Consider the following 52,950-nt stretch of genomic DNA (forward strand, 5'->3'; position numbering starts at 1 on the left):
CGTACTTCTGCATCATCTTTCCGATCTACGCGATCAGCTTCTGGCTGCCGACGCTCATCAAGGAGCAAGGTGTGAGCGACACGATCCGCCTCGGCTGGTACGCCGCGATTCCGTATGTCGCCGCCGCGATCGCGATGTATGCCGCCGCACGACGCTCCGACAAGATCGGCGAGCGCCGCTATCACAGCGCGCTGCCCGCGCTCGCCGCCGCCGCGCTGCTGGCGATGACGCCGTATGCGTCGGGCAACCTCGTCGCCACGCTCACGCTGCTCATGCTCGCCACGGCCTGCATGTGGATGGCCTACACGGTTTTCTGGGCGATTCCGTCCGAAACGCTTTCCGGCCCGGCCGCGGCGGGCGGCATCGCGCTCATCAACACGATCGGTTTGTCGGGCGGCTTCTGGGGCCCGGCGGTGATCGGCTGGGTGAAGTCCGCGACCGGCAGCACGAACGGCGGCCTGCTCGTGATGGCGTGCATGGCGGCGCTCTCGTGCGTGCTGATTCTCTCGAACAAGCGCACGGTCGCCGCCGCCGAGGCGCGCACCGCCTAACCTTTTTTCAAGGACCACGATCATGAAAATCCTTATCGCAGGATTCCAGCACGAAACGAACACTTTTGCGCCGACGAAGGCGAGCTATCAGAGCTTCATCCAAGGCGAAGGATTCCCGCCGATGGCCCACGGCGACGATGTCCTGAAGCTGCGCGACGTGAACGTGCCGATCGGCGGTTTCATTCAATGGGCCGAGGCAGAAGGGCATGAACTGATTCCGGTGATCTGGGCGGGCGCGAGCGCATCGGCGCATGTGACGGAAGATGCGTACGAGCGCATCGCGGGCGCGATCGTCGATCGTGTGCGGGCGGGCGGCTTCGATGCGATCTATCTCGACCTGCACGGCGCGATGGTCACCGAGCATCTCGACGACGGCGAAGGCGAACTGCTGGCGCGCGTGCGGGGCATCGTCGGCGACGACATGCCGCTCGTCGTGTCGCTCGATCTGCATGCGAACGTCACCGCGCGCATGATGAAACTCGCGGATGCGCTCGTCGCGTACCGCACGTATCCGCACGTCGACATGGCCGAGACCGGCCTGCGCGCGGCGCATTTCCTCGACGAAAGAATCAGACTTGGCAGGCCGTTCAGCCGCGCGATGCGCCGCGTGCCGTTCCTGATTCCGGTGAACGGCATGTGCACGCTCGTCGAGCCGGCGCGCGGCATGTACGGCGCGCTCGCATCGCTCGAAAAGGATGACGTCGTGTCGCTGTCGTTCGCGCCGGGCTTTCCCGCGTCGGACTTCGACGAATGCGGCCCTACGCTCTGGGGCTACGCGCTCGATCAAAACGCCGCCGACGAAGCCGTCGATACGCTCTACACGGCGCTCGTGAACGACGAAGCGCGCTGGGACGTGCCGTTCCTTTCGCCCGACGAAGCCGCGCGCGAAGCGATCGACGCAAGCCGCGACGCCGCCGGTCCCGTCATCATCGCGGATACGCAGGATAACCCCGGCGTCGGCGGCGATTCGAACACGATGGGCATGGTCCGCGCGCTCTTGCTCAACGGCGCGCGCGATGCCGCCGTGGGCGTCATCTGGGACGAGCACGCGGCGCGGGCGGCGCATCGCGCGGGCGTCGGCGCGCGTATCGCGCTTGCGCTCGGCGGCGGCTCGAACGTGCCCGGCGATTCGCCGCTTGAAGGCGAGTTCGAAGTCGAGTATTTGTCGGATGGGCGCTTTCGCTTCGACGGCCCGATGCTCAACGGCATGTCCGGCGAACTCGGGCCGACCGCGTGCCTGCGCATCGGCGGCGTGCGCATCGCGGTGAGCAGCATCAAGATGCAGGTGTTCGACCGCAATCTCTTTCGCGTCGCGGGCATCGAGCCGGAACGCATGAAGATTCTGGTGAACAAGAGCTCCGTGCATTTTCGCGCCGATTTCGAGCCGATCGCGGCGCGCATACTCGTCGCGAAAGCGCCCGGTCCGATGGCCGCCGATCCTGCCGATCTGCCGTGGCGCAATCTCGATGCACGCATGCGCGTGCGTCCGCTGGGACCGACGCTCGCCGCGTTGCGCGCATCGGCCGCATGATCGTTCACGCTGTTTTCCCCTCAATGAACAACGTCGAAGAAAGGAGAATCCCGACATGCCGGATGATCAGATCAACACGTGGCGCCGCCGTTTTCTGGGTACGACGATCGCGAGTGTCGGCGCCATGCAACTCGGCTTGAGCGGCCTCGTTCGCGCCCAGACCGCCGCGCCGGCTCGTCCGTCACCGGCTGGCGGGTTCGCGCAGATCCGTCAGATCGATGCCGGCGCGCTCAATATCGGCTATGCGGAAGCGGGGCCGGCGAACGGTCCCGTGGTGATCCTGCTGCACGGCTGGCCGTACGATATCCACGCCTTCGCCGACGTGACGCCGTTGCTCGCCGCGCAGGGTTATCGCGTGATCGTGCCGCATCTGCGCGGCTACGGTTCGACGCGCTTTCGTTCCGCCGACACGCCGCGCAACGGCCAGCAAGCGGTGGTCGCGGTGGATATCGTCGCGCTGATGGATGCGCTCAAGATCCGGCAGGCGACGTTCGGCGCGTTCGACTGGGGCGCCCGCACCGCGAACATCATCGCGGCGCTGTGGCCGGAGCGCGTCAAGTCGATGGTCTCCGTGAGCGGCTATCTGATCGGCAGCCAGCAGGCGAATCGCGCGCCGCTGCCGCCGAAGGCCGAATTCGCGTGGTGGTATCAGTTCTACTTCGCGACGGAGCGCGGCCAGGCGGGCTACGAGGCGAACTGTCACGATTTCAACAAGCTTATCTGGCAACTCGCATCGCCGAAATGGAATTTCGACGACGCGACGTACGACCGCTCGGCGAAGTCGTTCGAGAATCCGGATCACGTCGCGGTGGTGATTCACAACTATCGCTGGCGTTTGGGGCTCGTGCAGGGCGAGCCGCAATACGACGCACTGGAGCAGCGTCTTGCGATGGCGCCGGACATCGGCGTGCCGACGATCACGATGGAAGGCGACGCCAACGGCGCACCGCATCCCGATCCATCGGCGTATGCGAAGAAGTTCACCGGCAAGTACAAGCATCGGAACGTTGGGGGCGGCATCGGACACAATCTGCCGCAGGAAGCGCCCAAGGCTTTCGCGGATGCGGTGATCGAAGCCGACCGGATGTAAGCGCGGACAGGACGGCATCGGAATGGCCCGCATTCGCGGGCCGCGCGCGCTTCGCGGAGTTCACGCTTTCAGGCGTAACACGAAACAATTACATTCGCCTGTCAAACGCATTTCACATTCGTTTCCTACAGTAACGCGTCAACCGGCACGTCAGGCCGCAACGGTCTGAAGCAAGGACTTTCATCGCCGGTACACAACCCACAATCAAGGACTCGAAACCACACATGGCGCAGCGACTCGACCTCTCCCGCCGCAAAGCCCTCAAGATTCTCGCCGGCGCGCCGATGCTGCCGCTCGGCGGCGCGGCCACCGCTTCCCTGCTCGCCACCGCATGCGGCGGCAGCGACAGCAACGCCGCCACGAACGCGCCCGCCGCGACGGCCGCCTTCACCACGGCGACCTTCACCGGCATGGCCGCCCCGACGCTCGCCGATCCCAACGCGATGGCCAAGACCACCGTCGCATCGACGATGAACGTGAGCTTCAGCGACGGCAGCAGCCGCGCCTACAAGCTCGCGTATCAGCCGTTCTTCATGACGGGCGACGTCGTGCCGAATACGACGGGCGGGAGCATCGTCGCGGGCGGCTATTTCGATATCGATAATCAGCCGATCATCGACCGTTCCACGCCGGGCAAGGAGCGCCAGTTCTTCTCGGACTGCCCGGACGGCACGTCGCTCATCAAGATCGACAATCCGACGGTGAAGGGCGTGAAGGGCAACGCCGTGTTCGCGGTCGTGCAGTTCGAATACACCACGCGCGATCAGAGCGCCGCGAGCATGTACGGCCGCCTGCCGTCGCCGATCGCCGTGCTCACGCTCGATCAGGACCCGGCAACCGGCAAGCTCTCGCTCGTGAGCTACGCGAACGTCGATACGTCGAGCGCGCACGGCCTGTGGATCACGTGCGGCGCGAGCCTGTCGCCGTGGAACACGCATCTGTCGAGCGAAGAGTACGAGCCGGATGCGGCGCTTTCCTCGACGGACGCGCAGCTCAAGGCGTACAGCAAGAACCTCTACGGCGACGAAACGAAGGCGCGCCCGTATCACTACGGCCATGTGCCCGAAGTGACCGTGCATCCGGACGGCACCGGCACGATCGCGAAGCACTATTGCCTCGGCCGCATCTCGCACGAACTGATTCAGGTGATGCCCGACAAGCGCACCGTGATGATGGGCGACGACGCCACCAACGGCGGCGTCTTCATGTTCGTCGCCGACAAGCAAGCCGATCTTTCCGCGGGCACGCTCTACGTCGCGAAGTGCGCGCAGACGTCGTCGGCGGGCGCGGGCGCGGCCACGCTCACGTGGATGAACCTCGGCCACGCGACGAGCGACGAGATCGAGAACCTCGCCAACACGCTGACGATCGCCGACATCATGGACGTCGTCACCGACGAGAAGGTCGGCCCGACGCTGGACGCGAGCTACACGCGCATCCACTTCAACGGCAAGTTCAACTGGATTCGCATCAAGCCGGGCATGGAGAAGGCGGCCGCGTTCCTGGAGACGCACCGCTACGCCGCGCTGCGCGGCGCGAGCATGTGCTTCACGAAGCTCGAAGGCACGACGGTCAACGCGAAGGACCAGATCGTCTATTCGGCGATGTCGCAGATCGTCAAGTCGATGGTGAAGGGCGACGCGCATTCGACCGACATCGCGCTCGACAAAGCCATCACCGCCGGCGCCGTCTACGCGTTCAACCTGAAGGGCGGCCAGCGCGATCTCACCGGCGCGGCGATCGACAGCGAATGGGTGCCGGTGGACATGGCCGCGCCCGCCGCGCTCGTCGGCGAAGACATTGCGTCCGATGCGCTCGGCAATCTCGCGAATCCGGAGCGCGTCGCGAATCCGGACAACGTCAAGTTCTCGGAGAAGCTGCGCACGCTTTTCATCGGCGAGGACAGCGGCGCGCACGTCAACAACTTCCTGTGGGCGTACAACGTCGATACGAAAACGCTGTCGCGCATTCTGTCGGCGCCTTCGGGCGCGGAATCGACGGGCCTGCACGCGGTCGACGAGATCAACGGCTGGACCTACATCATGAGCAACTTCCAGCACGCGGGCGACTGGGAAGCCGCGCTGCACGGCAAGGTGCAGGCGACGCTCGATCCGCTCATCCGCGCGAACTACAAGGATCGCTTCGGCGCGGCGGTCGGATATCTGACCGCCGATCCGGCGTCGATCAAGCTGAGCTGATGGTGTAAAGGAAAACGCCGCGATTGGCTGTCGCGGCGTTGTCGTTCTGGCTGATCGAAAACGCGCGGCCTAGCAGCGCTGCTCGCAATCGATATATTCGAAACCGGCCGCGATCGCGAAGCGGATCGCTTCTTCCACATTGGGAAACTCGCCCGGCAGGCGCACGGAACGCTCCATTCCGTTCAAATCCTGAATTCGTGCCGTCGCGGCAAACACATTGCCTTGCCGAACCGCTGCCGGCGTGACCATCATGTCCCTGTAGCTGAAGACCATTTCTTTTTTCTGTCCGATGTTGTCGGCCCGCGCGACGCGGGCTATCGAAAGGGCGGGAGCGATTGATTGTCCGGCTCCTTATGTTTCAGTTATCGGCACGGGCAAACGGTTCTTTACCGGGAGCGCTTAAAAGTCTCTGAAAGAAGGCTTTCGGGCGTTTTCGCCAAATCGATACGCTGGTTCTACTGTCCGGGAAACGGCGGGAACGTGCCGCCTGCGCGGATCGTGAACCTCGAAGGCGCCGCATCCGCGATGGCGCGGCGAGCGAATCGTGGATGTCGTTTGACTTCGCTAGAAGCTTCGGCATCCGAACGAATAAGCCGATAACTTGCTGTTCGCCCTTACGCCACTCGAAAATCAATCCAACCCCGATTTTTGCCGACTTCATCAGATGGTGCTAAGGTGCAGCCAATCGTTTTCTCTCAACCGGGCAGGGCCAACACGGAGTTTGTCGGCCATGAAAGTTCGTCTCTGGAAAGCGGCAGGTATTGTTCTCGTCAGCTCGGGCGCGTGGGCGCAAACGAGCGTCACGATGTACGGCCGGATCGATGGCGGCGTCGAATATCTGAATCACATTGCGAACGGCACCGGCGGCAGTTCCACGCGATGGAGCGCCGAAGGCGGCGACTGGGGCACCAGCATGTGGGGCCTCAAAGGGAATGAAGACTTAGGCGCCGGCATGAGCGCGGTCTTCGATCTCGAAACGGCTATCCAGATCATGAACGGCACCACCGGCGGCGGCAGGCTGTGGTCGCGCCGCGCCTATGTCGGGCTGAACTCGAAGACCTGGGGCCAGTTGCAGGCGGGCCGCAACCTCTTCATCGACAGCGACGGCGTGTGGGAATTCGATCCCTTCGTGCAGCAGGCGGTGTCCTCGGCGTCGCTGGTGCGGGGGCGCAACTGGCAGCAGACGAGCAATAACGTCGAATATCACAGCCCCGTGTTTCATGGCTTCGACGTGCAAGGGCAGTATGCGTTCGGCAATCAGCCGGGCGCGTTCAATTCGGGCGCGCAGGGCGAGTTCGGCCGCTCCGAAGGCATCATGCTGACGTATCACTCCCCCGTGCTCGACGTGCGCGGCATCTACGACGAACTGCGCAGTCAGGACGGCAAGCTGGACAACATCTTTCAGGCGTCGCGCGAATACTTCGTCGGCGCGAATCTGAAGGTCGAGAAGTGGAAGGTGCAGGCCGCCTACACGCATTACGCCGCGCCGCAATCGCCTGCGGGCGTGGCCGACAGCGCCGATCACTACTGGCTCGGCGCGACGTATCAGGCCACGCCCGCGTGGGCCGTGACGGCGGCGGGCTTTTATATTCACATCGGCGAAGGCTCGGGCGACGCGGCCCACGATCCCGCGAGCCACGCCATGCTCTACGCGCTCGGCACGACCTACAACTTCAGCAAGCGCACCTTCCTGTACGGCACGGTGGCCTACGTGCGCAACAGCGCGAACGGCACGTTCTCGGTCTTCGCGACACCGCGCGACGCCGAACCCAGTACGAGCCCGATGGCGGGCGAATCGCAGACAGGCGCGTACATCGGGATGATGCACGTGTTCTGAAGCGCGCCGGTTACGGGCGCGCCTGCTTCAACCAGTCTTCCAGCGCGATGCTTCCACGGCGCGCAACGCCCGTCGGCACGAGCGAGTCTTCTTCGATGGTGCCGCCGAAGTAAGTCGCTTTCGGATCGGCGACGACCTCGCGCGCATCGCCCTGCGCCTTCAGATACTGCCCGACGATGCGATGCAAGGGCGCACGCTCCGGTCCCGCGATATCGACGATGCCGTTGATCGGCGCGGCAAGCGCGACATCGGCGACGATGGCGGCGACGTCATCCGCCGCGATCGGCTGGAACTGTCCCGTCGAGAGATGCACCTTGCCGTCCTGCATGCCCGCATCGGCGATGCCGCCGAGAAATTCCATGAACTGCGTCGCACGGACGATGGAATACGGCATGCCCGATTCCGCGATCAGCTCTTCCTGCGCGGCCTTCGCGAGGAAATAGCCGTTGTCCGGCATGCGGTCCGTGCCGACGACCGACAGCGCGACATGATGCTGCACGCCCGCCGCGGCTTCGGCCTTGACGAGATTCGTGGTCGACGTGCGAAAGAACGCCATCACGTCGTCCGGTGCCCATGAAGGCGCGTTCGATACGTCGATCACGACTTGCGCGTCGCGAAGCGCTTCATTCAGACCCGCGCCGGTCACCGAATTCACGCCGCTGCGCGGCGACGCGGCGATGGCCTCGTGACCCTTGCCGCGCAGAATCGCGACCGTTTTCGCGCCGATCAAACCCGAACCACCCATGACGACGATCTTCATGATGCACCTCTCGGTCAAGTGAAAGTGAACTCATTGTGTGACAATGATGGCTTAGCAGAAAGGGACAAGAATCGTCAGTTGGACTAGTCCATGCCGCAAGCCAAAAACACGCTGACTATAGAAATCGACCGGCACGAAGCGTCGCCGATTTATCTGCAGATTTGCGAGCGCTTCAAGGCCGCGATCGCGGCGGGCCATCTGAAGCCGGGCGATCGCGTGCCCGCGCTGCGCGGACTCGCGACGCAGTTGAATACTGCGCGCGGCACTGTGGAAATGGCCTATAACATTCTCGTCGATGAGGGTTATTTGCAGATGCGCGGCGCGGCAGGCACGTTCGTGTCGTCGTCGCTGCCGGGCGCGGTCACGCGGACCGCCACGCGCAAAAGCCGCGCGGACGCGCCACGCGTCAGGCGCATCGAACCTGCCGCCGATATCGGCCACGATGCGAAGCCCTTGCGCCCCGGCCTGCCCGCGCTCGATGCGTTTCCGCGCAAGGTGTGGAGCCGGCTCGTCGCGTATCGCGCGCGCAGCGGCGATCCCGCCGCGCTCACGTATCCCGAGCCTTCGGGTTATCGGCCACTGCGCGAGCGCATCGCGACGTATCTCGGCTTGTCGCGCGGCGTGGAGTGCGTGCCGGAGCAAGTGTTCGTGACGAGCGGCTATCGCGCGACGCTCGAACTGATCCTGCGCAGTCTCGCGAAACCCGACGATCGCGCGTGGTTCGAAGATCCCGGCTATCTGCTCGCGCGTAATTTTCTCGTCGAAACGGGCGTGCGGCTCGTGCCGGTGCCGGTCGATCACGAAGGACTCGACGTCGATGCCGGCATCGCACTCGCCGCCGATGCGCGCTTCGCGTTCGTCACGCCATCGCATCAAAGTCCGCTCGGCGTCACGCTGTCGCTTGCGCGGCGCATGAAACTGCTCGACTGGGCGAGCCGCGCGGACGGCTGGATCGTCGAGGACGATTACGACAGCGAGTTTCGCTACGTAGGCCGTCCGCTGCCCGCGCTGAAGAGTCTCGATCGCGACGATCGCGTGATCTATTGCGGCACGTTCAGCAAGGTGCTGTTTCCTGGCCTGCGGCTTTCGTACGTGGTAGCGCCCGAGCGGGCCGTCGAGCGATTCGGACAGCTTACGAAAAGCATGAATGCGGGATCGCCTTATCTCTTTCAGGCGGCGGTGGCGGATTTCATCGCGCAAGGGCATTTCGCGCGGCATCTGAAACGCATGCGCGCGCTGTACGCCGAGCGGCGCATGCTGCTCGCGAATGCGATCGTGAAGGCGTTCGGCAATAGCGTGACCATCGATCTGCCGACGGGCGGCATGCATCTCGTCGCGATCTTTCGCACGGGACGCGATGGCCCCATCGACGATATGGCGATGGCCGCCCGCGCGCGCGAGGCCGGGCTCGCGGTGCTCGCGCTGTCGGCGTGGTATCTGAACGGGCGCGCGCGGCATACGTTGCGCGGGATCGTCGTCGGCTTTGCGAACGTTGCCGACGCCGCCGAGGCCGCGCGGCTCGCGCGCATGCTTCGACGCGCCTACGATGGTTAGAACGTGACGGCGTCGTCCGAAGCGAAGAGCGCGTGTCGCGCGATGTCATCGCGTGCGGATTGCAGCGCTTCGGCGACGGCTTCATCGCCGCGAACGAGTCCTTGCAGCAAGAGAAAATGCAGGCTTTGCAGGCCGATGGAGCCGAGCGCGTGACGCATGTAGGGCGTCATGAAATCCGGCTGACGCGCGTGCTCGCCGTGATGAAAGCCGCCCGATCCGACGATCACGAACGTTGGCCGGTCGCGCATCAGACCGACCTTGCCTTCGGGCGTCACCGCGAACGTGCGATGAATGCGCAGCACGTAATCGATCCACAGTTTCAGCGCGGCCGGCACGGTGAAGTTGTGCATCGGCGTGTTGATGATGAGCGCATCGGTCGTTTCGATTTCGCGGATCAGTTGCTCGGACACGTCGAACGCGGTCGTATCCGGATGACGCGACGTGATCGCGCGCGCATAGTCCTGCGTGATCGGCGGCAACGGCTGCGCGACGAGATCGCGTTCGACGACGTCCACGCGCGCAGTCTTGCGCAACATCTCGATCATCTCCAGCGCAAGGCGATGGCCATGACTCGCGTCGCGGTGCGGGCTCGCGTTGATGAAAAGCACTTTCATCGCAGCGTCTCCTTGCTGTTGCCGGCGAGATTTTCGACGAAGTGCATGCCCTTCGCGAGCAGCCCGTTGCGATAGTAGAAGCGTTGCGCGAGCGCCATGTGCAGGCCGGTATCGAGCACGAAATGCGCGCAGCGCGAATGACGCGCGATTTCGCGAACCTTGTCGAGCAGTTGCGCGCCGATGCCGCCGCGCTGCAGCCGCGCGGTGACGACGAGATCGTCGAGATAGACGAAGCGCCCGTACAGCGTGTTCGTCTGCGTGCGATAGCCGGCGAGACCGAGGATCGCGCCATCGTCGTCGGATGCGGCGAGCAGGCGATAGCCTTCCTCGCGCTGACGGCGCATTTGCGCGCAAAACGCGTCGGCGTCGGTGAGATGCGGGCGCAGTTCCTTCATCACGTCGAAGGCGCGTGTCCAGTCGTCGGGCGTGTCGAGATGCCGAAAGGCGATCGAGGTGTCCATGCGTGTTCTCCACGTTGCATGAACATACGATATCGGCGCGATGACACAGCAAGAAGGGCCAAGAAATGATCGTTCGACCAGGCCATGCGCTAGGCCAGCAACCGCGCGATGAGGTCTTGCGTCGCTCGCGCGCCGTATTTGCGCAGCAGGCTCGCGCGATGAATGTCCACCGTGCGCGGGCTGATACTCAGCTCCTTGCCGATCTCCTTGCTCGTCATGCCGTGAACGAGCAGCGCGGCGACGTCGCGCTCGCGTTCGGTCAGCATGCTCGCGTTGTCGGATTGCTTCGTGCTCTGCGACATGTCCGTGAACGTCCAGATCGCAAGCTCGAAGGGCCGCTTCGGGTTGTATCCGAAGCCGCAAACCGTGACCCAGAAGTGCGTGCCGTCGATGCGCCGCATGATGCGGTCATCGCTGAAGAGCTCATGCTTGGCGAGCAGCGGCGCAAGACGGCGGCCCGTGGTGGAAAAGTCCTTGCGCTGCGGATAGAGCTTCGAAAAAGATTGATCGATGATGTCGCCGCGCGTCGCCCTGAAGAGTTCCAGCGCTCTCGCATTGCAATCCACCATGACCCGCTCTCTCGCGACGATGACGGCAACAGGCATGTGCCTGAACAAGTCTTCGTAGTCGAGCGCGGGCGTCGGATCGTTCATCTCGGAAGGCGTGCCGCGTTGCGCGACATCAGGCGGTGCGCTCCACGGCCGGGCGGTCAGCCGCATTTCCGCGTGCATGACCCGCATCCTCCAGCGCGGTTTTCGATGTTTCGCGCAACGAGAGCCCGCCGATCATCGCGAAGATCGATACCGCGATGAGGTAATACGCCGGCGACAGATTCGTTCCCGTCGCGGAGATCAGCCACGTCGCGACGAGTGGCGCGGTGCCGCCGAAGATGGTGTACGCGAGGTTGTACGTGATGGCGGATGCGGTGTATCGCGTCTTGGTGGCGAACACTTCCGACAGCAGCGGAGCAGTCACGACGCCCGAAAGTACCGCGCCCACGGCGAGAAGCGCGACGCCGATCAGTGACCGCGACAGCTCGCCCGATCCGCCGAGCGCGAAGGCGGGATAGACCGAGGCGATGATGAAGATGCACGTGCTTGCGATCGTCGTGCGTCGGCCCACGAGGTCGGAGAAAAGTCCGGCCAGCGGACACAAAGCCGCGGCGAAGAAGAGCGCCAGCACGGTCACGAGCAGCGAGGTTCCGCGCGACAGATGCCCGGCTACCTGCATATACGTCGCGAAATACGTCGTGAACGTGTAGAAGGACAGCGCCGTCACCGAGACGAACGCGCCGAGTCTGAGGATGTTCCCGGACTGCGAATGCAGGGTTTCCATCAAGGGCGCATGCGCGACCTGCCTGGTTCCTTCGAGCGCCTTGAATGCGGGCGTTTCATGCAGATTCACACGCAGATAGACGCCGATGAGACCGATCGGAGCCGCGATCAGAAACGGAATGCGCCAGCCCCAGTCGACCATCGCGGCCGGCGACAGCGACGACTCGAGCGCATAAGCGACCACTGCCGCGCACGCGAACGACGAGAACGTCGAGACCGGAACGAAACTGCCGAAGAACGCGCGGCGACGGCGCGGCGCATGTTCCATCACGTAGGCGCAGGCGCCCGCATACTCGCCGCCGGCGGAGAAGCCTTGCACGCAGCGGATGATCGTGAGAAGCAGCGGCGCCCAATAGCCGATGCTCGCGTACGTCGGCAGCAGGCCGATCAACGTTGTCGCGCCCGCCATCATCAAGATAGTGAAAGCGAGCGTCCGCTTGCGGCCGATCCGGTCCCCGACGACGCCGAAGAAGAGCCCGCCGAGAGGGCGAAACGCAAAAGCGACCGCGAAGACCGCGAACGTCTTCAGAAGCCCGACAGTCGGATCGCCGCTCGGAAAGAACTCGCGGGTCAGGATGGTCGCGAGGAATCCATACGCGGCGAAATCGAACCATTCGACGAAGTTGCCTATGGATGCAGCGGCGATGACACGTCTGAGCGTCTTGGTATCGACCTCTTGGGCTGCTTGATTCGGCATGGCGCTTGACCCCTTTCGCTTGTCGGTTTCCGTCCGAGTTGAAAAGGAGCGTAAGCGCTCAAATTACTTAGGTCCATACGTGCCAATTACCTAGGTAATTCGTCGAGGCGCGGCGGCAAGCATAACCGCCGCACGCGCCCGGACGCTTACTGCTGAAGCCATGCCTGCACTTTCTCCGGATGAGCGTCGACGAACTTCTTCGCCGCCACGTTCCAGTCGTTCGTGGCGTTGCCGTCGAGTTCGATCGCTTCGACATCCGCCAGCGTCAGCTTGAAGTGCCGGACGAAGACATTCGCGCGAGGAAACTTCTGCGCGAACTGCTTCGAGCCGAAGCCGTGAATCTGCTCGTCGCCGCCGAGCACGCCTTTGGGATCCTTCAGATAGCGCATCTTGTACTTCTGCCACAGCCAATGCGGGCTCCAGACCGTTGCGACGATCCAGTTCTTCGACGGATAGGCACGCGACACCGCCGTCAGCATGCCGGCCTCGCTCGCCCGGACGAGGTTATATCCGGCGAGGTCGTACTCCTTGAGCGCCTTCTCCGATGCGACCATCTCGCCCGCGCCCGGTTCGATGCCCTGAATCGTGCTGTTCAGCTTGCTCTTGACATCGGGCTTGTTGAGATCGGCGATCGAGGCCACTTCACTCTCGGGCACATAGTCGGGGACCGCCCATCCGATCTTCGCCCCGGAGTAGATGGTGCCGAGATCTTCGATGTCGTTCTTGTAGCGGGCGTAGTAAGCCGCGTGCGTGACCGGAAGCCAGGCTCCGAGCATCAGATCGACGTCTCCTCTGGCAAGCCCTTGGAACTGGATGCCGATATCCGCGTTGACCAGGGTAACGGGCTGTTGCAGCTTCGTTTCGAGGACATATTTTGCGGTGTAGACGACCGCCTGCGTATCGGCCCAGTTGGTGAGCGTGATCTTGATCGGCTCTGCGGCATTCGCGCACATCGCGAACGTGACTGCGGAGACTGCGGCGGCAGTCTTCAAGACGAAACGTACGGACAAGGCATTCTTCATTCTATGTTCCTTGTATCGGGTGGGTTTGATGAAGACCGGCTGCGATACAGTCTCCTGACGAATACGCATCGCCGCGAGCGACGCTCTTCAAGTCGGCAGTATTCGGGCGCATTAAAACGGAGTCAATGCTCTTTGGCTTTCGAGGCGCATCAAAAGCGCTCGGCGCGGGATTTTGCGCGAGAGGGTATACGTGTAGCTGAGCGGGACGGTGCTTTGCTAGTTGGCCTTTCACCAGGCGTTCTACATCGTCGCTACGCTCTCCGTCGTATTTCAATCCGCGTCGGAGCAAAACAAGGAATGTGAATCCGCGCCGGCGTCTACTACTGCCGACGCCTGATGTAGATACGTCGATAGATAAACGTCCACACCGTCAATCCACCATACACGCCATACCTGACCCACGTGGAAAGCCGGTCGGCGTCCGGCTCGCTCAGAGCGAGCATGATCCACAGACGGGCGACATTCTCCCCGACGAGACCGATTCCCCACACGACCGTCATCAGCCGAATGGACCTGACGAGCGCCGGGCTCGATTGCCAGCGCGCGTCGAATTCGGTCTCGCGTCCCTGTTTTTCGCGCGACATCGTCGAGCGTGCGAGATAGAACACCATCGGCCGGTCCAGAAAGAGCGACAGCAGAAACAGCACGCCGATGATGCCGCTCACCGCCGGCTCGCGCGCCTCGCCCATCCATCGCGACGCGCCGGACAGCAGGACCATCAGCGACATGGCGATGCCCGCCAGCACATTCGCGCTCAACGCATCGAAGTGGCGGTAGCGCACGACGTCGATGACCATCCACACGATCAGCGGCACGGCCGAGGCGATGAGCGCGTCCACGACGCCGTATCGGCCGTTCGTGAGCCTGTACACGAGCGCCGGCAACGCCACGTTCACGACGAGCGCGAGCCCATAACGCGCGGACGGAATCATCATCGACATCTCCCGTTCATGCCGTTTCTTCCGACGGATCGCGGATGCGCGCCCGAGCCGGGATCGTCTTGCGGTATCGGTCCTGGCGGCTATGCTTGGCGATGCATCCCGCCCGATGCTGACCACCGCGAGGACCTATGCATCTTCTTCACGTGATTGCTTCGCCGCGCACGACGCGTTCCGCATCTCGTCAGGTCGCCAATGCGTTCGTCGATGAATGGAACACGCGCCATTCCGATGCAACCGTGGACGAACTGAACGTCTGGGACATCGACTTGCCCGCGTTCGACGGCCCGATTCTCGAAGCCAAGTATGCGGGCATCGAAGGCCGGCCGCTCGATGAAACGCAAGCGTCGGCGTGGCGTACTGTTCGAACGCTGGCCGAACGCTTCCGAAACGCCGATCTGATTCTGTTCAGCTCGCCAATGTGGAATTTCGGCATTCCGTATCGGCTCAAGCAGCTCATCGATGTCATCTCGCAGAAAGACGTGCTCTTCACGTTCGATGAACGAGGGCTCAACGGCCTGCTGGGCGGACGGACCGTGGTCATCGTTGCCGCGCGAGGCGTGCAGCTCGGGCCGGATTTTCCGCCGGATCAGTTCGACTTCCAGACGACCTATCTGACGATGTGGTCGCGCATGGTGGGCATAACCGACGTTCACGTGGTCAGCGTCGAGAAAACGCTGTTCGGGCCGGAGCAGGATCACGCATCGCGCGCGCAGGCGAGCGAGAAGGCGCGCGGACTGGGGCGGCGCGTGTGAGGTGCAGAGGGTTTTCCCTTATGCTTGCGTATGTCGATTCACGCTGAGATGCATCGTCGTAGGGATGTATCCAGTTTCCCGACCACAAGGAGAACACAACATGTCCACCGGAACCATCCGTCTTCACCGTGTCTTGCGCACGACGCCCGAACGCCTCTATCGCGCGTTTCTGGAACCCGAAGCCATCGCAAAGTGGCTTCCGCCTTACGGCATCACGTGTCAGGTCCATCACTTGGATGCCCGCGAGGGCGGAACGCACAAGATGTCGTTCCGCAACTTCGGCACGGGCCACGGCCATTCGTTCGGCGGCGAATATCTCGAACTCGTGCCCTTCGAGAAGATCCGCTACACCGACCGCTTCGACGACCCCAACCTGCCCGGCGAAATGCAGGTCACCGTTTCGCTGCGGCAGGTGTCGTGCGGAACCGAGTTGAGCATCGTGCAGGAGGGCGTGCCCGAAGTCATTCCCGTGGAGATGTGCTATCTCGGCTGGCAGGAGTCGCTGGTTCAACTGGCAAGGCTCGTCGAGCCCGAGATTCCCGACTGACGACGACAGCGGTCGATCGGCTAAGATACTCCGCCTTGCATCATCAACTCATAACGTGGAGTGCTTTCCGTGATCCAGCCGAGCGACGTATTCAAAAACAACCTGGCGCTGATGCCGTCCATCGACGGCATCGAGCGTATCGATCTGGTCGGCGGCAAGGGCGAAGTGGTCGCGAGCATCGAGAACATGCCGGGCAAGCAGGGCTCGCTCGCGGTCTACCACTATCTGAAGCAGACGTTCGGCACGCTCGACGCGAAGGCCGCCGAACACGGTCTCGCCGTGTTCGCCGAACATACCGCCGATGCGCGCAATCGTCCGGGCGCGCATCCGAATGTCGATCGCCTGCTCGCGGTCGCCGATGGCGGCGAAACGCTGCGCATCGACGTCATTCAGGCAGGTTGAGTCGGTCGCATCAAACGCGCAGTTCCACGCGTTTGATGTCCTTCACGATCACGAGGTAGCTGAACACCGTGATCAGCGCATTGATTCCGACGAACGCCAGCGCGCCGTTGAACGAGCCCGACCGCGCGACGAGGTAGCCGATCACGATCGGCGTCACGATGCCCGCGACGTTGCCGAACATGTTGAAGATCGATCCCGACAGCCCGATGGCTTCCTTCGGCGACGTATCCGCGACCACCGCCCAGCCCAGTGCGCCAATGCCCTTGCCGAAGAACGCGAGCGACATCAACGCGACCACGACCCAGTCCGTATCGACATAATTGCAGCCGATGATGCACGACGACAGCAGCATGCCGCCGACGATCGGCGCCTTGCGCGCCAGCGTGAGCGAGCATCCGCGGCGGATGAGGCCATCGGAGATCACGCCGCCGAGCACGCCGCCCGTGAACCCGCAGATAGCCGGCAGCGAGGCGACGAAGCCCGCCTGCAGAATCGTCATGTGGCGCGCCTGCACGAGGTAGATCGGGAACCACGTCAGGAAGAAGTACGTGAGCACGTTGATGCAGTACTGCGCGAGATACACGCCGAGCAGCATGCGGTTCGTGAGCAACTGCTTGACGACCGGCCAGCCCACGCTGTTCGACGCCGCCCGCGATGCGCCGCCCGCGCGCTGATGTCCGCGCACGAGACCGCCGCCTTCCTCGATATGCTCCAGCTCCTGTTTGTTCACGCGCGGATGGTCCGCCGGGTTCTTCATCACGGAGAGCCACGTGAGCGCAAGCAACAGACCCGCGATGCCCATCACGATATACACGTGATGCCAGCCGAACGCGTGCGTGAGCCACGCCATCAGCGGCGTGAAGATGACCGCCGCGAAATACTGCGCGGAGTTGAAGATCGCCGATGCCGTGCCGCGCTCCTGCGTCGGGAACCAACTCGCGACGACCTTCGCATTCGCCGGAAAAGCGGGCGCTTCCGCCGCGCCCATCGCGAAACGCAGCACGAAAAGCGCCGTCACGGCGGTCGCCGCGCTGCCGAGCAGACCGATGGAACTCTGCAGCAACGTAAAGAGCGACCACAGGAAGATGCTCGCGGCATACACGCGCCGCGCGCCGAAGCGGTCGAGCAGCCAGCCGGCGGGCATCTGCGAGAGCACATACGCCCAACTGAAGGCCGAGAAGATGTAACCCATGCGGATCGCATCGAAACCGAATTCGGCGCGCATCGCCGAGCCGGTCACGGACAGCGTCGCGCGGTCCGCGTAATTGAACGTCGTGATCACGAAGACCAGCAACAGAATGAGATAGCGCACGCGGGTGCGCTTCATGACGTCCGCGGGATTCGCGGTGCGGCTCATCGACATGGACTTCCCCTTTGTCTCGATCGTGCTGATGCACGGAGGGCCGCCCGATTCGTTCTCGAGCAGCCCTCATCTGCGAAGCGACGCGCGGCGTCCTTGCGACGCCCCGCGTTCCCGCGCTTCGCTGTCTCCTCCTTACTGCGCGCCGAGCTTCTTGATCAGCGCGTCGAGCTGTTCGAGCTCTTCTTCCGTCAGATCGGTCAGCGGCGCGCGCACCGGACCCGCGTCGTGGCCGACGAGCTTCGCGCCCGCCTTGACGATCGACACCGCGTAACCAGCTTTGCGATTGCGGATCTTCAGGTACGGCAGGAAGAAATCGTCGATGAGCTTGCCGACCGTCGCATGGTCGTCGGCCGCGATTGCGCGGTAGAAGTCCATCGCCGTCTTCGGGATGAAGTTGAACACCGCCGACGAGTACACCGGCACGCCCAGCGCCTTGTAGGCGGCTGCGTAGACTTCGGCCGTCGGCAGGCCGCCGAGGTACGAGAAACGGTCGCCGAGACGGCGGCGGATCGTCACCATGTTCTCGATTTCGCCGACGCCGTCCTTGAAGCCGATCAGGTTCGGGCAGCTATCCGCCAGTTGCTCCAGCATGTCGGCGTTGAGCTTCGAGTTCGCGCGGTTGTAGATGATCACGCCCATGTTCGGCACGGCCTTGCATACTTCCTCGGCGTGCGCCCGGATGCCTTCCTGCGACGCTTCGGTCAGATAGTGCGGCATCAGCAGAACGCCTTGCGCGCCTTGCTTCTCGGCTTCCTTCGCGAACGCGATGGCCGTGCGGGTCGGGCCGCCCGCGCCCGCGAGGATCGGCACCTTGCCGCGGCACACTTCGGTGGCCGTCTTCACGATCTGCGAATATTCGGGTTGCGTCAGCGAGAAGAACTCGCCCGTGCCGCCCGCGACGAACAGCGCCGAAGCACCGTACGGAGCCAGCCATTCGAGGCGCTGCGCGTACGTGTCCGCGCGGAAGTTGCCTTGCTGGTCGAAGTCCGTGACGGGGAAGGAAAGCAGGCCTTCGGAAACGATTTGCTTCAGTTCTTGCGGTGTCGTCATGATGTGAGTGTCTCGTTGGTCAGCGACCGGCGGGTGCCGAGCTTATAAGTCATCGTACAACATGAGACGTCGTCGGACAACCGGTTCAAGGCAATATAGTCAATGGATTCGGGTAAATACTAACCAAATGTGACTGTCTATGTTGTAGGATGACATAACTCCAGCCGCAGCCGCGCGGTGTGTCCGTGCAAGGATTCGTCAGAATGAACCTGTCCCCTCTCTATATTCGTGTCCACCCGGACGACAACGTCGCGATCGTCGTGAACGACGGCGGTCTCGGCGAAGGCGCCGCCTTCTCCGATGGCCTCGTGCTGCGCGAGCGCGTGCCGCAAGGTCACAAGGTCGCGCTGAAGGATCTCGCGGAAGGCGACGCGGTGATCCGCTACAACGTGGTGATCGGCTATGCGACCAAAGCGCTGCCGAAGGGAAGCTGGGTGAACGAACACGTCACGCGCATGCCGGCATCGCCCGAGCTGCACGACCTGCCCATCGCGACGATCAAGGCGCCCGACGACTCGCCGCTCGAAGGCTTCACGTTCGAGGGTTATCGCAACGCGGACGGCTCGGTCGGCACGCGCAACATCCTTGCGATCACGACGACCGTGCAATGCGTCGCCGACGTCGTGCAGCACGCGGTCACGCGCATCAAGGCCGAACTGATGCCGCAATATCCGAATGTCGATGACGTCGTGAGCCTCGGCCACACCTACGGCTGCGGCGTGGCGATCGACGCCCCCGACGCGATGGTGCCGATCCGCACCGTGCGCAACATCGCGCTGAACCCGAACTTCGGCGGCGAAGTGATGATGGTGAGCCTCGGCTGCGAGAAGCTGCAACCCGAGCGCCTGATGCCGCCGGGCACCATTCCGATCGCGGCGGCGTCGGCGCAAACGGAAGACGTGGCCGATATCGGCGACAACACCCACGACGACAACGGCGGCGCGGTCGTGTTGCAGGACGAAGCGCACGTCGGCTTCGGTTCGATGATCGACTCGATCATGCGCATGGCCGACACGCATCTGAAGCGGCTGAACAATCGCCGTCGAGAGACGTGCCCGGCGGCGGATCTCGTCGTCGGCGTGCAATGCGGCGGCAGCGATGCGTTCTCCGGCCTGACGGCGAATCCGGCGGTCGGCTTCGCGACGGATCTGCTGGTGCGCGCGGGCGCGACGGTGATGTTCTCGGAAGTCACGGAAGTCCGCGACGGCGTCGCGCAACTCACGGCGCGCGCGGCGAACGGTGACGTGGCGCAGGCGATCATCCGCGAGATGCAGTGGTACGACGATTATCTGAAACGCGGCGGCGCGGACCGCAGCGCGAACACGACGCCGGGCAACAAGAAGGGCGGGCTGTCGAACATCGTCGAGAAGGCGATGGGTTCCATTGTCAAGTCGGGCAGCTCGGCCATTTCCGGCGTGCTGTCGCCGGGCGAGAAGGTGAAGCAGAAAGGTTTGATTTACGCATCGACGCCCGCGAGCGATTTCATCTGCGGCACGCTGCAACTCGCGGCGGGCATCAATCTGCATGTCTTCACGACGGGCCGCGGCACGCCGTACAGCCTCGCGGAAGTGCCGGTGCTGAAGGTCGCGACGCGCTCCGATCTCGCGCGCCGCTGGCACGATCTGATGGATGTGAACGCGGGCACCATCGCGACGGGCGAAGCGACCATCGCCGACGTGGGCTGGGAACTGTTCCGTCTGATGCTCGACGTCGCGAGCGGCAGGAAGCAGACGAAGGCCGAGGCGCTCAAGCTGCATAACGCGCTCGTGCTGTTCAATCCGGCGCCGGTGACCTGATTCGAAGCAGGCTCGTTGCCGCATGCCGCACCCCAAAGGCTGGATGTCCGTCCGGCCTTTGGGGTGTTTTCTTTTGGTTCGTCAATTTCGAACGGATTCTAAGGACAAGAGCCTTCGTGTCTGCTATTCCATTCGGTCGAATCCGCGCTGCCTTAATGTCTGCACACCTGACAGATCGCTTTAAGACATTTCAACATCTTTCTATATGACCGGAATTGCCGCGCCCTTATCGTTCAATGCAAGTCACGACAAGATTGATGAAAGGAAGCGCGTCGAAAGCCGGTCGAATTCCATCTATCTCCGTGATGACCTCGTAGCGCACGCTCCCGGCGTTCCTGCGACGCTCGCTGAACAACCGGATAACCGTTGAGACCTGCGAGAGCCACTTGACCAGGAGGCCTCATTCGGCCCGTCAGGAGATTTCAGAGATGGGAAAGACAAGAATTGCCATCGTCGACGATCATCCGCTCATACTTAGCGGTCTTCGGAAGACCTTTGAGAGTTCAGCTTTCGACGTAGTAGGCGCGTTCACAGAGCCCGCGCAATTGCTGCAAATGCTGAGCGACGAACCGTGCGATGTCGTCGTTGCAGACTATTCGATGCCTGGCGATCAGGCGCTCGACGGATGGCGTTTTCTCGCCTCCGTATCCAGCGAGTTTCCAAACCTCCGTGTGCTCGTCTATACCGAGTTCGACGATCCGTTTCTCGTGGGCAGCCTCGTGAAGCGCGGCGTTGCGGGCATCGTCAGCAAGCGCGACGAGATGCAGGAAGTGCTCGCCGCGACGCACAGCCTCGCGCAAGGCGACTCCTATTTGTCGCCCGTCGCGAACGCGTCGCTCGAACGCTTCAACGTAATGCCGGAATACCAGCGGTTCATGGCGCTCACGCGCCGTCAGATGGAAGTGACGGGGCTGATGCTGTGCGGCCTGAGCGTCTGCGAGACGGCGCGTCTCTTGCGCCGGCGCATCAATACCATCAGCACGCAGCGTACGGAAGCATGCAGGCGGCTCGGCTTCTCGGGCGAATCGGAAGTGTACCGTTTCGCAATCGACCACCGGTTGTGGCTCGATCGATCGACGCCCGGCATCGAGCTTCGGCCCGCTTGAGGATCGTGCATCAAAATGTCGGAAAAGCGTATCAGTGTTGCGATCGTCGACGATCATCCAATCGTCGTGCGCGGATTGCGCGCCGCGCTTGAAGGCGCGGGCTTTCATGTGGCCGGCGCCTTCGGTAATCCTTCGGAGCTGATGGCATTCATCGAGCGTGCTCATTGCGACGTGGTCGTCACCGACTATTCCATGCCGGCAGGCGGTGAGCTCGACGGCTGGCGCTTTCTCTCGGCGCTCTCCGCGCAACATCCCGAGTTGCCGCTTCTCGTATACAGCGAGTTCGACGATCCGTTCTTCGTCGGTAGCCTGGTTCAGCGGGGCGTCGCGGGCATCGCGAGCAAGCGCGAAGAAATGCAGGTGGTGCTCGACGCCGTGCGCGAACTGGGCGCGGGCAAGCGTTATCGCTCGCCGGCGGCCATGACCGCGCTCACGGAGTTCAACGCCGAAGCCGACTTGCGGCGTTTCGCCTCGCTCACGAAGTGGCAAATGGAAGTGACCGGCCTGATGTTGTGCGGCATGAGCGTCGTCGAGACGGCGCGGTTCTTCCGTCTCGGCAAGAGCACGATCAGCGCGCGACGCATCAACGCGTACAAACAACTCGGGTTCTCGCGCGAGGCCGATCTCTACCGCTTCGTGGTGGATCGCGGCTTGTCGCTGGACCGTTCCGCCGCAGCGCGCGAAATGCACTGTTTCTGATTCTCTTCCCGGCCGCCCACGCAATGTGAGCCGGCCGCGGCCAAACGCCAGTCCTGTCGTTAGGACGTTTCCTGTTTTTCACTCCCCTCTGTTGTTCAACCGGGCGCGCAGCGGCTTCCACGCTGCATCCTCCGCCGCCGGCTCCCATTTGTTCTTGGAATTCGAAGTTCTTCGATATGGACCGAAGGCACCGCTTTCTATTATCTGCCTCGTGGATTCAATTGATTGACGAATGTCATCAATACGTGAGCCGAGGCAATGAACGTCGAGGCTCGCCGGCCACCTGCAAGGGTGGCGGTGAATCCAGGTTGCCATAGCGCTCAGTCCCATTCGTGATTCATCAATCTGAAGCGCATAGGACCGCCGTTGAGTCATCAACGCGGGACGTCTCCTCTCTCATTTATATCTGTCTCTCTTATGAACAAGAATCGGTTCCGTCGTGTCTTTAGCAAACGACTCGGTATGTTGGTGGCTGTCGCGGAAGACGTCGCCAGCCAGGGCAAGGCGCCTGGCGAAGGCGTGGCTCCTCAAGCGGCCTCAGGTGAAGGCGCGTTCGGCGTCGTATCGGCGATGACCGCATTCGCCGCCGCCATTCTGGCGACGCAACCCGGCGTGAGCTTCGCGCAAGCACTGCCGACGGGCGGCCAGATCACCGCAGGTCAAGCGAGCATCTCGCAGAATTCCAACACGATGACCATCAATCAGGGCACCCAGCGTGCCGTGCTCGACTGGAATTCGTTCAATGTCGGCAGCGGCAACACGGTGCAGTTCAACCAGCCGAACGCGCAGTCGCAAGCGCTGAATCGCGTGACGGGCGGCGGTGCATCGAACATTCAGGGCTCGCTGCTGGCCAACGGTCAAGTGCTGATCCAGAACGCCAACGGCGTGCTGTTCGGCAAGGGCGCGATCGTCAACGTCGGCTCGCTCTTGGCGACGACGAAGTCGATCGACGCGACCCAGTTCATGGCGGGCGGCCCGCTGCAACTGAGCTCGACGGGCAAGAACGCGAGCGTGGTCAACGACGGCGCGATTCAGGCGCAAGGCTACGTCACGCTGGTGGGCGATCAGGTGCGCAACAGCGGCTCGATCAACACGGCGCAAGGCGGACAAGTGGTGCTCGCAGCAGGCGACAGCGCCACGCTCGCCCTGCCGAACGGCCAGGGCATTCAACTGACGCTGACCAACGCAACAGCTAACGCGCTGGTTGAGAACAGTGGCACGATCAAGGCGGAAGACGGCTCGGTGCTGCTGACCGCACGCGGCAGCAACACGCTGCTGAACACGGTGGTGAACCTCAACGGCGTGACGCGCGCGGGCACGGTGGTGGCCGATGCGGGCAACACGGGCGATGTGATGCGCGGCTGCAACGGCTCATCGCACATGCGCTGTGCGGCAGCGAAGGCGTGAACGGCGTGTGCCTGCTGCGCACGTCGCGGCTCGAGCGCGCGACGCAATTGCTGCAGGACGTTCCCGGCGTCACGATCGACGGCGCGCCGCGTTTCTCGCGCGGCGCAGGCACCGGTGACGTCGATGTCACCTTCAGCATCGCGGAGAAAGGCAAGCCCGCCTCGATCGATTTGATCCTCGACAACAAGGGTGTCGAGTCGACGGGTACGTATCGCGCGGGCGTGACGGCGTCGGCGAACAATCTGTTCGGCGCCGGCGACGCCTATGCATTCACCATCACCAGCACCGACAAGAAGATGTGGACGGGCTCCCTCACCGGTAGCGCCCCGATCTTCGACGACGGCCTGCGCATGACCGGCGGGGTCTCGCGTCAGCAGTATTTCATCAACGCGGGAACGCCGGTCAAGGGCGTAGCAACGACCGGGCAGGCCGGTGTGCAATATCCGTTCGCACGCGGGCTCGACGCCAACGTGTGGGGCGGCGCATCGCTGCTGCACAGTCAGACGTCGACGGACCTCACGGATTTCCACACGACGGCGCACAGCAAGCTCGACTCGATTCAACTCTCGCTGACCGCCGATAACGGCGAGCGCGCCCGCGCGCTGCGCACGAATCTGGCCGCCGGTCAGATCGCGCTGACGCTCGGACATCAGCGCAACGACGACCCCTCGGACCCGATCACGCAGCGCTCGGGCAACTACGCGAAGCTCACCAGCACGGCGTTCGGCACGTTTGCGCTCTCGAAGAGCGGCAACACGTTCGTCTCGGGCCGCGTCACGGGCCAACTCGCGAGCCGCAATCTCGACGCGAGCGAAAAACTCGGCCTCTCCGGTCCCGACGCCGTGCGCGCCTATCGCGCAGATGAAGGCTCGGCCGATGAAGGTGTCGTGGCCAGCGTCGGCCTCTATCAACGCATTCCCGTCGCGACCGGCCATCAGATTCAACTGGGCGTCTTCAGCGACTTCGCCTACGGACGCGTGAACCACTCGCCGTGGGACGGCTGGGAGACCACGTATCCCGGCGTCGACGGCGTGACCAACAACCGCGTGCTCGCCGGTTACGGCGTGAGCGTCGACTGGCTGACGCCGATCGGCGCAACGGTGTCCGCGTCCGTATCGAAACCGTATCGCTTCTCCGAGACCTCGTGGGTCGAGCCCGGCAAGAAGCCGACGCAGTACTGGCTCTCCGTCACCTGGAGCCACTAAGCGCAGCGCGCTTTGCCGGAAGCCCGATGGGCGAACCTCATTTACAGCAATAAACGGAACGAGATCATGCAATTCAGCATCAACAAGTTCGAATACCTCTGCTATCGACGTGAAAAAGAAGCCGCCGGCCGTGAGCTCCTGAAGCTGCTCGTGCGAATCGACCAGAACTATGGCCTTCTCATGAATGTCGACGGCTGGGCGCAGTCCGGTGAAGCGTCGAACATCATGGACGACCATCTGCTCACGCGCATCACGTCGGCCATCACGGCGCTGATGAGCGATCCGGAGTTCCGTTTTTCCGATGTCGGAATCCGTCAAACGCAGGTGTTTCAGCGCTGGCTCGCCGGACTCTTCGCGGCCAGTCCGTTCCGCAACGCCGACCACATTCTCCGTTCGCTCGGTCTCGACGAAGAAGCGCGGCACTCCGTGCAACTGCGCGCGGACGACATGCACAAGTTCCAGTTGTTCTACACGCCCGAGTCCGAAGTGCGGCTCGACTGGGACATTCTCTGGAACCACGACAAGGTCGCAACCGCGAGCCTCGCGACGACCATCATGTCGTCGCGCTTTCTCGGCACGCCGGCCGCGCACCAGAAGCGCGAAATGCTGCTGCGCTGGCTGCCCGGCAAGCTCGACCAGATCGAAAGCATCGACTCGCTGCCGTCCGGCGTGCTGCACGACATGTACATGCATTGCAGCTACGCGGACCTGCCGGGCAAGCACGATATCAAGAAGCCCATCAATACGCTGATTCGGCGCAAACTCGCGAGCCTGGGCATTCAGGATGTCGAACGCCGTGCGCAACCGGCCGTCAAGGGCGAAAAGCCCGTGCTGCTCGTGGTGCTCGAATGGTTCTCGAAGAATCACTCGATCTATCGCACGCATTCGCAGACCATGGTCGCGATGCGCGACAAATTCCATCTCGTCGGAATGGGTTACGAAGCCCAAGTCGATGACGCGGGCCGTGAAGTGTTCGACGAATTCATCACGCTCGACGGCGCAAGCCTGTGGGATCACGTGCGTCAGGTGCGCGATGTGAGCGAAGCGCGTCAGGCGCAGGCCATGTACATGCCGAGCGTCGGCATGTTCCCGATCACGATGGTGCTCGCGTGCCTGCGCGTCGCGCCGCTGCAGATGATGGCGCTCGGTCATCCGGCCACGACGCACGGTCATGCAATGGACTACGTGGTCGTCGAAGATGATTATGTCGGCGACGAAACCTGTTTCAGCGAGAAACTCCTGAAGCTGCCGTCCGACGGCATGCCGTATCGTCCGCCCGCAGCCATGCTCGAACTGGACTTGCCCAAGCGCAAGCGCCTGAAGGCCGATCCCGTAAAGATTGCCGTCGCGGGCACGACCATCAAGCTCAATCCGGGCTTTCTGCAAACCTGCGCGGAGATCGCCAGCGAAGCGCCGGTGCCGGTCGAGTTCCACTTTCTCGTCGGACAGGCGACGGGTCTCACGTTCCCGCAGGTGCGCAATCTCGTGCGCCGCCTGATGGGCGACAAGGCCGTGGTCCACAAGCATCAGGACTATGCTAACTACATGAAGGTGATCGCGGGTTGCGACATGTTCCTGAATCCGTTCCCGTTCGGCAACACGAACGGCATCGTGGATACGGTGTGGGCGGGGCTCGTCGGCGTGTGCAAGACCGGACGCGAAGTGCACGAACATATCGACGAGGGCATGTTCCGCCGTCTCGGCTTCCCCGAGTGGATGATCGCGAAGACGACGCAGGACTACAAGGCGGCGGCGCTGCGACTCATCGAAAACGAAAGCGAGCGGCGTGATCTCGCGCGCGCACTGGCCGGCAAGAAGGCCATCGAGAAGCTCATTTTCAAGGGGCGGCCGGAAATTCTCGGCGAGCGTGTGCAGGCGATACTGAAGAAACTGCAGGGTGCGAAGGCGCAGGTTGCGGCAGTCGAATCGAAGTGAGGCAATCATGAAAGAAACCAGCAAGGCAAGTGTGCGCCGTTCGCACGAACCGGCATTCATTCAGCATTATTTCGTCGGCGACGGCCTCGATATCTGCTCGGCGGACGATCTGCTCGCATCGCATGCACATATCTTTCCGCGCATGCGCAACGTGACCGCGTGGCCCGCCACGAAGGGCGACCTTTCGACGATGAGCGGAGCCGAAAACTCGGGATTCGATTTTCTGCATGCCGGCCACGTCCTGGCCGGGCAGCCGAATCCGCACAAGGCGCTCGCACGATGGCTCGAACTCGTGAAACCGGACGGCCATGTCATCGTGACCGTGCCGGACGAAGATCTCTATGGCAAGGGTGTCTGGCCGAACCACTTCAACGGCGCGCACAGGGCGAGCTTCACGATCCACAAGAGCGAGAATCGGCTGCCGCGATCGGTGAACGTGCTGGAAATGGTGCAGGCGATGTCGCCGGTGGCGAATTGCGAGCGCATCGCGCTCGTGCGCGACCACTTCGATGCCGCCCGCGCCGATGCCGATCAGACCGCCGACAGTCATGCCGAATGCGTCATCGAGTTCGTGCTGCGCAAGCGCGCGGTGCCGACGCTGACGGAACTGAAGCATGCGATGGACCATGCGCGTAACGCCGCGGACGCCATCGTCGCCGCGCAGACCGCGGTGCGTCTGTATCCGTATCGCTTCGACGCCTATCATCGCGCGATGATGACGCTGCTGCGCTGGGATGTCCCCGAACTCCTCGACGCAATGTGGCAGCAGTGCGTGGAGTGCCTGCCGGATGAACATCTGCCGCGTCTCTATCAGGCATTGCATCTCATCGCGCGCGGCAAGCTGCAGGAAGGCTTCACGCTGCGCGAAGCGCTGATGGGGCGTCTTGGATGGAAGCGCCGCACCTCCACCGAGCCTCCGCAGGACGTGCCGGAGTGGAAGGGTGAATCGTTGGCCGGCAAGTCCATCGCCATCTGGAGCGAGTTCGGCCTCGGCGACGAGATTTTCTTCCTGCGTTTCGCGGACATTCTGCGCGATCGTTGCGGCGCGAAGCGCGTGGTCGTCGTGTGTCAGTCCCCGCTCGTCGAGCTCTACGAGGCGTCGGACTGTGCCGACGATGTGGTCGATGTGCAGAACGCGGCGAACATGTCGGGCATCGATTACTGGGTGTATCCGCACGCGATCCTCATTCATCTGCCGCTCGAACTCGACGCATTGCCGCAAAACGTGCCTTATCTGCGGGCATCGGAAGCCGTTGCGTCGAAACTGCCCGAGGTTGCGCCTGGGAAACTGAAGGTCGGCGTCGTGTTCAAGGGTAATCCGACGCACGAGAACGATGCCAATCGCTCGCTGTCGTCGCTTGCGGTGCTGAACGATCTCTTCCGCGTCGATGGCGTCGAATTCTTCAGCTTGCAGAAGGGCGCGGGCGCCGACGAAGCCGCTCAATATGCGACGAACCTCGACAACTTCCACGACGTCGGCGCGCATCTGAACACGATGGCGGAAACGGCGAGCGCCATCGCCGCACTCGATCTCGTGGTGACCGTGGATACCTCGGTGGCGCACGTCGCGGGCGCGATGGGCAAACCCGTGTGGCTGATGCTGCCGGACTTCGGCGATTGGCGCTGGCACTACACGCGCGAAGACAGTCCGTGGTATCCGACGATGCGCCTGTTCCGCCGCCCCTTCGGTTGCGACTGGTCGGAAGTTGTCGCCCGTATGAGCGGACACTTGCGAGGTCTCCAGGCGGAGCACGCATCGCGCGCGATCGCATGAGGAAGCGCGCTTCCGTCGGCGGGGCTTTCGGAAGCCTCGTCTGCAATTTTCTGCTTGCGTTGGGCGTGCTGTTTTGGCTCGCCTACCTCATTGAGGATTCGTGCAGCGCGTGCGCGGCCCCGCAGCGCGAGTTGATAGGAATAGCAGCGGCGACATGCGTCGTGTTCGCGCGGCCCGCGTTGAGCCGTTCGTTGCAAGGTCTGGAACCTGCTCTCGACGTCATGTTCATCGGCCGTCTGATGGGACTCGCGCTAGGCGTGATGGCGCACCTGCGGCTCGGGTCGCTGTTTGGCTAAACGAGAGGGTGCCAAAAAGAATCGAATTCCATCTATATCTGTCATGTTCTCGACGTGCGAAAATTCAGCACAACCTCCGATGTCCGGTAGGGCGGCGTTCGCATTGAGCCTCTCGCGCTTCAATTCTTCTGGATCGCCGACCTTTCCTAAATGGAGCTTGCCGCCTTACTCGGGCGGTTTTTTTTTGCCGGCGAGCGGTTCGAGGAAGAATCACGGCGCCGGCGGCGGTATCGAAATTGTTCGATATATCGTCCGGTCGCATTTAACTAGAGTCATGCGATTCAAGGCAAAGCCTCGACGTAGCGCCGTATGCGTGACGCATCGGCAGACGCGTCAATTCGACGCGGAATACATCGCACATCGGGAGGCGGTCGCCTCAGTCTTCGCACGCCGCATTCCTAGCCAGGTGCCAAATGTTCGTCTCAAATTCGATCGGCCACGCCTTCCGAAGCTGCCGTGAAGCAGTGGGATTCGTGCCGACGCTCCTGATGCCGATTTTTCTCGCCGTATCGTTCGTCCCGTTCGCCGCGTTCTGCTTGAAAATGTCGGAGTGGACGATATTCGTGCTCGTCGCGGCGGTGGTGATCGGATCGATCATCGTGATCACCTCCATGCTCGTCGCCGAAACCAGCGAATCGACGAGACGCACAAACCCTCCTGTGATGTCCATGCCGCTGCATCATTTTGCGCGGGTGCCGCGGCCAGCGGACCGTGCACCCAATGAGAATGCCGGGCAACGTGAAGCCACGCAGCCGAATTGCAGTCTGTGCCGTTGCAAAGACCGGCGGCTTCGCCTCGGATGTCTGACCTGTAGCGCTTATTGTGAAGACCGTAAATGAATAATGCCTCTCTGGTGCCAGCCGGGTTTGCACGCACGCAAGCGGCGGCACTAGTCTTTAATGGCGAATCTCGCTATCCTGAAAATATCCCTGAATACTTTGCCGGGGCCGGAGGACGTGTCGATGAACTGGTCCGTTCGTCTATTGCCTGGATCGCGTCAAACAGCGAGTCCGTTGCGACTTCCGATTCAAACAACGAGGGCGCCGCGAGCGGTCCGCTCATGAGCGGACACACGGGCACGGTTCGCGTGGTGCTGGCGGATGACCACCCCATCGTTCTTCTGGCCGTCTCCGACCAGTTCGCGAAGCTTCCCGGCTTCATCATCACGGCGACGGTGAACTCGGGGGCGGAGCTGATCCGTGTGCTCGATAAGGAGAAGGCGGATCTCGTCATCACCGATCTCGTGATGCAGGGCGACGAGGAAGTCGAACTCGACGGTCTGCGACTCGTAAGCAAGCTGCGGCGCTCTCATCCCGATATTCCGCTCGTCGTGCTCACGATGATGGCGAGCGGCGGCATGTTCCACGAGTTGTGCAAGCTCGGCGTCGCGGCCATCGTGAGCAAGGAAGAACCGGCCAGCGAACTTGCACGCATCAGCGTGCGCGCGCTCTCCACGAAAGAAACGATCCTCTCGTCGAAAATCCAGCTTCGGCTCGCGCGCGAAGGCTCCACGACCAAAGACCTCGCGCGTGAGCAGCCGCTTTCGCCGCGCGAGCTCGAGGTCGTGCGTCTCTTCGCACAAGGTCTTTCCGTGACCGAAATCGCGCGGACGCTGAACCGTTCGGTGCCAACAGTCGCCACCCAGAAGCGTTCGGCCATGCGCAAGCTGCATGTCGAGAACCACGTCGACCTCGTCAAGTATGCCGCGAGGACAGGACTTGCCTGATGGAGCGTTTCTTCGCCGCATCGCAGAACTCTCCTCTGCATATGCTGCGGATGCTCGAAGGCAACCTCAGGCGAGAGCGGCGAATCTTTTCGGTGGCCGTGGGACTTCTGATTTTCGCGACTGTCAGCGGTGCGGCGGCCACCGGGTTCTTCATGTTGACCTCGGCGTTGAAAAGCGACGAGGAAGTTGCGCAGGCAGCAATGCGCGGCGTGAACGTCAACATATTCAGCCGATACAACATGCTGACGCCGGGCGCGCTGCTGCTCGACGTGGGCGCGGTCGCGCCGAAACGCGGCGTGCCGGAACAACCCGACAAACCTCGATGCGAGGCGTATCCTCCGGGCCGGGAAAATAAGCCGCTTGCAGCCGCGTGTCAGGCGGCGCATCAGATGATCCCCGAGGAAAGCACGAAGCCGATTTTGCAGTATGCGAACTTCGAAGGTACTGCTTCCCATGGTTTTGGATTCTTCGCCGGTACCGCCGACACGCTCACGCCGGCCGAACGGCTCGTCGCGCTCACCGACCTGGTGAAGTACATCATGAAGACGCGTGGCGTCGAGCCGCTCGAAGCCGCGCAGATGCGGCGTGTGATGTGGTTCATCGCGCCGCCGTCGCTCGGCTTCCCAAAGGCGACGGTCATCATGTTCATGGTGGTTGCGCGGGACGACACGCCTTACGGGCTCGTTTTCACGCGGATCATGCTCGAGCGCGCGCTGCACGACGCGACGTCGGACTCGCTGGCCTCCCAGATCGCCATCTTCGATAGCGATAATCACCTGCTCGCCGGCGACGACACGGAAGATGTGCGGCAGGCCAATGCGCGGCTCGCGAACGCGCAGAAGGGCATGTTTCACTGGCTGGCCGGAGGCTGGGGCGCGCGGTTCGACGTGCTTGCACTCGGTATCGGACACATTGTCGTCGCGCTTCCGCTCGCAACCGAGCTGTCCGCGAAACGCGTGCAGCTTTCGGTCATCGTGCTCGTTACCGCTGCGCTCATCGCCATGTTGCTCGCGATGTACCGTTACTGGAATTTTCACTTCCTTACGCGCTCGTACGAACAGGCGTGCCGCGCGGTCGAAGGTGAAATACTGAATCATCTGCTGGTGCATGCGACACCCGTGGGCCTGTGCATCGCACTGAAGAACGATTTCCGTCTCATTGCGGCGAATCAGGTCGCGCGTTCGCTGTTCGATCTCACCGACACCTCCCCGATGTTCCTGCCCGCCGGCCTCTGCGCGACACTCGAAGCGTGCGGCATCGCGCCGCCGGAAGAGGGGCGCGAAGCGATGATCCGGCAGACTCAATACAGCCTCGACAAGCCGGGCGACGGCACGCTGCATCTCAGGGTGTCGTACGCGTCGGCGGTCCTCAACAAGACCGACGTGCTGTTCTGCGCGATCGCCGACATCACCGAGCAATACGAAGTCGAGCGCCTGCTGCGCGACGCGAAGGAAACCAGCGACGCCACCGCGAAGGCCAAGCTCAGTTTCTTCGCCGCGATGAGCCACGAAATCCGCACGCCGCTGTCGTCGCTCGTCGGGAGTCTGGAACTGGTCGCGCTGGGCCCGCTCGCCGCCGAACAGGAGGCACGCGTGCAGGCGATGCAGGCGTCGGCGAGCGCGCTGCTGCAAGTGGTCAACGATGTCCTGGATTTCTCGAAAATGGATATAGGCGAAATGCGGCTTTCCGAAGAGTGGGGTTCGATACGCGAACTCGTCGTGCGCGTGATGGTCGCCCATGCGCCGCTGGCGAACCGGCAGGGCTTGCGGCTCTTTGTGGTGATCGACCGCGCGTGCCCCGCGAAGCTTTTCTTCGACCCGATTCGCGTGTCGCAAATTTTGAACAATCTGCTCGGCAATGCGCTCAAGTTCACGCATTCCGGAAAGATCGTCGTGCGCGCCCGATGGGTGAATGACGCGCTGGAACTGAGCGTCGCGGATTCGGGCCTCGGCATACCGGAAGCGCAACGCGAGAAGCTCTTTCAGCCGTTCATGCAGGGCGACGCGCATCGCCTCACGCAGGCGCGCGGAACGGGGCTCGGCCTGTCCATCTGCGTGCGGCTTTGCGCACTGATGAAGGGGAAGATGTCGCTCGACAGCACCGAAGGCGTCGGCACGCTCATGCAGGTGTCGCTGCCGCTCGCCGCCGACGATTCGCCGGGAAGCGGCGACGCCGGCTCGCTCGACGGCCGGGTGGCCATTCTATGCCGCGCGAGCGAATATCGCGAATGGTTCGAAAATCTCTACGATCCGGACAGCGCTTTCGTCACGTACATGACGCGCTCGGACGCGGCGCTCGCGGAGGGCTGCGAGTACCTGATCGCCACCGACGAATTCACCGAGGAAGACATTCAGTCGATGTGGAAAGACCGGACGCGCGTGATCCGAATGACGCAGAACGGCCCGCTCGTGCCCGTGCGTTCGGGCGACGGCGCGCTCGAAGTCAGCATTTTCAGCCTCAAGGGATTCCGGGACGCGGTCGCGGCCGTGAAGGTCGGGCAGCAGTCGACTTCACGCCCGGCCGCAGGCGACGCGCCGCCTGTGCCGGCCGTGCGCAAGACCGGGCCGATCGTGGTGATCGCGGAAGACAACAGCCTGAATCGCGGCCTGCTGCGCGATCAGCTTCTGACACTCGGCGCATCCGTGCTCGAAGCTCACGACGGCGAAGAAGCGCTCGATCTGCTGCGCAAGCATCGCGTGGATATCGTGCTGACCGACATGGACATGCCGAAGATGCCCGGCACGGAACTGCTCGCCGCCGCGCGCGCGCTCGATCCGGCCATGCGCGTCTATGCGATCAGCGCGAGCGCGAGCGCGCAGGATGTCGAGCGCGGGCGCGCACGCGGCTTTACGGACTATCTGACGAAACCGGTGCCGCTCGCGCTGCTGGCTGGCGTGCTGCAGACGGTCGGCTCCGCCTCGGCGCATACGGACGTCGCGAGCGATTCGCCGAACGACGACGATCTTCCGCCGCCCCTTCCGGAAGTTCCGGCGGCCTACGTGCCGATCCTCTTCACTCAGATCGATGAGGACATCGCCACGCTCGACGACATCTGCGAGCGCCAGGACGCGCAGATGCTGCGCGGCTGGGCGCACAAGCTCGCGGGCGGGCTGTCGGTGCTCGGTCCGTCGATGATGCGCGAGGAGTGCGAGGAACTGCGCGCGTTGCTGCGCGAATCGGAAAGCTGGCGCGAAGATGTCGACACTTACACCGAGCAGCTTCGCATCGATCTGGTCGAGCTTCGCGACATCCTCCAGGCCGCGCTGCACGCGCATCAGAAGTAGCGGATCGGCCTCACGCCGCGTAACGCGCCGCCGGCGTGTCCGTCGACAGTTCGGGCGCCATCGCCTGCCGCGCCGCTTCGTACGCGTCCCACTTTGCGCCGTCGTGCAGCGACGGAATCGTCACGAGCTCGCCGCGATCGAAGCCGACGAGCGCCGCATCGACCATGTCGCTCGCGGACATGACGATCGCCTTGTCGAGATTTTCGATCGGCAGGCCGGCCGTTTCCCAGAAATCGGTGGCCGTCGCGCCCGGCAGCACGGCCTGAATGCGTACGCCCTTGCCCGCCAGTTCGCGATGCAGCGACTGGCTGAACGCGATCACGAAGGCCTTGGTGCCGCCGTACACGCCGTTGAGAATCTCCGGCGCGATGCCCACGATCGACGCAATATTGATGACCGTGCCCTTGCCGCGCGCGACGAAGCCGGGCACCGCCGCGTAAGTGAGGCGCGTGAGCGCGGTCACGTTCAGATCGATCATGCGCGTCATTGCGTCGACGTCGCTGTCGAGCAAGGGCGAATGCGCGCCGACGCCCGCGTTGTTCACGAGCAGCGTGATGCTCGCGTCTTCCTTCAGTTTCGCTTCGGCGGCGGCGAGCGCGTCGCGGTCGTTCAGATCGGCATCGAGAATTTCGACGCTCCGGCGCGTCTCGTTCGTGATGCGCCCGGCGAGCTTCGCGAGGCGGTCGCGGTTGCGGGCGACGAGTACGAGGTCGTAGCCGCGCCGCGCGAGACGTTCCGCATAAACCGCGCCGATGCCGGAAGACGCGCCCGTGACGAGCGCCGTGCCGAGATGTGTCTGCGTCATGATTTCACTCCGTGAGATACCAAATGGTGATTGCGTGAGTGAATCGTAGGTCCGTTTGACGGTGGCGCAAATGACGTATAAGGTACGGATTCAAGACATCGACACGGAATACGGACATGCATCGCGTCGGCTTTTTGTTGAGCGAAGGCTTTCAGGTGATGGCGCTCGCGTCGCAATCGGTGTTCGAGTACGCGAACATCACGGCGGGCGAAGCGTTCTACAGCATCGAGAATCATTCGACGACGGGCGGCGCAGTGCGCTCGTCGCTCGGCATGAAAATCGACACGCGGCCGATCACGCCGCGCACCGCCGTGGACACGTGGATCGCGGCGGGCGTCAACGATCCGCTCACGACGCCGACGCCCGGCGACGTGCTCGCGGTCCTGCGCCGCGCAGGCAAACGCGCGCGGCGTATCGCGGGCATCTGCACGGGCGGCTTCATGCTGGCCGAAGCGGGCCTGCTCGCGAATCGCCGCGCGACCACGCACTGGATTTATGCGCGTGAGATGCAGCAGCGCTTTCCGGACATACGCGTGGAGAATGACCGCATCTTTATTGTCGATGGGCCGATCTGGACGTCGGCGGGCATGACGGCCGGCCTCGACCTCGCGCTCGCGATGGTCGAGAAGGATCTCGGCGCGGATATCGCGCGTTCGATCGCGCACAAGCTCGTGATGCATCAGCGGCGCGCGGGCGGCCAGTCGCAGCATTCGGAGATGCTGGATCTCGCGCCGAAGTCGGACCGCATCCAGAACGCGCTGAACTATGCGCGCAAGAACCTCAACCGGGCGTTGACGGTCGAGGAACTCGCGGGCGAGGCGCATCTGAGTCCGCGCCAGTTCAGCCGCGTATTCACGCTGGAGACGGGGCAATCGCCGGCGAAGGCAGTCGAAGGATTGCGGCTGGAAGCGGCGCGTCTGATGATCGAAAAGAGCCGCCATTCGCTCGAAACGATCGCGCAGGAAACGGGTTTCCGGGACCGGCGGCATATGCGGGAGGCATTCATGCGCGGCTTCGGCGTGCCGCCGCAGGAAGTGCGGCGCGAGGCGCGGGCGCCGGGCTGAAACGCTGCTTTTTCACGCATTACGACGATAAACCCGGACCGCTCGCCGGACGATCATCACCAGTTGCGCACGTTCGGCGCTCAGCCGATCTCCGCGATGAACCGCCCGGCATCCCGCCACACGCCGAACCCCGACGCCGGGTTCATATGTCCCACCTTGCCGAGATCGACGAGCCGCGCGCCCCAGTCGTGCGCCATGCCGGCCACGCGCTCGAAGCGCGCGAGCGGATCGTCATGGCTCGCCGCGACGACGCACGGAAACGGCAGACGCTCGCGCGGCGTCGGCAGCCAGCCGTTCAGACGAAGCTCGTCGAGCGTCGGATAACCTTCGGGCAGCGGCGAATCGAAATCGGGCGGCGTGACGAGGAGCGCGCCCTGAATCTCGCGCCGATGCCGCCGCGCCCAGTGCACGGCGATCATCACGCCGGCGCTGTGCGCGACGAGCACGACCGGCCCGCTGATTCGCGACAACGCCTCGTCGAGCGCGGCGACACGCGCGCTGCGATCGAGTTTGTCACGCTGCAGCGGCGGCACGGTGCGCACGTTCGGATGCGCGTTGGCGAAATGGGTCTGCCAGTGATCCTCGACGTGATCGCGCAGGCCGGGAACCATGAGAATCGTCGGCGTGTTCGATGATGCGTTCATGCGGTGAATATCCTTGTCGTTCATTGAGTGGCCGCGTGGCGACGCAGCGAGTCGAGACGGCGCAGATCGCGCGTGTAGCGCAGCCGTCCGAGCGCGAAGGCGAACATCGCGCCGAGGCTCACGAGCGGAATCGCCTGCAACGCGCCGAGCAGGCCGATTCGATCGGCGAGCAAGCCCGTCACGAGCGGCCCCGGCGCCATGCCGAGCAGATTGTTGGCGAGCGTGAGCGTGGCGAACGCCGAAGCGTGAATCGCGGAGGGCGTCAGATTCGCGACCATCGCGCCGGCCGGCCCCGACGTGCCCGCGACGGCGAAAAGGCCCGCGCCGAGCAGCACGAGTTGCGCCGGTCCGGCGGGCAAGCGGAATGCGAGCCCGATCAGCACGAAGGAAACGGCGCAATACGCGATCGCGGTCAGCCACTTGCGCGCGGGCACGCCGCGACTCACGCGATCCGTGACGATGCCGCACACCACCATGCCGATGCCGCCGATCAGCACGAACACCGCCGCGCCGGCACCGGCCTTGTCGGGCGCGAGGCCGTAATAGCGGTTCAGATAGCTCGGCATCCACGCGAGCACCGCCGCCATGATGAAAAGCTGCAAGCCGCTGCCGATATACGCGCAGATCACCGATACCGTCGAAAAGAGCGCGGTGAAGAGCGCGCGAAAGCCGACACGCGCACCTTCGGCCCGTATCGCGCGCGGCTGGTTCGACGCGATGCGCTTCTCCGTCACGACGGCCCAGTACGCGGCGACGAGCACGATGCCGAAGAGAGCCATCGCGCCGAACGACCAGCGCCAGCCGAAGCGCACCGCGACATAGCCGCCGAGCGCCATGCCGAGCACCGAGCCGAACGCGCCGCCCGCCATGAAGGCGCCGGTGAGCGTCGAGCGCAGATGCGCCGGAAAGATGCTGAGAATCAGCGCGATGCCGACGCTGCCGTACGCCGCCTCGCCCAGCCCGACGATCGCGCGCGCCGCGAGCATTTCGCCGTAATGCGTTGCGAGCGCGCAGCCCAGTGTCGCGAGGCTCCAGAGAAGCGCCATCAGCACGAGGCTTTTGACGCGGCCCCAGCGATCGGCGAGCATCGAAAGGGGCAGGGTGAGCACGCCCACCATCAACGCGACCACGCTGCTCAACGAGCCGAGCTGCGTGTCGGTGAGTCCCCACGCGGCCTTGAGCAGCGGGAACACGGCGTTGAGCACCTGACGCGACATGTAGTCCGAGAGCAGCAGGCCGAATGTCAGCGCGAACACGACCCACGCATAGCGGCGCGGGACCGTGGGCGCGGCGGCATCGGTTAAAGCGGGTTTTGCGCAATGCAGTTCCAAGATCGTCTCCTCCGTGATCTGGCAGCCTTGTCTTGTAGCCTTGTGTTATCGCACGATGATGCGCTCTTATGCGGCGCGCAGCGGCACGTTCAATTGACCCGTGGCGCGGTTCGGGCTCATGCCGAGGCTCGCGAGCGTTTCATCGATGCTGTCGTATTGCACGCCGATCCGGTAGATCTCGCGCGCCTCTTTTCCGCTCGCGATGTCGCGGCCGAGCTCACGCGCGATGCGCACGCATTGCTCGACCTGCTGCACCGACGTCATGCGGTTGCCGCGCTGATCGATGATCGTGTCCTCGATGCCGCAGCGCGGATGCAGGCCCATCGCCATGGCCATCGTGTTGATCGGCAGCACGTTCTTCATCAGCGATTCGAGCGTGATGCACGAGCCGTCCGGGCAGCGTCGCACGAACTCCATGAAGTTGTACGGATTGGGACCGTCGAAGCCGCCGCCGATGCCGACCCACGTCACGTTCAGCGGCCCGCGATACGCGCCGCGCCGGATGATCCGCTCCAGCGTTTCCAGCGAGTGCATGCCGGTCAACTGGAAGTGCGGCTGGATGCCCGCGTCGCTCAAGCGGCGCAGATGCTCTTCGACCCAGCCGGGACCGGCGGGCACGGTCATCTCGCGATAGGCTTCCCAGTACGCGGGCTCGGCGAGCGAGGTTCCCGCGATGTCGTTGCGATTCATCAGCTCCGTGATGTTCATCTGCACCGTGTTGATCGCGACCGTGACCTGGTCGGGGCGCGGCGTGAGATCGGCGAGCATGTGACGCGTGTCGTCGGAAAGCCATTTGGCGGATGAGCCGTCGTCCTCGGGGGCGAACGAGATCGAGCCGCCCACTTGCAGGATCATGTCGGGCACGGCTTCGCGCAGGTGGCCGAGCAACTCGTTGAACTTCGAGAGCCGTTTGCTGCCCTTGCCGTCTTCCTCGCGCACATGCAGATGCAGCACGGTCGCGCCCGCGTTGTAGCAATCGACGGCCTTTTGCACGTGCTCGTCCATCGTCACGGGGATGTCTTCGGGAAAGTCCGCGGGCATCCACTCCGGCCCATACGGCGCGACGGTGATGACGACCTTGTCCTGATTCTCGGGATGCAGCGAATCGTCGAAGAATTGCATGGTTAACTCCGTTAAGGTATCCGAATTAAATGGATTGGAAACGCCGGTGTCATACCGGCATCGAAAGTCAGAAAGGCACGTCGCCGATGATCCCCGCGCGCTCCATCTTGCGATGACACGGCGGGTAGTCCATCACCGCATAGTGCTGCGTGCTGCGGTTGTCCCAGATCGCGATGCTGTTCTTCGCCCAGCGCCAGCGCACCTGATATTCCGGTATGCAAGCCTGGCTCAGCAGATACGCGAGCAACTGCCCCGCGCCGGGGTTCGCGTCCTGTCCGAAGCGCACGCGCGCCGGCGTGTGATAGTTGGTGAAGTGCGTCGCGAACGCGTTCACGAACAGCACCTTCTCGCCCGTTTCCGGATGCGTGCGCACGACGGGATGCTCGGCATCGGGAAATTGCGCCTTGAGCGCGAGACGCTTTTCGATGGGCATGGCCGCGCCGAAGCTCGCCTCGATGCTGTGCCGCGCGCGCAGATCCGCGATCTGCTCCTTCACGTGCGCGGGCAGGTTCTCGTACGCGAGCACCATGTTCGCCCACATCGTGTCGCCGCCGACCGGCGGGCATTCCACGCAGCGCAGCACGCAGCCGAAAGGCGGCGCGACCCGCCAGGTCGCATCCGTGTGCCAGGCGTTTTCGTAGCGGTCGTTCGGCTGGTCGGGCGACTTGTAGATGCGCACGAGTCCCGGATGCTCGGGATCGCTCCCCGCGACCGGATGATCTTCCAGTTCGCCGAAGCGCCGCGCGAACGCGACATGCTCGGCGCGCGTGATTTCCTGATCGCGCAAAAACAGCACGCGATGCGCGAGAAGCGCGCGGCGAATCTCGGCGAAGAGCGCGTCGTCGTGAATGGCATCGGCGAGATTGACGTGAGTGAGTTCCGCGCCGATTGCGCAAGTGAGCTGCTCGATACGCATGATGCCTCCTCAGACGACGAACACGGACGAACCCGTGGTCTTGCGCGCTTCGAGATCGCGGTGCGCGTCCTGCGCATCGGCGAGGGCGTAACGCTGATTGATCTCGATGCGAATGCGCCCGCTCGCGACATGATCGAACAGTTCGGCGGCGAGCGCGTTCTTCTCGGCCGGATCGGCGATGTAGTCGGCGAGCGCGGGACGCGTCAGATAGAGCGAGCCTTTCATCGCGAGCAATTGCGGATCGAAGGGCGGAACCGGCCCCGACGCCGTGCCGACGCATACCATCAGGCCGCGCCGCGCGAGCGAATCGAGCGATGCGTTGAAGGTCGTCTTGCCGACGCTGTCGAAGACCGCGTTCACGCCTTTGCCATCGGTCAGTTCGCGCACGCGGGCGGCGACGTCCTCGCGGCTGTAGTCGATCACGTGCGCCGTGCCATGTTCGCGCGCCACGCGCGCCTTGTCCTCGCTCGACACCGTGCCGATCACCGTCACGCCGAGCAGCTTCGCCCATTGCGACACGATCAGCCCGACGCCGCCCGCCGCCGCGTGCAGCAGCAGCGTGTCGCCGCGCTCGAAGCGGCGGATGCGCGTCATCAGATACGCGGCGGTGAGGCCGCGCATGGTCATCGCGGCGGCGCGCGTGCAGTCGATCGCATCGGGCAGCCTGATGAGCGGCGCGGCCGCGATGATGCGCTCCGTGCTGTAGGCGCCGAGCGTGTTGATGAACCCAGTGTAGGTCACGCGATCGCCTTCCTTCAGATGCGTGACGTTCGCGCCGACGCTCTCGACCACGCCCGCCGCCTCGACGCCCATGCCCGAGGGCAGCGGCACCGGATAGAGGCCGGAGCGAAAATACGTGTCCGCGAAGTTGAGTCCGACGGCTTCGTGACGCAGACGCACTTCGTGCGGTCCGGGTTCGCCCACGCCGACTTCTTCCCAGCGCAGGACTTCGGGGCCGCCGGTTTCGTGAAAGCGGATTGCATGTGCCATTGTTTTCGTCTCCTGATTCGTTTTGTCGGTTTAGCGCGCCTCTTCGGCGAGCGCGCTCCAGTTTTCGTCTCGCAGAAAGCGTCGCGCGGCCGGCAGCACGACGCCTTCGACGCGTCCCATGCGTTCCCACGCGAAGCGCGCGCACGCATGTAAGGCATCGTCGACGGCAACGTCGTTCATCACCGATTGCGCGACGCGCGCGAGCAGGTCCGCTTCGCGCCCGGCGAGCCGCGCGAGTTCGTCCAGTTCGGCATCCAGCGACGATGTCCGTTCGCGCAACGCCGTCGTCAGCGCGTGCTCTTCGCCATGTGCTTCGCGAAGACGCTCGATCGCGTGCGCATCGGGCCGCGCCATGAGGAGCGCGTCGTCGTAGGCATCCGAACGCGTGCGATGCACGGCGAGCAATGCGCCGACCGCTTTCGCGACCATCGGACGGGCGTCGCGCGGACAGACGAGCACGGCGACGCCGGGCACCGGCGGCATCGCGGCGCCATGCGCGATGCACACGAGGTCGTACTCGCGCGCCGGCTGTCCGCCCTGCGCCGTCGAAACCGACGCCGGCACGCCCTGCGCGCGCGCCGCGGCTTCGGCGCGGGCCAAGAGCGAGACGACATGCCGATGCTGCACTGCATCGTCGTTCGCGTTCGTCTGCGGATAGAAAAACGTGATGCGCGCGCCGAGCGATCGCGCGAGTTCGGCCGCGTGGCCGATCGCCTCAACACACGCGTCGCTGCGTTCGATGGGCACGAGCAGATGTCGGTACATGGTGTTCCTTCGGCTTGCGATTGCGCGGTTGAAAGCATCGTAGTGCGGTCATCGTGCGCGCGCCCCTCTCGCGACGGGAGGGGCTTGACGCGTGCGCGCCATCCGAACCATGCTAGGCGGACTACAAAAAAGCGACCGATGCCCACCGATTCTCCCTCCACCGAACTCGTACTGAAGACGATGGCCCCGCGCGCGCCGTCGGGCCTGCTCGCGCGCGCGCGTCTCAACGCGGAAAGCGCCCGCAGCCAGATCGTGCTCGTGCAGGCGGGCGCGGGATACGGCAAGACCTCGCTGCTCGCGCAATGGCGGCGCGAGTTTCTGGCGCGCGGCGCGGCCGTCGCGTGGCTGCTCGCCGACGATCGCGACGACGCCGAGCGCTTTCTGCGCGCGCTCGTCCACGCGATCCGCACGGGCTGCGCGCGTCCCGGCTTCGGGCGAACCATCACCGAAAGCGCGGGCGCGCCGGGCGCGTTCGAACTCGCCACCGCGTGGCTCGCGGAACTGGCGCAGTTGTCGCTCGATGTCGTGCTGATCGTCGATGAAGCGGATCGGCTGCCCGCATCGGGCGCGCACATGCTCGATTACGTGATGCACAACGCGCCGCAGAATCTGCGCATCGTGACGGCGGGGCGGCAAGGCCTCGACAAGCCGGCGGCGGAATTGCTCGCGTACGGGCAGGCGGAACTCGTCGGTCCGGAGGCGCTGCGCTTTCGCGTCGACGACACCATCGCGCTCGTCACGCAGCGTTTCGGCACGCGCGTGGACGCCGATGCCTGCGCGCGCCTCTTCGAAATCACCGACGGCTGGCCGCTCGGCCTGCAACTCGCGCTCACCGCGATGGCGCGCGCACACGACCCGCGCGCGGCGCTCGACAACCTCGCGGCGGGGCCGCGCGGCTTGCGCGAGCCGCTCGTCGCGGCGCTGCTGAGCGAACTGTCGGCGGATGACGAACGCTTTCTCGTCGATATCAGCGTGGCGGACGTGCTGCACCCCGAGTTGTGCGCCGCGCTGACCGCCGCCGACGACGCCCCGCAGCGCCTCGCGCGTCTCGTGCGCGAAACGCCCGTGTTCGTCGCGGCGGAAGAGAGCGACTGGTGCCGCCTGCATCCGCTCGCGCGCGACGTCCTCCAGACGCGCCTCACCGCGCTGTCGGACGATGAGCGCGCGGCGCTGCATCGGCGTGCGGCGCGCTGGCTCGGCGCGCGCGGCATGCTCGAACAGGCCGCGCGTCATGCGCATGCGGCGGGCGAACGCGAGCACGCCTACGAGCTCGCGGAGCAGTCGCTGCACGACGCCGTCAAGCAAGGCCAGCTCGGCACCGTGCTCGACTGGCTGGAGCGCCTGCCGGAAGCGGAATTGGAGAAGCGTCCGCGGCTGTGCCTTGCCGTCGCGTGGGCGCTCGCGCTGGGCGAACGTCATCGCGAGGCGGAGCGTCAGGTCGAGCGCGTGCTGGCGTCGCCCGGCGCCGACGACGCCCTGCGCTACGAATGCGCGCTGATCATGAGCGCGGCCGCGTGGTACGCCGACGACCCCGACCGCTTCCTCACGCTCTTCGAGCCGTGGGCCGACACGCCGCCCGCGAAGGATTCCTGGCTCGCGCAGGCCCACGCGAACCGCCTCGCCGCCCGCGCGATGCTGCTCGGCGAGCCCGCTCAGGCGCGCAGGCTCCAGCAAGCGGTGACGCGCGCGCAGACCGGCAAGGGGCTCGGCTATGTCGTGCGCTGGGGCGATCACATGGTCGGCCTGACGTGGCTTCAGGAAGGGCAGGTGAAGCTCGCCGAAAGCGTGCTGCTGCCCGCGCTCGCGAGCGCCGAAGAGGATCTCGGCCGGCGTCATCCGCTGACGTGCATGTTCGCGGCGACGTGCGCATCGATCGCGTATGAAGACGATCGCATCGACGAGGCCGGCGCGCTGCTCGCCAATCGTCTCGACGTGCTCGAACATGCGGCGATGCCCGAAACGGTCATGCTCGCGTATCGCACGGCGGCGCGCATCGCGGCGTTGCGCGGCGACGAGCATCGCGCGCTCGATCTGCTCGAAATGCTTCACGCGATGGGCGTCGCGCGCAATCTGCCGCGTGTGTGCGCGACGAGTCTCGTCGAGCAGGTGCGGGCGCACGCGGGCCGTTACCGCGCGCAGACCTGCGACGCGCTCGTCGAGCGTATCGATGCGCTCGTCGATGAACATGGCGCCGCACGCCGTCCGATCTGGCGCCGCTCGATGCAGATGCTTCAATCGATGGCGCACGGCGGCGCGGCGCTCGCGCGGCAGGACTGGCAGGCCGCGATCGACCGGCTCGCGCACGCGGAGCAGCTCGCCGCGACGATGAAGCTCGGCCGTCAGCGCATCGAACTGATGGCCTTGCGCGCGTTCGCGCAGGAACATGCGACGGGCGACGGACACGCGTCGTTTCTCGAAGCCTTGAACCTCGCGCGGACCTATCACCTCGGGCGCGTGCTGATCGACGCGCATCCCGCGCTCGCGGACTGGGCGCGGCGTCTCAGCGAAACCGGCGGAACGGATCCGGGCGAGCGGCCCGCCGTGCCGCCGCATGTCGTGCGCGTGCCGCCGCGTTCCGGCGAAGGCGGCCCGCGCGCGCTGCCGAGCGTGATCCTCACGCCGAAGGAGCGCGAAATTCTCGAATTGCTCGCGCGCAATCTGAGCAACAAGGAAATCGCGCTCGCGGCGGCGGTCGGCGAAGGCACCGTCAAGTGGCATCTGAAGAATCTCTTCGGCAAGCTCGACGCCAGTTCGCGCAAGCACGCGGTGCGCCGCGCCATCGCCCTCGGTCTGCTCGAAGGCGTGCAATAGCGCTGCACGGCGCGCTTTTCGCAGGGTTTTCCCGCCTCTCTCGCAATCCCTACCCCTCCCTCCGCGAGAGGGGTTTCGCGCATTCCCGATGCGTATTCTTGCCTCCAGACGTCGCGGCCATATCGGCACGCGGTGCGCTCAAAACAAGATCGGGAGACTCGATGAAGCTCAGATTCGCCACTGCCGCAGGGCTCGCGCTGGCCGCCGGCGGCGCGCATGCGCAATCCACCGTGACGCTCTATGGCGTGCTCGACGCGGGCCTGCTGTACCAGAGCACGTCGGCGGCGACGTTCGCGCACAATGCGCCCGACACGGGAAAGGTGTACCGCTTCAAGGACGGCGGCATCTATTCGAGCATCTGGGGCCTGAAGGCAAGCGAGGATCTCGGCGGCGGCTACTTCGTCAACGTGAAGCTGCAAGGCTCGTTCGATTCGGGCACCGGCAAGAGCGGCCTGAGCGATACCCCCGGCGTCCCCGCGAGCTTCAATCAATACGCGACGGTCGGCGTGTCGGGCCCGTTCGGCACCTTCAACGCGGGCCGCCAGATCGTGCCGATGATCTGGGCGATGTACGACACCGACGTGCGCCGCGCGCAATACTTCGGCAGCGTGCTGACCGCATGGCTCGGGATGAACACTGCGGCGGGCTGGCCCGGCACGAGCACGAATGGCTCGATCGGCGCGCTCTATGACAGCAATGCGCTCGTTTATCAGTCGCCGGTGCTCGCGGGATTTTCGCTGTCGCTCGAATACGCGCCCGGCGGTACGGCGGGGCAGTTTCAGGGCGGCACGCGCGAATCGGCGGTGCTGAAGTACTCGAACTTCGGGCTCACGCTGTCCGCCGTCTACTACAACGGACACGACACGAACCCCGCGCCCGGCTCCGTGCCGACCGGGCTCAACAACAATCGCTTCATGTATTTCGGCGGCCTCTATACGACGCACGGCTTCTCGTTTTCGCTCTCGTATGCGAACGGCAAGAACCCGGCCGATTCGAGCCACGCGAACTTCGATCTGTACTCGGGCGGCATCGGCTACCGCTTTGCGCCCGATCTCAACGTGACGACCGGCGTCTACTACATCAAGGACAAGAACGAGTCGTCGAATCATTCGCTCGAATTCGCGATCGGCGCGGAATACAACCTGTCCAAGCGCACGCTCGCGTATGCGGAAGTCGGCCACGTGAACAATCGCGGCACGATGAACCAGATGATCGTGTACGGCCAGCCGACCGCGCCGGGCAAATCGACGACCGCGGCCATGCTCGGCCTGCGCCACAACTTCTGAAACTGGAGACACGATGCACGATCCGCAATTCGACCCGCATGCCGCGCCCGGCGCGTATGCGTACCCGCTGCTCATCAAGCAACTGCTGCACACGCCGCTCGCGCATGCGCCGGATCAGGAGATCGTGTATCGCGGCGAGATACGGCATTCGTATCGCACGTTCGCCGAGCGCGTCGCGCGCCTCGCGAATGCGCTCGACGCACTCGGCGCGAAGCACGGCAGCACGATCGCGATGATGGACTGGGATAGCCATCGCTATCTCGAATGCTATTTCGCCGTGCCGATGATGGGCGCGGTGCTGCAATCGGTGAACGCGCGGCTTTCGCAGGACGAGATTCTTTACACGCTCAATCATGCGGGCGCGGAGATTCTGATCCTGCATACGGACTTCGTGCCGCTGATCGATGCGATCAAGACGCGCCTCGAAACCGTGCGCGCGTTCGTCTGGATCGACGATCGAGGCGGCGCGATTGCCGAGCACGGCATCGCGTTCGCATGCGAATACGAAGCGATGCTGGCGGCGGCGCAACCCGTGCGCGAGTTCGCCGATTTCGACGAGAACACGCGCGCCACGACGTTCTATACGACCGGCACGACCGGCAAGCCGAAGGGCGTGTACTTCTCGCATCGCCAGCTCGTGCTGCATACGATTTCCGGCATGGCCGCGCTCGCGAGTCCGGCGAGCGGCCAGCGCCTTCATCGCGGCGATGTCTACATGCCGCTCACGCCGATGTTCCACGTCCACGCATGGGGCATGCCCTACATCGCGACGATGCTCGGCGTGAAGCAGGTCTATCCGGGCCGTTATGTGCCGCAGCGCATCGTGAGGCTGATCGAGGAAGAAGGCGTGACGTTCTCGCATTGCGTCGGCACGATCCTGCATATGTTGCTGACGTGCCCGGACGCCGAAGCCGTCGATCTGCGTCGCTGGAAAGTCGTGATCGGCGGCGGCGCGCTGACCGAAGGATTGGCGCGCGCGGCGCTCGGACGCGGCATCGACGTGTTCTCGGGATACGGCATGTCGGAGAGCGGGCCGCTGCTGAGCCTCGCGCAACTGCCGCCGGACGCGGACACGCTCGATCTCGACGAACAGGTGCGCCTGCGTTGCGCGACCGGCCGCGCGATTCCGCTCGTCGATCTGCGCGTGGTCGATGGCGCGATGCGCGAAGCGCCGCGCGACGGCCGGACGTGCGGCGAGATCGTCGTGCGCGCGCCGTGGCTCACGCAGGGTTATCTGAGGAATCGCGAGGCGTCCGCGCAGTTGTGGGATGGCGGCGCGCTGCACACGCAGGATATCGGTCATGTCGATGCGGCGGGGTATCTGCGCATCACCGACCGCGCGAAGGATGTGATCAAATCGGGCGGCGAATGGGTGTCGTCGCTGGAAGTCGAAAGCCTCATTTCGCAGTTGCCGGGCGTGGCGGAAGTCGCGGTGATCGGCGTGCCCGACGAGAAGTGGGGCGAACGTCCGCTCGCGCTCGTCGTGAAGAAGCCGGATTGCGCGACGCCGGTCACCGAAGAAGTGATCGCGCGCTATCTGCGCGGCATCGCGGAAACGGGGCGCATCTCGCGCTATGCGGTGCCGCGCGACGTATGTTTCGTCGATGAGATCAGCAAGACGAGCGTCGGCAAGATCGACAAGAAGACGCTCAGGACGCTTTTCGGCGTTCCGCGGACGGCGGGCGTCTGATTCGCAGGCGACGCGCCGGTTGCGCAATCGGAAACAATGGGAGCGATGCGCGTGCCGCTTGTAATCCGCGCCGTCTCACATATTCTTGCTCAGTGTGATGACCCGAAGAGGGGACGGCCGTGAGCGATGTTTCCGCAGCGTACGCATCTGCAAGACGCATCTCCGTGGGGATCGATCGTGCCCGGCCCTGAAGCGAATGCCGAAGGACGTTACCGCACGCGGCCCGGCTCGCGCTTTCCGCTCGGCGCGACGGTGTCGCCGGGCGGCGTCAACTTCTGCGTGTTCTGCCGGCGCGCGACGCGCGTCGAACTGCTGCTGTACGCATCGGAAGAAAGCGCCGAGCCGTTTCAGATCGTCGGCCTGACGCGCGACGCGAACCGCACGTATCTTTTCTGGCATGTTTTCGTGGAGGAGCTTCCGTTGCGCTGCTGCTATACGTGGCGCGCATACGGTCCGCTCGGCGTGCCGCAGATGAGCGACGACGCCGCGAGCCGCAAGGAACTGCTCGATCCGCACGCGCGCGGCGTGAGCGACCGCTTCTATCATCGGCACCACGCCGCCGACGCGAACGCGGCCGGGCACGCGTCGCTCAGGGGCATCGTGACCGAGCCGCTCGACCGGCCCGACGAGGACATCGAAATCCGCACGCTCGACGATGCGATCATCTACGAGCTGCATGTCGGCGGTTTTACACGGCATCCGTCGAGCGGCGTGCGTCATCCCGGCACGTTCGCGGGGCTCATCGAGAAAATCCCTTATTTGAAGGCGCTCGGCGTCACGCACGTCGAACTGTTGCCGGTCATGGCCTTCGACGAACAGGACATTCCCGCCTTCGCCGCCGACCTTGGCTTGCGCAATTACTGGGGCTACAGCACGCACAGCTTTTACAGCCCGCATCCGCGCTATTGCGTGGAGCGTTCGCGCGCGCCGCAGGAGTTCCGCGAATTCGTCGACGCCTTGCATGCGGCGGGCATTCGCGTGTTGCTCGATGTCGTGTTCAATCACACGTCGGAGGCGGGCAAGAACGGGCCGGTGATCCACTTCAAGGTCTTCGCCGACGAAGCCTTCTATCAGATCGATTCGAACGACGCGCGGCATTATCGCGACTACACCGGCTGCGGCAACACGCTCAACTGCAATCATCCGCTCGTGTCGGCGTTCATCATGCGCTGTCTCGAATACTGGGTTCGCGAACTCGACGTCGACGGATTCCGCTTCGATCTCGCGAGTGTCTTCGCGCGCGGCGAGCACGGCGAGCTGTTGAGCACGCCGCCTTTGCCGTGGGCGATGGAAGCGTCGCCGGTACTCGCGTGCGTGCCGCTGATCGCCGAGGCATGGGATGCGGGCGGCCTCTATCACGTCGGCTCGTTTCCGGGCATGACGTGGTCCGAGTGGAACGGGCGTTACCGCGACGTGATCCGGCGTTTCGTGCGCGGCGATCCGGGAATCATCGGCGACGTGTGCACGTGCATCGCGGGCAGCGCGGACCTCTATCAGGACGATGACAGGCTGCCCTCGAACAGCATCAATTTCGTGACTTGTCACGATGGCTTCACGTTGCGCGATCTCGTCAGCTACGAGGCGAAGCACAACGAGGCGAACGGCGAGCAGAATCGCGACGGCAACAACGACAATCTGTCGTGGAACTGCGGCGCGGAAGGCGAGACGGACGACCCTGCGATCATCGGCATGCGGCTTCGGCAGGCGCGCAACTTCCTGGCGATCCTGCTCCTGAGCCAGGGCGTGCCGATGCTGCTCGCCGGCGACGAAATCTTGCGCACGCAGCGCGGCAACAACAACGCGTTCTGCCAGGACAACGCGCTGTCATGGATCGACTGGCAACTCTCCGACGACGCACGCGACATGCTGCGCTTCGTGCGCGAGATGATCGCGTTGCGCAAGCGTCACGCGAGCCTGCGCCGCCGGCGTTTTCTGACGGGACAGCCCGCGAGCGGACAGACGCATCCCGATGTCGCATGGCACGGCGAACGCCTCGACGCGCCCGCGTGGCACGACCAAAACGCGCGTTTCGTGGCGCTCACGCTCGCAGGCCACGCGGCGGACGAGCCGATGCTGCATATCGCCTTCAACATGAACGACGACGCGCGTGAAATCGCGCTGCCCGTCCTCGACAATCGAAGCTGGCGGCGCATCGTGAATACGGCCGCCGAATCGCCGCAGGATATTGTTCCGGATGGCGAAACGGCATCGGCCGAACGCGGCGCATGCCGTGTCGAGGCGCGCAGCGTGGTCGTGTTCGAATCGCGCTGAAATGCGCGGCGGCGCTGGACTGCGCGCCGCAAAGCGCCTTTAATGTTCGTGTACTGCTGAGTTGCTTTGTCTACCCACAGGAGGCGGCATGGATGCAGTCAGGACCTTCCTCGAAAATCAGTCGCTTTTCGCGCTCTTCCTGACGATTGCGCTGGGTTATCTGATCGGCGAGATCAATATCAAGGGCGTGGCGCTGGGTTCGGGCGCGGTGCTGTTCGTCGGGCTCGCGATCGGTGCATTCGCGCCCAAGTCCGCGCCGCCGCCGCTTCTCGGCACGCTGGGACTGCTGCTGTTTCTTTATGGCATCGGCATTCAGTACGGCGCGCAGTTTTTTCACGGACTCACGAGCCGCGAGGGCGTGAAGGCGAATCTGGCGGCGTGCATCGGCGTGATCGTCGCGGGCCTGGCTTCGTGCGGCTTCATTCACTTCGGCATCAAGCTCGCCGATGCGCTCGGCATGTTCGCCGGCAGCGGCACCAGCACGGCGAGCCTGCAGGTCGCGATCGCATCGATGAAAAACAACGATGCCGCCGTGGCCTACAGCATCACGTATCCGTTCGGCGTCGCCGGTCCGATCCTGTTCATCTACCTGCTCAACGTGACGCTGAAGGTGAAGATTCAGAAGCCGCCGGCGAAGCTGATCGAAGCCGCGGAAATCGCGGTGAGAAACGCGAATCTCTTCGGTCTGAAGCTGTCGGAACTGGCGAGCCGCCTGCCTTCGGGCGTGGTGATCGCCGCGGTGAGGCGCGCGCATCACAATCAATTGCCGACAGCCGATTTCACCCTGCGCGCCGACGACGTGCTCCTCGCCACCGCCACCGACCGCCGTCTGCTCGAAGAAGCCACCGCGCTGTGCGGCGAGCTGCAGCCGGGACGTATGGCGAGTCATCGCGAAGACCTCGACTACATGCGCGTATTCGCATCGAATCGGGCGGTCGTCGGCATGGCGCTCGGCGACATTCGCTTTCCCGATGGCGTCAACTGCGCGATCGCGCACGTGCGCCGCGGCGACGCCGACATGCTTTCGACGCCCGATCTGATCCTCGAAGCGGGCGACCGCGTCGGACTGCTCGTCAATCGCGCGCATCAGGCGACCATGCGCACGTTCTTCGGCGATTCGATCAAGGGCACGGCCGATCTGAGCTTCATCTGCCTCGGCATCGGCGCGGCATTGGGCTTGCTCGTCGGCGCGATTCCGTTGCCGATTCCCGGCCTCGGCGCGTTCAGCCTCGGGCTCGCCGCGTTGCTGCTGGTCGCGCTGTGTCTCGGCAAGGCGCGGCGCAACGGGCCCTTCGTGTGGGTGATGCCGCTGTCCGCGAATCTCGTCGTGCGCAACCTCGGCCTCACGCTCTTTCTCGCGCAAGTGGGCATTTCCTGCGGGCCGAAGTTCGTCGCGACCGTGGCCACGGCCGGGCCGATACTGCTGATCTACGGCGCGGTCACGCTGCTGATTCTCGTGAGCGTCACGGCTATCTGTTGCCTGTGGATTTTCAGGCTGCCCTTCGATACGTCGATCGGCGTGATCTGCGGCGCAACCGGCAATCCGGCGATCCTCGCGTTCGCGAATCGCATCGCGCCGACGGATCAGCCCGACATCATGTACGCGATGATTTTCCCGTCGATGACCATCGTCAAAGTGCTTTTCGTGCAGATCGCCATATCGCTTGCCGCGGGTTAGGCGTTGCATCACCATGCCATCGAAATTTCGAAGAGGAGGCCATCATGGAAGTGGCGATCTATAGCTCGACGCCCTACGAGCGCGAATATCTCGACGAGGCGAACAAGCTCGAAAAGCACAAGCTCAGGTACCACGACATGTCGCTCGACATGGACACGGTCGAGCTCGCGGCGGGCTACGGCGTCGTCTGCATCTTTGTCAATGACAAGGCGGACGCCGAAGTGCTCGAAGCGCTGTACAAAGGCGGCACGCGCCTGATCGCGCTGCGTTGCACGGGCTTCAACAACGTCGATCTCGCCGCCGCCGCGAAGCTCGGCATCAAGGTGGTTCGCGTCGTCGACTATTCGCCGAACTCGGTGGCGGAGCACGCGGTCGCGCTGCTGCTCGCGATCAATCGCAAGGTGCATCGCGCATATAACCGCACCCGCGATTCGAACTTTTCGCTCGACGGCCTCATCGGTTTCGATCTGTACGGCAAGACGGTCGCGGTCGTGGGCACGGGCAAGATCGGCTGCGTCTTCGCGAAGATCATGCAGGGCTTCGGCTGCAATGTGATCGGATACGATCCGTATCCGTCGAAGGAATTCGCGGCGCTGGGACTGCAGTACGCGACGCCCGGCGAGATCGGCGAACGTGCGGACATCGTCGCGCTGTTCTGTCCGCTGACGCCGCAGACGTATCACGTCATCAATGCGGAGTCGCTCAAGCGCGCGAAGCCCGGTGCGTTGCTCGTCAACACGAGCCGCGGCGGGCTGATCGACACGGAAGCCGTCATCGAGGCGCTGAAGACGGGCCAGCTCGGCGGCCTCGCGATCGATGTCTATGAACAGGAGGCGGGACTTTTCTTTCGCGATCTGTCGAGCGAAATCATCACCGACGATATCTTTCAGCGGCTCGTTTCGTTTCCGAATGTGATCGTGACCGGGCATCAGGCGTATCTGACGCGCGAAGCATTGACGACGATCTGCGCGACCACGCTGCAAAGCATTACGGCCTTCGAGAAGAATCAGCCTCTGGAAAACGAAGTGAAGGTCAAATAGCGGCGTCCGTTCGTCGATGGCGATCATCGCTTTAGGCGGGTAATTAAAAGCCCGAAAACAATTGACGAACGGTCGAATAATTACCTGCGCCGCCATTCTTGCAATCGATGGGGGCTTCGCATATCTTCGAGAAGTCGATTCGATTCCTCAGTGTCGAAATCGTCGTCCCCGCAGCAGAGCCCGTCCATAACCCTATTTCAAGGATCGAAACACGGGCGACGCTTATCACGGACATCACTTTCATATCCTCACGAAATACGGAAAGTGTGCGCCAGGCGCCTTCGCGACCGCATGCCTTGCGAACAACGACGGCGTCGTGTATCAAAGGAATCAGTCAAGGGAGTCGCCATGAATTCAAGCAAATTGCGCGCGGGTTGCGCCATCGTGATCGCCATGATGGCGCTCGACGCGATCGCGCAGAGCAAGCCGATCGCGTATCCGTCCAAAGGTCAAAGCGCCCAGCAACAGCAAAGCGACGACGGCGCGTGCTATAGCTGGGCGAAGAGCAACACGGGCATCGACCCGGCGACCGCATCGGCGGCGCCGCCACCGCAAGGCGGTCCGGCTGTCGGCGGCGGCGAGCGCGTCGGCGGCGCGGCGCGCGG

At 64.0% G+C, this 52,950-nt stretch carries 43 protein-coding genes and 1 pseudogene (1 of these 44 running past the window's edge); 27 read left to right on the forward strand and 17 right to left on the reverse strand.

The window, feature by feature from the left end:
• The 4 genes from NOV72_RS13345 to NOV72_RS13360 all read left to right on the forward strand — a co-directional run.
• Positions 1 to 551, forward strand: the 3' portion of a protein-coding gene (locus NOV72_RS13345) for an MFS transporter (protein WP_106855054.1). 763 nt of this gene lie to the left of the window's left edge; the window shows 551 of its 1,314 coding nt (coding positions 764-1,314); the start codon falls outside the window, past its left edge; its stop codon occupies positions 549 to 551.
• A gap of 22 nt (positions 552 to 573) precedes the next feature.
• Positions 574 to 2,082, forward strand: coding sequence for a M81 family metallopeptidase (locus NOV72_RS13350; RefSeq protein ID WP_106855055.1), 1,509 nt, complete (start codon positions 574 to 576; stop codon positions 2,080 to 2,082).
• A 55-nt stretch (positions 2,083 to 2,137) separates the two neighbouring features.
• Positions 2,138 to 3,172: an alpha/beta fold hydrolase gene (locus NOV72_RS13355; protein ID WP_106855056.1), complete on the forward strand. Its 1,035-nt coding sequence runs from the start codon at positions 2,138 to 2,140 to the stop codon at positions 3,170 to 3,172.
• Between the two features lie 224 nt (positions 3,173 to 3,396).
• On the forward strand, positions 3,397 to 5,370 hold the full coding sequence (locus NOV72_RS13360; RefSeq protein ID WP_106855057.1) for a PhoX family protein: 1,974 nt from the start codon (positions 3,397 to 3,399) through the stop codon (positions 5,368 to 5,370).
• Positions 5,371 to 5,439: 69 nt separating this feature from the next.
• Here the strand turns inward: NOV72_RS13360 and NOV72_RS13365 are convergent, their stop codons facing one another.
• Positions 5,440 to 5,622: a hypothetical protein gene (locus NOV72_RS13365; protein ID WP_245933021.1), complete on the reverse strand. Its 183-nt coding sequence runs from the start codon at positions 5,620 to 5,622 to the stop codon at positions 5,440 to 5,442.
• Between the two features lie 478 nt (positions 5,623 to 6,100).
• On the opposite strand from NOV72_RS13365, the gene NOV72_RS13370 reads away from it, so the two are divergent.
• Positions 6,101 to 7,207: a porin gene (locus tag NOV72_RS13370; protein ID WP_106855118.1), complete on the forward strand. Its 1,107-nt coding sequence runs from the start codon at positions 6,101 to 6,103 to the stop codon at positions 7,205 to 7,207.
• Between the two features lie 10 nt (positions 7,208 to 7,217).
• On the opposite strand, the gene NOV72_RS13375 is transcribed toward NOV72_RS13370, so the two are convergent.
• Complete coding sequence (locus NOV72_RS13375; protein WP_106855059.1) at positions 7,218 to 7,967, reverse strand: SDR family oxidoreductase; 750 nt, start codon at positions 7,965 to 7,967, stop codon at positions 7,218 to 7,220.
• Positions 7,968 to 8,057: 90 nt separating this feature from the next.
• Here NOV72_RS13375 and pdxR point away from each other — a divergent pair, with 90 nt between their 5' ends.
• Positions 8,058 to 9,521: a MocR-like pyridoxine biosynthesis transcription factor PdxR gene (gene pdxR / locus NOV72_RS13380; protein ID WP_106855060.1), complete on the forward strand. Its 1,464-nt coding sequence runs from the start codon at positions 8,058 to 8,060 to the stop codon at positions 9,519 to 9,521.
• Here the strand turns inward: pdxR and NOV72_RS13385 are convergent.
• The 6 genes from NOV72_RS13385 to NOV72_RS13410 all read right to left on the reverse strand — a co-directional run bounded on the left by NOV72_RS13385 (position 9,518) and on the right by NOV72_RS13410 (position 14,584).
• On the reverse strand, positions 9,518 to 10,135 hold the full coding sequence (locus NOV72_RS13385) for an FMN-dependent NADH-azoreductase (protein WP_106855061.1): 618 nt from the start codon (positions 10,133 to 10,135) through the stop codon (positions 9,518 to 9,520). The genes pdxR and NOV72_RS13385 overlap by 4 nt on opposite strands.
• On the reverse strand, positions 10,132 to 10,596 hold the full coding sequence (locus NOV72_RS13390; RefSeq protein ID WP_106855062.1) for a GNAT family N-acetyltransferase: 465 nt from the start codon (positions 10,594 to 10,596) through the stop codon (positions 10,132 to 10,134). The genes NOV72_RS13385 and NOV72_RS13390 overlap by 4 nt, the downstream gene beginning before the upstream one ends.
• Positions 10,597 to 10,685: 89 nt before the next feature.
• Positions 10,686 to 11,249, reverse strand: coding sequence for a LuxR C-terminal-related transcriptional regulator (locus NOV72_RS13395; RefSeq protein WP_106855119.1), 564 nt, complete (start codon positions 11,247 to 11,249; stop codon positions 10,686 to 10,688).
• A gap of 28 nt (positions 11,250 to 11,277) precedes the next feature.
• A complete protein-coding gene (locus NOV72_RS13400) occupies positions 11,278 to 12,627 on the reverse strand; it encodes an MFS transporter (protein WP_106855063.1) in 1,350 nt (449 codons plus the stop codon).
• Positions 12,628 to 12,773: 146 nt separating this feature from the next.
• Positions 12,774 to 13,649, reverse strand: coding sequence for a glycine betaine ABC transporter substrate-binding protein (locus tag NOV72_RS13405; protein ID WP_106855064.1), 876 nt, complete (start codon positions 13,647 to 13,649; stop codon positions 12,774 to 12,776).
• Positions 13,650 to 13,969: 320 nt separating this feature from the next.
• Positions 13,970 to 14,584, reverse strand: coding sequence for a VC0807 family protein (locus NOV72_RS13410; RefSeq protein WP_106855120.1), 615 nt, complete (start codon positions 14,582 to 14,584; stop codon positions 13,970 to 13,972).
• Between the two features lie 134 nt (positions 14,585 to 14,718).
• On the opposite strand from NOV72_RS13410, the gene NOV72_RS13415 reads away from it, so the two are divergent.
• The 3 genes from NOV72_RS13415 to NOV72_RS13425 all read left to right on the forward strand — a co-directional run bounded on the left by NOV72_RS13415 (position 14,719) and on the right by NOV72_RS13425 (position 16,291).
• On the forward strand, positions 14,719 to 15,342 hold the full coding sequence (locus NOV72_RS13415; protein ID WP_106855065.1) for an FMN-dependent NADH-azoreductase: 624 nt from the start codon (positions 14,719 to 14,721) through the stop codon (positions 15,340 to 15,342).
• 100 nt (positions 15,343 to 15,442) lie between these two features.
• Positions 15,443 to 15,889: an SRPBCC family protein gene (locus NOV72_RS13420; RefSeq protein WP_106855066.1), complete on the forward strand. Its 447-nt coding sequence runs from the start codon at positions 15,443 to 15,445 to the stop codon at positions 15,887 to 15,889.
• 69 nt (positions 15,890 to 15,958) lie between these two features.
• A complete protein-coding gene (locus NOV72_RS13425; protein WP_106855121.1) occupies positions 15,959 to 16,291 on the forward strand; it encodes a DUF2322 family protein in 333 nt (110 codons plus the stop codon).
• A 10-nt stretch (positions 16,292 to 16,301) separates the two neighbouring features.
• On the opposite strand, the gene NOV72_RS13430 is transcribed toward NOV72_RS13425, so the two are convergent.
• Positions 16,302 to 17,654, reverse strand: coding sequence for an MFS transporter (locus NOV72_RS13430; protein WP_106855067.1), 1,353 nt, complete (start codon positions 17,652 to 17,654; stop codon positions 16,302 to 16,304).
• A 132-nt stretch (positions 17,655 to 17,786) separates the two neighbouring features.
• Positions 17,787 to 18,704: a 5-dehydro-4-deoxyglucarate dehydratase gene (gene kdgD, locus NOV72_RS13435; RefSeq protein WP_106855068.1), complete on the reverse strand. Its 918-nt coding sequence runs from the start codon at positions 18,702 to 18,704 to the stop codon at positions 17,787 to 17,789.
• Positions 18,705 to 18,907: 203 nt separating this feature from the next.
• Here kdgD and garD point away from each other — a divergent pair, with 203 nt between their 5' ends.
• The 10 genes from garD to NOV72_RS13490 all read left to right on the forward strand — a co-directional run bounded on the left by garD (position 18,908) and on the right by NOV72_RS13490 (position 33,932).
• Positions 18,908 to 20,500 carry a galactarate dehydratase gene (gene garD, locus NOV72_RS13440; RefSeq protein ID WP_106855069.1) on the forward strand — a complete coding sequence of 531 codons (1,593 nt, stop codon included), beginning with the start codon at positions 18,908 to 18,910 and terminating at the stop codon, positions 20,498 to 20,500.
• Between the two features lie 428 nt (positions 20,501 to 20,928).
• The gene (locus NOV72_RS13445; RefSeq protein ID WP_106855070.1) at positions 20,929 to 21,606 is read left to right on the forward strand and encodes a response regulator; all 678 of its coding nucleotides are present in this window, start codon (positions 20,929 to 20,931) and stop codon (positions 21,604 to 21,606) included.
• Positions 21,607 to 21,621: 15 nt separating this feature from the next.
• Positions 21,622 to 22,305 (forward strand): response regulator transcription factor, encoded by a 684-nt coding sequence (locus NOV72_RS13450; RefSeq protein ID WP_106855071.1) that lies wholly within the window; start codon positions 21,622 to 21,624, stop codon positions 22,303 to 22,305.
• A gap of 417 nt (positions 22,306 to 22,722) precedes the next feature.
• Complete coding sequence (locus NOV72_RS13455) at positions 22,723 to 23,712, forward strand: two-partner secretion domain-containing protein (protein WP_106855122.1); 990 nt, start codon at positions 22,723 to 22,725, stop codon at positions 23,710 to 23,712.
• The gene (locus NOV72_RS13460) at positions 23,709 to 24,917 is read left to right on the forward strand and encodes a ShlB/FhaC/HecB family hemolysin secretion/activation protein (protein ID WP_245933024.1); all 1,209 of its coding nucleotides are present in this window, start codon (positions 23,709 to 23,711) and stop codon (positions 24,915 to 24,917) included. The genes NOV72_RS13455 and NOV72_RS13460 overlap by 4 nt, the downstream gene beginning before the upstream one ends.
• A gap of 66 nt (positions 24,918 to 24,983) precedes the next feature.
• Positions 24,984 to 26,852: a peptide transporter gene (locus NOV72_RS13465; protein WP_106855072.1), complete on the forward strand. Its 1,869-nt coding sequence runs from the start codon at positions 24,984 to 24,986 to the stop codon at positions 26,850 to 26,852.
• 7 nt (positions 26,853 to 26,859) lie between these two features.
• The gene (locus NOV72_RS13470; protein ID WP_106855073.1) at positions 26,860 to 28,626 is read left to right on the forward strand and encodes a glycosyltransferase family 9 protein; all 1,767 of its coding nucleotides are present in this window, start codon (positions 26,860 to 26,862) and stop codon (positions 28,624 to 28,626) included.
• Between the two features lie 769 nt (positions 28,627 to 29,395).
• Positions 29,396 to 29,761 (forward strand): hypothetical protein, encoded by a 366-nt coding sequence (locus NOV72_RS31960; protein ID WP_146150001.1) that lies wholly within the window; start codon positions 29,396 to 29,398, stop codon positions 29,759 to 29,761.
• A gap of 221 nt (positions 29,762 to 29,982) precedes the next feature.
• On the forward strand, positions 29,983 to 30,648 hold the full coding sequence (locus tag NOV72_RS13485) for a response regulator (protein ID WP_245933025.1): 666 nt from the start codon (positions 29,983 to 29,985) through the stop codon (positions 30,646 to 30,648).
• A complete protein-coding gene (locus NOV72_RS13490; RefSeq protein ID WP_106855076.1) occupies positions 30,648 to 33,932 on the forward strand; it encodes a hybrid sensor histidine kinase/response regulator in 3,285 nt (1,094 codons plus the stop codon). The genes NOV72_RS13485 and NOV72_RS13490 overlap by 1 nt, the downstream gene beginning before the upstream one ends.
• A gap of 10 nt (positions 33,933 to 33,942) precedes the next feature.
• Here NOV72_RS13490 and NOV72_RS13495 read toward each other — a convergent pair whose 3' ends face one another.
• The gene (locus NOV72_RS13495; RefSeq protein WP_106855077.1) at positions 33,943 to 34,737 is read right to left on the reverse strand and encodes an SDR family NAD(P)-dependent oxidoreductase; all 795 of its coding nucleotides are present in this window, start codon (positions 34,735 to 34,737) and stop codon (positions 33,943 to 33,945) included.
• Between the two features lie 116 nt (positions 34,738 to 34,853).
• Here NOV72_RS13495 and NOV72_RS13500 point away from each other — a divergent pair, with 116 nt between their 5' ends.
• Complete coding sequence (locus NOV72_RS13500; RefSeq protein WP_106855078.1) at positions 34,854 to 35,801, forward strand: GlxA family transcriptional regulator; 948 nt, start codon at positions 34,854 to 34,856, stop codon at positions 35,799 to 35,801.
• Positions 35,802 to 35,881: 80 nt separating this feature from the next.
• Here the strand turns inward: NOV72_RS13500 and NOV72_RS13505 are convergent, their stop codons facing one another.
• The 6 genes from NOV72_RS13505 to NOV72_RS13530 all read right to left on the reverse strand — a co-directional run bounded on the left by NOV72_RS13505 (position 35,882) and on the right by NOV72_RS13530 (position 41,569).
• Entirely contained in the window at positions 35,882 to 36,445 is a 564-nt protein-coding gene (locus tag NOV72_RS13505) for an RBBP9/YdeN family alpha/beta hydrolase (protein ID WP_106855124.1), read from the reverse strand.
• Between the two features lie 20 nt (positions 36,446 to 36,465).
• Positions 36,466 to 37,779, reverse strand: a complete 1,314-nt coding sequence (locus NOV72_RS13510; protein ID WP_425428729.1) for an MFS transporter — start codon at positions 37,777 to 37,779, stop codon at positions 36,466 to 36,468.
• A 63-nt stretch (positions 37,780 to 37,842) separates the two neighbouring features.
• Complete coding sequence (locus tag NOV72_RS13515; protein ID WP_106855080.1) at positions 37,843 to 38,898, reverse strand: beta-keto acid cleavage family enzyme; 1,056 nt, start codon at positions 38,896 to 38,898, stop codon at positions 37,843 to 37,845.
• Positions 38,899 to 38,965: 67 nt separating this feature from the next.
• Entirely contained in the window at positions 38,966 to 39,814 is an 849-nt protein-coding gene (locus tag NOV72_RS13520) for a TauD/TfdA dioxygenase family protein (protein WP_106855081.1), read from the reverse strand.
• 9 nt (positions 39,815 to 39,823) lie between these two features.
• Positions 39,824 to 40,804 carry a quinone oxidoreductase family protein gene (locus tag NOV72_RS13525; RefSeq protein WP_106855082.1) on the reverse strand — a complete coding sequence of 327 codons (981 nt, stop codon included), beginning with the start codon at positions 40,802 to 40,804 and terminating at the stop codon, positions 39,824 to 39,826.
• Between the two features lie 30 nt (positions 40,805 to 40,834).
• On the reverse strand, positions 40,835 to 41,569 hold the full coding sequence (locus NOV72_RS13530; protein WP_106855083.1) for a universal stress protein: 735 nt from the start codon (positions 41,567 to 41,569) through the stop codon (positions 40,835 to 40,837).
• A gap of 138 nt (positions 41,570 to 41,707) precedes the next feature.
• Between NOV72_RS13530 and NOV72_RS13535 the strand changes: the two genes are divergently transcribed.
• The 7 genes and pseudogenes from NOV72_RS13535 to NOV72_RS13565 all read left to right on the forward strand — a co-directional run.
• Positions 41,708 to 44,380: a winged helix-turn-helix domain-containing protein gene (locus tag NOV72_RS13535; RefSeq protein WP_106855084.1), complete on the forward strand. Its 2,673-nt coding sequence runs from the start codon at positions 41,708 to 41,710 to the stop codon at positions 44,378 to 44,380.
• Positions 44,381 to 44,541: 161 nt separating this feature from the next.
• Complete coding sequence (locus tag NOV72_RS13540) at positions 44,542 to 45,666, forward strand: porin (RefSeq protein ID WP_106855085.1); 1,125 nt, start codon at positions 44,542 to 44,544, stop codon at positions 45,664 to 45,666.
• 13 nt (positions 45,667 to 45,679) lie between these two features.
• Positions 45,680 to 47,356: a fatty acid--CoA ligase gene (locus NOV72_RS13545; protein WP_106855086.1), complete on the forward strand. Its 1,677-nt coding sequence runs from the start codon at positions 45,680 to 45,682 to the stop codon at positions 47,354 to 47,356.
• A gap of 126 nt (positions 47,357 to 47,482) precedes the next feature.
• Positions 47,483 to 49,627 carry a glycogen debranching protein GlgX gene (gene glgX, locus NOV72_RS13550; protein WP_106855087.1) on the forward strand — a complete coding sequence of 715 codons (2,145 nt, stop codon included), beginning with the start codon at positions 47,483 to 47,485 and terminating at the stop codon, positions 49,625 to 49,627.
• Positions 49,628 to 49,715: 88 nt separating this feature from the next.
• Positions 49,716 to 51,305 (forward strand): aspartate:alanine exchanger family transporter, encoded by a 1,590-nt coding sequence (locus NOV72_RS13555; protein WP_106855088.1) that lies wholly within the window; start codon positions 49,716 to 49,718, stop codon positions 51,303 to 51,305.
• A 44-nt stretch (positions 51,306 to 51,349) separates the two neighbouring features.
• Positions 51,350 to 52,345, forward strand: coding sequence for a 2-hydroxyacid dehydrogenase (locus tag NOV72_RS13560; RefSeq protein WP_106855089.1), 996 nt, complete (start codon positions 51,350 to 51,352; stop codon positions 52,343 to 52,345).
• A gap of 348 nt (positions 52,346 to 52,693) precedes the next feature.
• Positions 52,694 to 52,950 (forward strand): annotated as a pseudogene (locus NOV72_RS13565) (hypothetical protein); the annotation flags it as partial.

This window comes from Caballeronia novacaledonica (assembly GCF_900258035.1).
Lineage (GTDB): Bacteria > Pseudomonadota > Gammaproteobacteria > Burkholderiales > Burkholderiaceae > Caballeronia > Caballeronia novacaledonica.

Bases quoted from the DNA above. Each gene is read 5' to 3' on its own strand.
- NOV72_RS13350 (WP_106855055.1), top strand. From the start codon at position 574: ATGAAAATCCTTATCGCAGGATTCCAGCACGAAACGAACACTTTTGCG.
- NOV72_RS13355 (WP_106855056.1), top strand. From the start codon at position 2,138: ATGCCGGATGATCAGATCAACACGTGGCGCCGCCGTTTTCTGGGTACG.
- NOV72_RS13360 (WP_106855057.1), top strand. From the start codon at position 3,397: ATGGCGCAGCGACTCGACCTCTCCCGCCGCAAAGCCCTCAAGATTCTC.
- NOV72_RS13365 (WP_245933021.1), bottom strand. From the start codon at position 5,622: ATGATGGTCACGCCGGCAGCGGTTCGGCAAGGCAATGTGTTTGCCGCG.
- NOV72_RS13370 (WP_106855118.1), top strand. From the start codon at position 6,101: ATGAAAGTTCGTCTCTGGAAAGCGGCAGGTATTGTTCTCGTCAGCTCG.
- NOV72_RS13375 (WP_106855059.1), bottom strand. From the start codon at position 7,967: ATGAAGATCGTCGTCATGGGTGGTTCGGGTTTGATCGGCGCGAAAACG.
- pdxR (WP_106855060.1), top strand. From the start codon at position 8,058: ATGCCGCAAGCCAAAAACACGCTGACTATAGAAATCGACCGGCACGAA.
- NOV72_RS13385 (WP_106855061.1), bottom strand. From the start codon at position 10,135: ATGAAAGTGCTTTTCATCAACGCGAGCCCGCACCGCGACGCGAGTCAT.
- NOV72_RS13390 (WP_106855062.1), bottom strand. From the start codon at position 10,596: ATGGACACCTCGATCGCCTTTCGGCATCTCGACACGCCCGACGACTGG.
- NOV72_RS13395 (WP_106855119.1), bottom strand. From the start codon at position 11,249: ATGAACGATCCGACGCCCGCGCTCGACTACGAAGACTTGTTCAGGCAC.
- NOV72_RS13400 (WP_106855063.1), bottom strand. From the start codon at position 12,627: ATGCCGAATCAAGCAGCCCAAGAGGTCGATACCAAGACGCTCAGACGT.
- NOV72_RS13405 (WP_106855064.1), bottom strand. From the start codon at position 13,649: ATGAAGAATGCCTTGTCCGTACGTTTCGTCTTGAAGACTGCCGCCGCA.
- NOV72_RS13410 (WP_106855120.1), bottom strand. From the start codon at position 14,584: ATGATGATTCCGTCCGCGCGTTATGGGCTCGCGCTCGTCGTGAACGTG.
- NOV72_RS13415 (WP_106855065.1), top strand. From the start codon at position 14,719: ATGCATCTTCTTCACGTGATTGCTTCGCCGCGCACGACGCGTTCCGCA.
- NOV72_RS13420 (WP_106855066.1), top strand. From the start codon at position 15,443: ATGTCCACCGGAACCATCCGTCTTCACCGTGTCTTGCGCACGACGCCC.
- NOV72_RS13430 (WP_106855067.1), bottom strand. From the start codon at position 17,654: ATGTCGATGAGCCGCACCGCGAATCCCGCGGACGTCATGAAGCGCACC.
- kdgD (WP_106855068.1), bottom strand. From the start codon at position 18,704: ATGACGACACCGCAAGAACTGAAGCAAATCGTTTCCGAAGGCCTGCTT.
- garD (WP_106855069.1), top strand. From the start codon at position 18,908: ATGAACCTGTCCCCTCTCTATATTCGTGTCCACCCGGACGACAACGTC.
- NOV72_RS13445 (WP_106855070.1), top strand. From the start codon at position 20,929: ATGGGAAAGACAAGAATTGCCATCGTCGACGATCATCCGCTCATACTT.
- NOV72_RS13450 (WP_106855071.1), top strand. From the start codon at position 21,622: ATGTCGGAAAAGCGTATCAGTGTTGCGATCGTCGACGATCATCCAATC.
- NOV72_RS13455 (WP_106855122.1), top strand. From the start codon at position 22,723: ATGAACAAGAATCGGTTCCGTCGTGTCTTTAGCAAACGACTCGGTATG.
- NOV72_RS13465 (WP_106855072.1), top strand. From the start codon at position 24,984: ATGCAATTCAGCATCAACAAGTTCGAATACCTCTGCTATCGACGTGAA.
- NOV72_RS13470 (WP_106855073.1), top strand. From the start codon at position 26,860: ATGAAAGAAACCAGCAAGGCAAGTGTGCGCCGTTCGCACGAACCGGCA.
- NOV72_RS13485 (WP_245933025.1), top strand. From the start codon at position 29,983: ATGAGCGGACACACGGGCACGGTTCGCGTGGTGCTGGCGGATGACCAC.
- NOV72_RS13490 (WP_106855076.1), top strand. From the start codon at position 30,648: ATGGAGCGTTTCTTCGCCGCATCGCAGAACTCTCCTCTGCATATGCTG.
- NOV72_RS13495 (WP_106855077.1), bottom strand. From the start codon at position 34,737: ATGACGCAGACACATCTCGGCACGGCGCTCGTCACGGGCGCGTCTTCC.
- NOV72_RS13500 (WP_106855078.1), top strand. From the start codon at position 34,854: ATGCATCGCGTCGGCTTTTTGTTGAGCGAAGGCTTTCAGGTGATGGCG.
- NOV72_RS13505 (WP_106855124.1), bottom strand. From the start codon at position 36,445: ATGAACGCATCATCGAACACGCCGACGATTCTCATGGTTCCCGGCCTG.
- NOV72_RS13515 (WP_106855080.1), bottom strand. From the start codon at position 38,898: ATGCAATTCTTCGACGATTCGCTGCATCCCGAGAATCAGGACAAGGTC.
- NOV72_RS13520 (WP_106855081.1), bottom strand. From the start codon at position 39,814: ATGCGTATCGAGCAGCTCACTTGCGCAATCGGCGCGGAACTCACTCAC.
- NOV72_RS13525 (WP_106855082.1), bottom strand. From the start codon at position 40,804: ATGGCACATGCAATCCGCTTTCACGAAACCGGCGGCCCCGAAGTCCTG.
- NOV72_RS13530 (WP_106855083.1), bottom strand. From the start codon at position 41,569: ATGTACCGACATCTGCTCGTGCCCATCGAACGCAGCGACGCGTGTGTT.
- NOV72_RS13535 (WP_106855084.1), top strand. From the start codon at position 41,708: ATGCCCACCGATTCTCCCTCCACCGAACTCGTACTGAAGACGATGGCC.
- NOV72_RS13540 (WP_106855085.1), top strand. From the start codon at position 44,542: ATGAAGCTCAGATTCGCCACTGCCGCAGGGCTCGCGCTGGCCGCCGGC.
- NOV72_RS13545 (WP_106855086.1), top strand. From the start codon at position 45,680: ATGCACGATCCGCAATTCGACCCGCATGCCGCGCCCGGCGCGTATGCG.
- glgX (WP_106855087.1), top strand. From the start codon at position 47,483: ATGTTTCCGCAGCGTACGCATCTGCAAGACGCATCTCCGTGGGGATCG.
- NOV72_RS13555 (WP_106855088.1), top strand. From the start codon at position 49,716: ATGGATGCAGTCAGGACCTTCCTCGAAAATCAGTCGCTTTTCGCGCTC.
- NOV72_RS13560 (WP_106855089.1), top strand. From the start codon at position 51,350: ATGGAAGTGGCGATCTATAGCTCGACGCCCTACGAGCGCGAATATCTC.